This is a genomic window from Lichenicola sp., from assembly GCF_965198575.1.
Lineage (GTDB): Bacteria > Pseudomonadota > Alphaproteobacteria > Acetobacterales > Acetobacteraceae > Lichenicola.
The window spans coordinates 2,297,672-2,355,342 of sequence record NZ_OZ240671.1 but is presented as its reverse complement, the minus strand read 5'-3'; the positions used below and the strand labels follow the sequence as shown (position 1 = coordinate 2,355,342).

The 57,671-nt window shown below is 65.3% G+C and carries 41 protein-coding genes (2 of these 41 running past the window's edge); 19 read left to right on the top strand and 22 right to left on the bottom strand.

The window, feature by feature from the left end:
• The 3 genes from ACOEQ2_RS10660 to ACOEQ2_RS10650 all read left to right on the top strand — a co-directional run.
• A protein-coding gene (locus ACOEQ2_RS10660; protein WP_419727960.1) for a hypothetical protein crosses the window boundary here: on the top strand, positions 1–1,079 show its 3' portion. Its footprint begins 82 nt before the window's first position; 1,079 of the gene's 1,161 nt are visible here — the last part of the coding sequence; its start codon lies off the left edge, out of view; its stop codon occupies positions 1,077–1,079.
• Positions 1,080–1,524: 445 nt separating this feature from the next.
• Positions 1,525–2,967, top strand: coding sequence for a hypothetical protein (locus tag ACOEQ2_RS10655; protein WP_419727959.1), 1,443 nt, complete (start codon positions 1,525–1,527; stop codon positions 2,965–2,967).
• A 70-nt stretch (positions 2,968–3,037) separates the two neighbouring features.
• On the top strand, positions 3,038–4,360 hold the full coding sequence (locus ACOEQ2_RS10650; RefSeq protein WP_419727958.1) for a glycosyltransferase 61 family protein: 1,323 nt from the start codon (positions 3,038–3,040) through the stop codon (positions 4,358–4,360).
• 1,314 nt (positions 4,361–5,674) lie between these two features.
• Here the strand turns inward: ACOEQ2_RS10650 and ACOEQ2_RS10645 are convergent.
• The 14 genes from ACOEQ2_RS10645 to ACOEQ2_RS10580 form a co-directional block, all read right to left on the bottom strand.
• The gene (locus tag ACOEQ2_RS10645; RefSeq protein ID WP_419727957.1) at positions 5,675–6,703 is read right to left on the bottom strand and encodes a KpsF/GutQ family sugar-phosphate isomerase; all 1,029 of its coding nucleotides are present in this window, start codon (positions 6,701–6,703) and stop codon (positions 5,675–5,677) included.
• Complete coding sequence (locus ACOEQ2_RS10640; protein WP_419727956.1) at positions 6,703–7,473, bottom strand: 3-deoxy-manno-octulosonate cytidylyltransferase; 771 nt, start codon at positions 7,471–7,473, stop codon at positions 6,703–6,705. Before ACOEQ2_RS10640 ends, ACOEQ2_RS10645 begins: the two co-directional genes overlap by 1 nt.
• Before the next feature lie 24 nt (positions 7,474–7,497).
• Positions 7,498–8,343 carry a 3-deoxy-8-phosphooctulonate synthase gene (gene kdsA / locus ACOEQ2_RS10635; protein ID WP_419727955.1) on the bottom strand — a complete coding sequence of 282 codons (846 nt, stop codon included), beginning with the start codon at positions 8,341–8,343 and terminating at the stop codon, positions 7,498–7,500.
• A 100-nt stretch (positions 8,344–8,443) separates the two neighbouring features.
• Positions 8,444–9,550, bottom strand: a complete 1,107-nt coding sequence (locus ACOEQ2_RS10630) for a hypothetical protein (protein WP_419727954.1) — start codon at positions 9,548–9,550, stop codon at positions 8,444–8,446.
• A gap of 97 nt (positions 9,551–9,647) precedes the next feature.
• Positions 9,648–11,165, bottom strand: coding sequence for a glycosyltransferase family 4 protein (locus ACOEQ2_RS10625; protein ID WP_419727953.1), 1,518 nt, complete (start codon positions 11,163–11,165; stop codon positions 9,648–9,650).
• Positions 11,162–12,958: a glycosyltransferase family 2 protein gene (locus tag ACOEQ2_RS10620; RefSeq protein ID WP_419727952.1), complete on the bottom strand. Its 1,797-nt coding sequence runs from the start codon at positions 12,956–12,958 to the stop codon at positions 11,162–11,164. Before ACOEQ2_RS10620 ends, ACOEQ2_RS10625 begins: the two co-directional genes overlap by 4 nt.
• 47 nt (positions 12,959–13,005) lie before the next feature.
• Positions 13,006–14,352 (bottom strand): glycosyltransferase family 4 protein, encoded by a 1,347-nt coding sequence (locus ACOEQ2_RS10615; protein ID WP_419727951.1) that lies wholly within the window; start codon positions 14,350–14,352, stop codon positions 13,006–13,008.
• Between the two features lie 11 nt (positions 14,353–14,363).
• The gene (locus ACOEQ2_RS10610; RefSeq protein WP_419727950.1) at positions 14,364–16,268 is read right to left on the bottom strand and encodes a glycosyltransferase; all 1,905 of its coding nucleotides are present in this window, start codon (positions 16,266–16,268) and stop codon (positions 14,364–14,366) included.
• A gap of 115 nt (positions 16,269–16,383) precedes the next feature.
• Entirely contained in the window at positions 16,384–17,373 is a 990-nt protein-coding gene (gene galE / locus ACOEQ2_RS10605) for a UDP-glucose 4-epimerase GalE (protein ID WP_419727949.1), read from the bottom strand.
• A 123-nt stretch (positions 17,374–17,496) separates the two neighbouring features.
• The gene (locus tag ACOEQ2_RS10600; RefSeq protein ID WP_419727948.1) at positions 17,497–26,559 is read right to left on the bottom strand and encodes a baseplate J/gp47 family protein; all 9,063 of its coding nucleotides are present in this window, start codon (positions 26,557–26,559) and stop codon (positions 17,497–17,499) included.
• Positions 26,560–26,811: 252 nt separating this feature from the next.
• On the bottom strand, positions 26,812–29,016 hold the full coding sequence (locus tag ACOEQ2_RS10595; RefSeq protein ID WP_419727947.1) for a glycosyl hydrolase family 28-related protein: 2,205 nt from the start codon (positions 29,014–29,016) through the stop codon (positions 26,812–26,814).
• 98 nt (positions 29,017–29,114) lie between these two features.
• Positions 29,115–30,980: a bifunctional 2',3'-cyclic-nucleotide 2'-phosphodiesterase/3'-nucleotidase gene (locus ACOEQ2_RS10590; protein WP_419727946.1), complete on the bottom strand. Its 1,866-nt coding sequence runs from the start codon at positions 30,978–30,980 to the stop codon at positions 29,115–29,117.
• A gap of 162 nt (positions 30,981–31,142) precedes the next feature.
• The gene (locus ACOEQ2_RS10585) at positions 31,143–32,585 is read right to left on the bottom strand and encodes a glutamate--cysteine ligase (protein WP_419727945.1); all 1,443 of its coding nucleotides are present in this window, start codon (positions 32,583–32,585) and stop codon (positions 31,143–31,145) included.
• Between the two features lie 98 nt (positions 32,586–32,683).
• The gene (locus tag ACOEQ2_RS10580) at positions 32,684–33,430 is read right to left on the bottom strand and encodes a 16S rRNA (uracil(1498)-N(3))-methyltransferase (protein ID WP_419727944.1); all 747 of its coding nucleotides are present in this window, start codon (positions 33,428–33,430) and stop codon (positions 32,684–32,686) included.
• A 40-nt stretch (positions 33,431–33,470) separates the two neighbouring features.
• Here ACOEQ2_RS10580 and ubiA point away from each other — a divergent pair, with 40 nt between their 5' ends.
• Positions 33,471–34,385 carry a 4-hydroxybenzoate octaprenyltransferase gene (ubiA, locus tag ACOEQ2_RS10575; RefSeq protein WP_419731196.1) on the top strand — a complete coding sequence of 305 codons (915 nt, stop codon included), beginning with the start codon at positions 33,471–33,473 and terminating at the stop codon, positions 34,383–34,385.
• Positions 34,386–34,411: 26 nt separating this feature from the next.
• Here the strand turns inward: ubiA and ACOEQ2_RS10570 are convergent, their stop codons facing one another.
• Together ACOEQ2_RS10570 and ACOEQ2_RS10565 are read right to left on the bottom strand one after the other, a co-directional pair.
• Entirely contained in the window at positions 34,412–36,601 is a 2,190-nt protein-coding gene (locus tag ACOEQ2_RS10570) for a histidine kinase dimerization/phosphoacceptor domain -containing protein (RefSeq protein WP_419727943.1), read from the bottom strand.
• Between the two features lie 172 nt (positions 36,602–36,773).
• Positions 36,774–37,667: an acyl-ACP desaturase gene (locus ACOEQ2_RS10565; RefSeq protein ID WP_419727942.1), complete on the bottom strand. Its 894-nt coding sequence runs from the start codon at positions 37,665–37,667 to the stop codon at positions 36,774–36,776.
• A 277-nt stretch (positions 37,668–37,944) separates the two neighbouring features.
• Here ACOEQ2_RS10565 and sucC point away from each other — a divergent pair, with 277 nt between their 5' ends.
• The 10 genes from sucC (at position 37,945) to ACOEQ2_RS10515 (ending at position 49,689) form a co-directional block, all read left to right on the top strand.
• Positions 37,945–39,144 carry an ADP-forming succinate--CoA ligase subunit beta gene (sucC, locus tag ACOEQ2_RS10560; RefSeq protein ID WP_419727941.1) on the top strand — a complete coding sequence of 400 codons (1,200 nt, stop codon included), beginning with the start codon at positions 37,945–37,947 and terminating at the stop codon, positions 39,142–39,144.
• The gene (gene sucD / locus ACOEQ2_RS10555; RefSeq protein WP_419727940.1) at positions 39,144–40,019 is read left to right on the top strand and encodes a succinate--CoA ligase subunit alpha; all 876 of its coding nucleotides are present in this window, start codon (positions 39,144–39,146) and stop codon (positions 40,017–40,019) included. The genes sucC and sucD overlap by 1 nt, the downstream gene beginning before the upstream one ends.
• A 285-nt stretch (positions 40,020–40,304) precedes the next feature.
• Positions 40,305–41,519, top strand: coding sequence for a glycosyltransferase (locus tag ACOEQ2_RS10550; protein ID WP_419727939.1), 1,215 nt, complete (start codon positions 40,305–40,307; stop codon positions 41,517–41,519).
• Entirely contained in the window at positions 41,516–42,652 is a 1,137-nt protein-coding gene (locus ACOEQ2_RS10545; RefSeq protein WP_419727938.1) for a glycosyltransferase, read from the top strand. Before ACOEQ2_RS10550 ends, ACOEQ2_RS10545 begins: the two co-directional genes overlap by 4 nt.
• A gap of 7 nt (positions 42,653–42,659) precedes the next feature.
• Entirely contained in the window at positions 42,660–43,625 is a 966-nt protein-coding gene (locus tag ACOEQ2_RS10540; protein WP_419727937.1) for a galactosyltransferase-related protein, read from the top strand.
• Positions 43,622–44,698: a glycosyltransferase gene (locus ACOEQ2_RS10535; protein WP_419727936.1), complete on the top strand. Its 1,077-nt coding sequence runs from the start codon at positions 43,622–43,624 to the stop codon at positions 44,696–44,698. Before ACOEQ2_RS10540 ends, ACOEQ2_RS10535 begins: the two co-directional genes overlap by 4 nt.
• A gap of 207 nt (positions 44,699–44,905) precedes the next feature.
• Positions 44,906–45,781, top strand: a complete 876-nt coding sequence (locus tag ACOEQ2_RS10530; protein WP_419727935.1) for a hypothetical protein — start codon at positions 44,906–44,908, stop codon at positions 45,779–45,781.
• Positions 45,782–45,935: 154 nt separating this feature from the next.
• Positions 45,936–46,934, top strand: coding sequence for a biotin synthase BioB (bioB, locus tag ACOEQ2_RS10525; RefSeq protein WP_419727934.1), 999 nt, complete (start codon positions 45,936–45,938; stop codon positions 46,932–46,934).
• 47 nt (positions 46,935–46,981) lie between these two features.
• Complete coding sequence (locus tag ACOEQ2_RS10520; RefSeq protein WP_419727933.1) at positions 46,982–48,202, top strand: multidrug effflux MFS transporter; 1,221 nt, start codon at positions 46,982–46,984, stop codon at positions 48,200–48,202.
• Positions 48,202–49,689: a mechanosensitive ion channel family protein gene (locus ACOEQ2_RS10515; protein ID WP_419727932.1), complete on the top strand. Its 1,488-nt coding sequence runs from the start codon at positions 48,202–48,204 to the stop codon at positions 49,687–49,689. The genes ACOEQ2_RS10520 and ACOEQ2_RS10515 overlap by 1 nt, the downstream gene beginning before the upstream one ends.
• Before the next feature lie 9 nt (positions 49,690–49,698).
• On the opposite strand, the gene ACOEQ2_RS10510 is transcribed toward ACOEQ2_RS10515, so the two are convergent.
• The 4 genes from ACOEQ2_RS10510 to ACOEQ2_RS10495 all read right to left on the bottom strand — a co-directional run bounded on the left by ACOEQ2_RS10510 (position 49,699) and on the right by ACOEQ2_RS10495 (position 53,068).
• The gene (locus ACOEQ2_RS10510; RefSeq protein WP_419727931.1) at positions 49,699–50,541 is read right to left on the bottom strand and encodes a hypothetical protein; all 843 of its coding nucleotides are present in this window, start codon (positions 50,539–50,541) and stop codon (positions 49,699–49,701) included.
• Positions 50,538–51,452 carry a cysteine synthase A gene (cysK, locus tag ACOEQ2_RS10505; protein ID WP_419727930.1) on the bottom strand — a complete coding sequence of 305 codons (915 nt, stop codon included), beginning with the start codon at positions 51,450–51,452 and terminating at the stop codon, positions 50,538–50,540. Before cysK ends, ACOEQ2_RS10510 begins: the two co-directional genes overlap by 4 nt.
• A gap of 49 nt (positions 51,453–51,501) precedes the next feature.
• Positions 51,502–52,659, bottom strand: coding sequence for a Gfo/Idh/MocA family protein (locus tag ACOEQ2_RS10500; protein ID WP_419727929.1), 1,158 nt, complete (start codon positions 52,657–52,659; stop codon positions 51,502–51,504).
• 88 nt (positions 52,660–52,747) lie between these two features.
• Positions 52,748–53,068, bottom strand: a complete 321-nt coding sequence (locus tag ACOEQ2_RS10495) for a hypothetical protein (protein ID WP_419727928.1) — start codon at positions 53,066–53,068, stop codon at positions 52,748–52,750.
• A gap of 133 nt (positions 53,069–53,201) precedes the next feature.
• Between ACOEQ2_RS10495 and mgrA the strand changes: the two genes are divergently transcribed.
• Complete coding sequence (gene mgrA / locus ACOEQ2_RS10490; RefSeq protein ID WP_419727927.1) at positions 53,202–54,230, top strand: L-glyceraldehyde 3-phosphate reductase; 1,029 nt, start codon at positions 53,202–53,204, stop codon at positions 54,228–54,230.
• 29 nt (positions 54,231–54,259) lie between these two features.
• Here the strand turns inward: mgrA and ACOEQ2_RS10485 are convergent, their stop codons facing one another.
• Positions 54,260–54,808, bottom strand: coding sequence for an SRPBCC family protein (locus ACOEQ2_RS10485; protein ID WP_419727926.1), 549 nt, complete (start codon positions 54,806–54,808; stop codon positions 54,260–54,262).
• Between the two features lie 115 nt (positions 54,809–54,923).
• Between ACOEQ2_RS10485 and queE the strand changes: the two genes are divergently transcribed.
• From queE to queF, 4 genes are read left to right on the top strand one after another with little or no spacing between them, the layout of a single operon-like run.
• Entirely contained in the window at positions 54,924–55,556 is a 633-nt protein-coding gene (gene queE, locus ACOEQ2_RS10480; RefSeq protein ID WP_419727925.1) for a 7-carboxy-7-deazaguanine synthase, read from the top strand.
• Positions 55,556–56,281, top strand: a complete 726-nt coding sequence (gene queC, locus ACOEQ2_RS10475) for a 7-cyano-7-deazaguanine synthase QueC (RefSeq protein WP_419727924.1) — start codon at positions 55,556–55,558, stop codon at positions 56,279–56,281. Before queE ends, queC begins: the two co-directional genes overlap by 1 nt.
• Positions 56,274–56,795, top strand: coding sequence for a 6-pyruvoyl trahydropterin synthase family protein (locus ACOEQ2_RS10470; protein ID WP_419727923.1), 522 nt, complete (start codon positions 56,274–56,276; stop codon positions 56,793–56,795). Before queC ends, ACOEQ2_RS10470 begins: the two co-directional genes overlap by 8 nt.
• A gap of 13 nt (positions 56,796–56,808) precedes the next feature.
• Positions 56,809–57,282, top strand: coding sequence for a preQ(1) synthase (gene queF / locus ACOEQ2_RS10465; protein WP_419727922.1), 474 nt, complete (start codon positions 56,809–56,811; stop codon positions 57,280–57,282).
• Between the two features lie 338 nt (positions 57,283–57,620).
• Here queF and ACOEQ2_RS10460 read toward each other — a convergent pair whose 3' ends face one another.
• Positions 57,621–57,671: the 3' portion of an alpha/beta hydrolase-fold protein gene (locus ACOEQ2_RS10460; RefSeq protein ID WP_419727921.1), read on the bottom strand. Its footprint extends 1,134 nt past the window's final position; only the last 51 of its 1,185 coding nucleotides appear in the window; the start codon falls outside the window, past its right edge; it ends in the stop codon at positions 57,621–57,623.

Here is a 57,671-nt window from a genome sequence, read left to right as displayed (position 1 = left end):
TCATCGGATCGGTTGAAAGCGCGGAGCTGACCCGTGCCGGGGCCAGTCTGACCGCTTGGGCCATCACCAATACCGCTTTGGGAGGGTCAATTGGGCCGCCGAGCGAATTTCTCATCGCCAGCGGTGACGAGGTGATCTACGCAGCTAGCCCAAATCAGGCTCGCCCCGATCTGGTTTGCACGCATGGTGTTGCTGCAGCTCAGGCGGGGGTCTCGATCATGCTTGACATCACCGTTATTCCACCGCCGTTGCGGCCGAGCTTCACGGTCTATGCCTTCGACGGAGAGGCCTCGGCAACGGCTTTGCCATTTGCCGAGGAACGCGATCGGCTTAGTAATATTAATATTTTCACCGGGCAAGATTTCATCCGGTTGATCCAAAGCCCGTCGACCCGGCTGTCGGACCCACACACCCTCGCATACGCCGCGTTGCACTGCATGCGACGTTTGCCGCCCGACTTTGCGATCAAGGCGGCGGCACTATGTGTTATCGGTTACCGGCTGCTCAGTCACGAAATCGACGATCTAGAGCTGGCAGCCGTGTTTAAGACTGAGAGCCAGGCACTGCTTTCTGATCGTCCAAATCTGGCCCGTGGATTGTTCTTGAGGTGGCATACCTCCGTCCGCCTGATTGCAGGCTATCTAGCTTTCCAGTCTGGCCAGGAGACGGAAGCCCTCGAGCATTTCGCTGTAGTCCCTACCTTTGTGACCGACCTTGTGGAATGGCCTCAGGCATTGACCAACATTCTGCTCGGCCTATTTATAACAGCCTATCTTCGTTATCGAGGCGGCCAGGTCGAAGCCGCAATTCAGGACTGGTCGCGGGCGGAATCCATCTTTCGCTTCGGTGCATCGATCTCCGAGTTCCAGAACTACTATGCTTATGGTGAAGTTGGTAACGCTCTGCGCGTCGTACAGGAATGCTACATAGCCATCCAGGTTATTCGCGGCGGCGGCCCGATTACCAATCCATCACTTGGACCTCCCGGCATGGACATCGATCTCCGTCGCCTGCCGAGCCCGTTTGCGAAGCTTCTCGATGAGAGTAAGGCGCGTTCTCGGTCGGAGTCCAAAACGTGAGCTTAGCGCCGGTCAAGCGGTGCGTCGTATTGCCGGAACGTTCAAGAGATCAAAACCTGAAATTTTTGTCTACCAACTCTGAATCGCTGGCCTGCAGCACGGCTGATTGGGGGCGAGACGTGCAATCTTACCGCTTACTAGAGTTGCCAGTTGTATATGATGCTAGCTACAAACCGTGAATAAAACCCGAAAGATAGCAACTTACGTCGACACCTCCGGGGTAATCGGCTTGTTCATGTACTTTATTTCGGCTGTTTTACAGTGGCACACCTTAACATCGGTCTACAGTAATCCTGCGAGCAGGACCTCAGGTGATCTTGGCTCTTTTCTTACAGGTTGTAAAACGACTATCCAGAAAGGCTTAAAGAGGGCCGGCACCTCGATCCTAGGATTTTCTTGCATGATCGTCGCATGTTCCCCGGGACATGTGTCTGCGCAGAGTAACATGATAAACCTCGCGATCGGGTCCAGAAAACCGATCAATATCGTCGACTACGGAGCGAAATGCGATGGGCACAACGATGACGCTAATTCAATTAACTTGGCGGTCGAAGCTTGGCGAAGCCAGCAAAATGCGAAAAAGAACATCGTTTTGGAGTTTCCGGAAGCCGGTTCATGCCTCATAAGAAGTCCCATCAACCTGACTAACGTTTCTCGTCGAGGCACGATCATAGAAGGTAACGGCGCCACTTTGGTGTGTGAAGGTTCTAGAATATGCGTTGATGCTACTGGAACCGTCGGGATGAACATTTTCAATCTCAGCGTGGAAGGGTCCCGTCGCGATCCGCCGGAAATCGGGATTCAGTGGGCGCGGGAGAGTCTGACCATCGGATGCTCTGAAGACAACGTGAGCAACCTCGTAGTGCAAGGTCAATTCAAATTTACTCCTGTTTATATAGAGGAGTGCGAGGATATGTCATGGACCAATAGTCATATCGAAAACGACTATGCTGGTATGTCCACGTGGCTAGTTGTAGAAGACGGGATTAATCACTGGGATGCGAGATCAACGTTTCAGCAGATTACTATCGGGCACGACGAACCTCATGGTATGGATGAATTAGTCTGGATCAACCCTTTATTCTGGCAAAAGGGCCCAGGCCATATGATGTGGCTAGCGAACAGCCACAGTACGGAACTTTTGGGAGAGGCCTATGGAAACTCTAGCTACGGCGCCGCCCCCTTTGTCTTGTATGAGACCCCAAAGACAAACAACGGAAATCTAGTTGTCGACATGTACTTCGAGGAAGTGCATCAGGAGAGTGCGTTTGAAATTGAGGGGCCAAATCCCGTGCCAATTATCTATGGCTTGAAGTGGCATGAAAGGGGCGTTCAACCTTTAAAATACATATTTTCGCACAGCCCAAACATAAAACTGATCAAACTTGAAGATGTCGATATCGGTCTTTATCAATCTTACATTGCCCACCCTCCTGTTCCAAAGATGTTCGATAATCCAACTGCATGGTCGATGAGTGGTGACATATTTTTGCCTTCTCCGACGTGGTGGAATACGCCATCTAGTTGGACCGGATGCATCACCACGCTTTCAAGTGCCAGAGAATGCAGCTTGGGCTCTGTCATCAGGATTGAACCACTAGATCCCGTCGTAAATCTCATTTTTGCTGATAGTGGTGACACTACGTACGACATAACAGCTACGAAGCCGCTAGCTCTCAATCTAACAGGCGGCACACCCGGACAAGCCCAGCGTTTAACTGTCGTACTCCGACTGCAACCAGGCGCTAGCGGACTGGTGACCCTTCCGAAAAATGTAATTTGGCCTGGATCTCATAAAATACGGTTGGGTCAGATGTCGGGGGCTATAGAAGTGATCACTTTTTTGACTGTTGATGGTGGACAGACCTATTTTGGCCTCTCGGACTAAAGTTACTTAAACTCACGAGCCCATTCAGCGGGGTCGGTGGAAAATGGCATGTACGAGTTGGTCTCGTGCAATGCAGGAAAGAGAGGTTCAAATGGCTACACTAGAAAACCATATAGCTGAGTATAACAAGGCCATTCAAAGAAAGTTCTATGAACAAAATTATTTTTCCTACAAATGGCGGAAATCAATCGAGACTGTCGAAAACGCATTAGTTTTCCCGCAGACGAAGCAGGACTCTTCACAGAAGCTGCATAGAAATCCAAACGCTGTGAATATTCATAATGGGGGCGTGTATCGTGAAGATGGAGAGATAGTCGAGTCCTCTCTTCATGTTGCCTCAGCAGCAAACAAAAATATACCCGATTTGATAATAGATAAAATCCGTTATCCGGTTGAAGAACTGACAGGAACTTGGGTGTACGGCGGATTCCTAAAGACACATATTGGACACCTAGTGACCGAAAGCTTGGGCAGACTGTGGGCCTTTGATGATTTAACCGAAAAGGTTCAGGGGCTTATCTTCATTCATATGAATGGGTTTCCTAAGGTAGTTCATGAGGAAGAATTCTCGCTTGAAGTTCTCGACCGAGCGGCCGAAAAGTCTATCAAGGCGAATGGATATGTTGAGGAGATAATTAGTTTCTTCAGTAGGCCGTGCCCTATAAAAGTTTCCGGACGTCCTTTCAAAGTCGAGAGGCTCATAGTTCCATCCCAGCTGATGGGACTTCAAAGCGCCTCTGATCTGATCGGCGGGCACGAAACATATAGATTATCTGTAAGCAAGCATATCTCGAAGAACATACCACTTGACAATGATTTAGAGCCCTTGAAGCTCTACGTATCAAGATCTAAGCTATCCGTTGCTTCCTCTTCTTTTTTTATGGAGTCGGCTTTCGAAGCAGCGTTGTCTCTGGAAGGCTACACAATCTTATATCCAGAGAAGATCGGTTTTACTGAGCAAATGGCCCTTTACGCCAGAGCATCACATGTCATTTTGGCGAGTGGGTCTGCCTGTCATGTCCTCGCCCTGGCCTGCAGCAGGCATCAACACGTAGCTTTGCTAAATCGTCACGAAGGAACCTGGGCTGGCTTCGGACGCCAGCTGCGCTTGATGGGTGCTGCATCTGTCCTCGAACTTGAGCATATTAGCGGCGTTTTTAGTCCGGAAGATAGTTCGAGTACTTCTACTCTGAAGCTACATCCTGCTCGACTTGTTCACTCATTAGACCTTGCTCTAATTTGGGGTTTACTTAGAAAGAATGGATTTGTATCATCCTTCGGAATGAAGCTTGATCCGGAAGAGTTTTCGAATGGACTTGAACTTACGTTCCAGGCGTTAAGGCTGGCTTACCCTGAACACGGATTCGTTTATCAGAGACGAGAAAGGCCTTGATCATCATTGATTGATGTGGTTACCGCATATAGCGACGCTGCGCTATACTGGACAGGTCGAATCATAAAAGTGAGTTCACAATCCTAAGCTAGTTAATGGTCCTAGGACAACAGCTACACAACGCGTGAGGTTCCACGCTATTCGACTGAATTTGATCAGAACTTGTACTGATCAATGTGTGCTTCAAAGCAGGAAAACGTCAATACTCTGCGAAAGATACCAAACCTCGTCTCACACTGACTTTAAATCACTCGGCTGATGTTCGTAGGAGTGTACTGAGTTGAAATCGACTATAGGGTCTGTAGCGGCGAACACCATTCTGACTCATCCTGCTTTCACGACACCTCCCGTCCTAGGCGGGTCCGGGTATGAACTCGATAATTTGGATAACTTGGTTGAGATCGAGGTATCAGTGACATCGATATCAACTTTGGAATCTCTCGGCATAAGGGTCCTTGGGACGTTTGGGTTAGGAAACAAGATCTGGATCTCGACCGAAACCGTACTCAGCAGCCTGCACATCCATTTTTCTAATCGGAACGACAACATGATTTTTATTGGTCGGCGGAGCCGTCTATCCGGCTCGATAAGGATGGAGGGTGATCGAAACATCGTCGTTTCGGCAGGGAACGATCAGAATGCTGTGTCTGTTAATGTTATGATGCGTTACCACGAGGCGGGCGTCTTTCTGGGATCGGGCGGTAGTTGTCCACCAGTCGGACTATGGGTCGAAGGGCCGGGGCGTTCGATCATTATAGGAAGCGACTTCATGCTGTCGTGGGGCGTCTGGATCCGAACCGCGGACTCACACGCCCTAGTCGATCTAGCTACCGGCACCGTCATAAACGAGTCGAAAAGCGTCCTGATCGAGCAGCACGTGTGGCTTGGTCAGGATGTAATTGTAATGCCCGGGGTAAAGATCGGGACGGGATCGGTTGCCGGTGCTCGCTCGATCGTCACGTCTGAGATTCCCCCATGCTCGGTGGCAGTTGGAGCGCCGGCTCGTGTTCGGCGGTCAGGAACGTCCTGGACGAGATCAGCATCACCAAAACCGGAAGCAGTCTCAGCCCTTCAAAGTAGATTTTGTAATATCAACCTCACTCTGCAGAGTGATTAAGGCCATTCATATGTCTGCGGTAATCACATCGCGAATACCGCGAAACTACCCTTAGATGAAATCTGATAAACTAATCATAGATGTAAACGACCATGTCAAAAGCATATCGACCTAAAACTTCATCACTCTCCGCGTCTGATCTTAGGCCCATCTTTTTGCCCGGCATGGCCTCTCATATCTTGCGGACTCACGCTCCGCTAGACAACACCCGCACGTAGCAGGTCATGGACGTGCACCAGCCCGGTTGGTGTGCGATCTTCCAGCACGAACATGCAGGTGATCCGCGCCTCGTTCATTTGCGCCAGGACCTGAACCGCCAACTGGTCGGGGGTTGCGGTGCGCGGGCGCTGGCCCATCGCGTCCAGGATCGAGCGGTCCTTGAAGCCAGCCTGGAAGGCGCGGCGCACGTCGCCATCGGTCAGCACGCCGACCAGGTGGCCGGCCTCGTCGACCACGCCGGCAATGCCGAAGCGCTTCGAGGTCATCTCTACGATGCCCTCCGCCAGGGTCGCCGTCGACGGCACGAGCGGCATCTGGTCGCCCTCGTGCATCAGCCTGGCCACCGTCATCAGCTTCGAGCCCAGCTTGCCGCCGGGATGGAAGCGGTTGAAATCCATCGCCGTGAAGCCGCGGCGCTCGAGCAGCAGGATCGCCAGCGCATCACCGGCAGCGAGCTGCATCGTCGTCGAGGTGGTCGGCGCCAGGCCGTTCGGGCACGCCTCCTGGGCAGCCGGCAGGAACAGCCCGATATCCGCCGCACGCCCCAGCGCACTCGCCGGCTTGGAGGTGATCGCGATCAACGGCACTCCGAAGCGGCGCGTGTATTCGACGATGTCGGCCAGCTCCGCGGTCTCGCCGGACCAGGACATCGCCAGCACCACGTCGCTGTCCCGCAGGACGCCGAGATCGCCGTGGCTCGCCTCGGCGGGATGCACGTAGTGGCTGGGCGTGCCGGTCGAGGCCAGGGTGGCGGCGATCTTCTTGCCGACATGGCCGGACTTGCCCATCCCGGTGACGATGACGTTGCCGCTGGCCCGCTCGATCACATCGGCCGCACGCGCGAACGCCTCGGCCAGGCCGCCGGACAATGCCAGGCGCACCGCCTCCAGGCCGCGCTGCTCGAGCTCGAGGGTGCGGGACACGCTCTCCGTCGCAGAGGTCACGACGGCCGGGTCGAGCTGGTCGGAGAAATCAGTCTTCGACACGACGCCGGAGATCGCAGCCATCACGCATCCACCTTGTTCTCGCAAGGATACGGATAGAAGCCGGCTGGATCCAGGATTTCACGCGCCCGCAGCAGATCCGCGCGGGTGTCGACGCCGAGCGGCACGTCCTCGACCAGCACCGCATCGACCCGCATGCCGGCCTCGATCGCCCGCAACTGCTCGAGCTTCTCGCGCAGCTCCAGGGTCGAGGGCGGCAGGGCGACGAACCGCTCGAACGCGGCGCGGCGCCAGGCGTACAGTCCGATATGGTGGTAGATCGGCCCCTCACCCCACGGCGCGCGCACCCGGGTGAAATAGAGTGCGCGGAACCGGTGCGCGTCGATCGGGCTGCCGACCATCTTCACGACGCTGGCAGCCTCGAGCTCTTCCGGATCGACGATCAGCGCCACCGGGGTCGCCAGCATGACCTCCGGATCATCGAGCAGCGCAGCGGTCTGGCGGGTGACGTGCGGCGCCACGGTCGGCAGGTCGCCCTGGAAGTTGATCACCACGTCATGCCGGCCGTCCGGGTCTGCCGTCGCCAGCGCCTCGGCAATCCGGTCGGTGCCGGAGGGATGCTCCGGGCGGGTCATGATCGCCCTGCCGCCGACACGGATCACCGCATCCGCCACAGAAGGGTGATCGACCGCCACCACCACCGGGCCGAGCTCGGTCTCCATCGCGCGGCGCCACACATGCACGATCATCGGCTCGCCGGCGATCATCGCCAACGGCTTCTCGGGCAGACGCGTGGAACTGAGCCGGGCCGGGACGACGACGATCGGGTTCATGGTGAGGTCCCTCCCCTGCGCTCCCTACTGGAAGGCCGCCTTGGTCACCCGATCATAGCGCATCAGGTTGGCCACCAAAGCCTCGAAATCGCGCAGCGCGATCATGTTCGGGCCGTCCGATGGAGCGTTGTCCGGGTCCGGATGCGTCTCGATGAACACGCCGGCGACGCCGACTGCCACCGCCGCCCGCGCCAGCACCGACACGAACTCGCGCTGGCCGCCGGAGCTGCTGCCCTGGCCGCCAGGCTGCTGCACCGAGTGGGTCGCGTCGAAAATGACCGGCACGCCGAAGCCGGCCATGATCGGCAGGCTCCGGAAGTCCGACACCAGCGTGTTGTAGCCGAACGAGGCGCCGCGCTCGGTCGCCATCACGTTCGGATTGCCGGCGCCGGTGATCTTGGCGATCACGTTGCGCATGTCCCAGGGTGCCAGGAACTGGCCCTTCTTGACGTTGACGACGCGACCGGTCTCGGCAGCCGCAACCAGCAGGTCGGTCTGGCGGCACAGGAAGGCCGGGATCTGCAGCACGTCGACCACCTCGCCGACGATGGCGCAATGCTCGCGCTCATGCACGTCGGTCAGCAGCGGGACCTGCAGCTCGGCACCGATGTCGGCGAAGATCTGCAACGCGGCCTGCAGCCCGACGCCGCGGGTGCCGGTGCCGCTGGTGCGGTTCGCCTTGTCGTACGAACTCTTGAAGACGAAGCCGATGCCGAGCTTCGTGGTGATCTCCTTGATCGCGTGGGCACACTCGAAGGCGTGCTCCCGGCTCTCGATCTGGCACGGACCGGCGATCAGCGACAAAGGCCGGTCGTTGCCGAACACCACGTTGCCGATCGTGATGACCGGATTTGGTGCGGTCTGGGACATGGTCTGGCCTCCTCGTCGCCGGCTCGGACTGTCGCCGGCCGCACACTCTACGCCTTGGCGGTGTCGCCGATGATCACCGACGACGCCGCCCGGGAGAGAACTATATCCGGATCCGGGCCCCCGAGACATGGCCGGATTCGACCCAGCTCGTGTCGCCGCTCAGGAACCGCGTGGGGGTGACGCGACGGGGTGACGCGACGGCCCGGAGCGCCGGCGCCTCGCTGGAGGCCACGACACGATGCACCAGGCCCGGCCCGACGATCGCGACATCGAGCGCGTCGAGCTCGAAGCTCTCGATCGACAGCCCGGCCTCGTTGGCGAACTGCGCGAGGTCATCGGCGCCACCGGGCGTCCAACGCGACCGGCCGGTTGCGCCGAACTCGGGCAGCTCGTGGCTCCCGCGCAGCATGTCGATCCTGACCGGCGCATGCGGGTGACCGACATAGATGGCCATGCACTCCGCGGGCGATGGCAGGTCGCTGATCGACGACAGCTGCGCGAAGGAGGCGTCGCCACTCAGGCTGTCCAGGAGATAGATCACCGGATGGTCGTCGAAGGCGGCGCGCAGAAGCCGCACGACCGGCTCGCGGAACAGGAGGCCGGCGATCGCGGTCAGCGCCGGTTTCAGCTTGCCATCGGCCTCGTCGAATGCGCCGCGCGAGGTCACTGTCCTGATGTTGGCGATGTCCTTGCTGGTCACGCCGGTCGGTGCCAGTGCGTTGTGCATCACCACGACGCCGTTCAGCAGCAGCTCCTGCAGCGCCGGCTGCAGATCGGCAGCGCACGCTCCGACAGCGACCCGGCCTGCGAGCAGCTGCGGCGCATCGGTGCGATCGGTCCAGAGGCCGCCGAGAACGGAACGATTGCGGCCCGCTCCGGCAAACCCGGACAGCACGGCGTTGATCAGGTCGAGATAGCCGGCACCCCCGGTCGGGACCGGCAGCAGCAGGTCGAAATCCTGCGGCTTGACCGTCACGAAGGACAGGTAGCTCGGGTCGATCGGGCGCTCGAAGCGGATCTCGAAACCGCAATGACCGTCGCCGAAACCCACATTCTCCAGATCGGGCCGGTGAACATTGGCGAGGCTCTCGCCGATCAGGTCATGATGAAGGAAGGCCCTGACCAGGGGAGGCGTGGAGAAATCTGCGCCGTACAGCCACCCGACAGCACCTTCGCCATCAAGCCTGTCGATCGCGCCCCTGATCATCAAACCGTTCATCCCAGCCCCTAATTTTCAAAAGCTCATGCGTCGGCGCGTGCCGAATGTTCTGTCGGCATGCATTAGCATAAGTGCTGAAATCAGATCAACTAATAACGTTTTCGTAAAGTTTGAGATGCGCATCGAGCACCTCGTCGGCGGTCGGTGGCGGGCGCACGCCGGCAGTCAGCGCGGCCAGCTTTTCGGGATAGGTGGCGAGGTCTGCGAGGATCTCGGCCAGGGCGGCCGGGCGGCTCACCTCGAAATGCAGCCCGTTGACACCATCCGTCACCTTCTCCGCCATGCCCCCGATATTGGAACAGATGACCGGCTTGCCGTTGGTGAACGCCTCCTGGATCACCACGGGAGAGTTCTCCCACCAGGTCGAGGGAAGGATCATCGCGTCGATGCGTTGCATCAGCGCATTGACCTGCGCGTTGTCGTATGCCCCGTGAAACACGACGTTCTCGCCGGCCTCCTCGAGTGCCTCCTCGACGACCTTCTGGAACTCGAGCGGCTGGCTGGAATAGTCGCCGTAGATCTCGATGACGGCGTTGCTGATGCCCATGCCGCTCAAACGCTTGGCAGCATCCATCAGCACCGTGATACCCTTGAGCGGCGACATCTGGCCGAAGAAACCGAACCGCAACTCCCGCAATGCCACCGGAGGCTTGTGTGCCAGCACCTCATCGGGCAAGCCGTGCCCGACCGAAGCACGCGCCGAAGACCTGGCCGGGCCGACGCGCCGACCTGATGCGGACAGCGCCACATCCAGCCGCTGCGGATGCGCCGGCCGCACATACGCGGCTGGAGCCGGCGCAACGCTTTCGGCTGCCACCGGTGGCGCCGAGAGCTGCTCGTCATAGGCCCGCGCAAAGGCGCTGCCGCCACGTTCCGGCGGCATGTTCTCGAGCACGGCGAGCTTTTCCGCCGGCAGGCCCCAACTGCGGAAACGTCCCGCCAGGAAATGGCTCGGCGAGATGAACAGGTCCACATCTTCGAAAAACATCTGCAGGTAGCGCTTGCGCAGGAAGAAGTCGCGCTCGCCAAGCTCCGGAAAACATGCAGCGCAGGCCGAGTAGGTTTCCTTCTCGCACAACCGGAACGTCCGGGTCTTCATCATCTGGCCGTGGTGGTTACATATCGCCAGATATTCATGCAGGCTGAGAACGATCTTGGCACGCGGCCAGCCACGCCTGATCGCACTGAACATCTCGACGCCGAACCGCACGAAATGATGCGTGTGAACGATGTCGGGTTTCAGTTCCGCGACAAGCTCCTCGATGATCTTCGGGAACTGCGGATCGGGATTCGCAAATTTGAAATAATCGAACGCGGCGTTCGGGTGATAGACGTAGTCGTCTGGCCCGTACGGCTGGGTCAGGGTGGCGCCGAGCCTGACCTCGCTCTTCGGGCTGGAGCAGCCGAGCAGCCAGGCCTTCGCGCCCCGCGCCTTCAGCTCCCGGAACAGCGTGAACGCGGAAATCTCGGCACCCCCGCGCGTGAGTCTCGGATGCGAGTGGGTCATGACCAGCACGCTGGGCAATGGCCGAGGCGTCGTCGCGGAGGACGAACTCGACAGGTCGTCCGGCATCGCCTCGCCGAGGGACGGAAAGTCGTTCATGCTGCCGAATCTGCGAGTGCATGTGGCGCAGGGTCCGAAGCCGTCAGCTCGGATGCAGACGTGACCCAACGTTTCTGGAAGCGCCAAGCATTGTACAGCGTGAGATTGAGGCGCCACGAATTGCTTTGGCCGCCCTGCGATTGCCGCTCGAGGTGATAGAGTCGTGCACGCCGATCGACGACGCAGATCAGGCCACGTTCCTGCGCCTTGCGGCAGAGATCCACATCCTCGAAGTCGCCGATCACGTAGCCCTCGTCGAAGCCGCCGACTTCGCGCGCCAGCTGCATCGGCATCATCAAGCATGCGCCGGTCACCGCCTCGACCTCCTGCACGCTGCTGTCATCGTTCGGAAAGCGCCCCTTGCGTGGATGCAGGCTGAAGCTCCAGCCGGCAAATTCCGGGAGCACTTCGTACGAGCAGCCCTCGTGCTGGATCGTCTCGTCCTCGAAGACCAGCAGCGCGCCCACTACCCCGACATCCGGCCGCGTCATCGCCGTCTCGAGCATGCTCTCGAGCCAGTCTGGGGTCTTGGGGAACACGTCTGAGTTCAGGAAACAGACATACTGCCCGCGTGCCACGGCAAGCCCGATATTGTTGGCCGGTGCATAGCCGACATTGGCACTGAGTTCGACCAGGCGGAACGGCATCCGGAACCGTGCCAGGCAGGATGTCGCGAGTGCTTCGGCAGCGCGGGTTTTCGTCGGATCATCGAGCACGTAGATGATCTCGTGGCCAGGCTCCAGCGTCCGCGAAAAGAACGCCAGTTGCAATTCCATGAAATCGATCCGGCCATAGAGCGGCACGATGATCGAGCAGCGCGGCGCATCGAGCACCGGCCCGAACACCATCTCCTTGTAGCCGACCCGGTCCATCATGCGGAAATCGTTCATCGCGCCGATCGCCGGCCCGAGCACATGATCGTAGCCCTGCGCCAATTCCTCATAGCGGAGCTCGAGATTGCTCAGCGTCTCCTTGATCGTGTCGATCCCGGGGCTGCGGACCTGTGGGATCCGCTTGAAGGCCGCGTCCCCGGATTTGGTCTGCAGCTCGAAATAGACCGTCTCGCCAGGCGTATAGACGTCAGGCACGAACGCCAGGAAGCCGCACTGGTCGGTCAGCCCGCCGAACTGCCGGGAAAAACCCTCCCGGACATCCGGCCGCGGGATCGGGATCCAGTGCTTCGTGTCGAGCAGTCGGGATTGCGCGCCACAGCGCACCCGGATGCTGGCGATCGACTTGAACGGGTCGATGAACCAGCCGCGCAGCAACAACCCGCCGGGCGGGCACAGGCAGACCGAGTCCATCTCCAGGAACAAGGGCGGCTGCACCGCCTCGAGCGTGTCGAAGCCGGCATAGGTCGGGCGGTTCATCAGGCGGAGGAAGGTGGCGCGGCGGGAGGACCGGAGGGCGCCGGCGAGGAGGCTCTTGGTGCGGGTGATTGCCTCGGCTTCCGACGGCTGCTCGAGCGGCTCCGAGGGGGTCAGCCTGAAATGCTGGCCATCGCGCGTCAGGATCAGATCCTGGAACGAGTCACGTCGCTCGCTCTTGCCTTCGACAAAGATCAATATGCCGGTGCCGATCTTGCGGACGTCGGGGCGCGGGAAGATGCAGACCGTGGCGCCCCCTTCCACGCGGGCATCACTGAATTCGAGCAGGCAGTTCGGCGCGGCGTCCTGATCATCCCAGCCCAGGTCGATCCAGCCACCAGCGATCCACCCATCCAGGCTCGACGAATATGACAGGAAGTCGATGCAGCCCTGGCTTGACGTGATGCTGGAAGGCGGGACGATCATTGCGGGCACTCATCCTCGGGCCACCCAACCTACGTGGGGCCGGGACTTTATGGAACCGCGAAGCTCGGAATCGGCCGATCCGGCGCGGCGCGTTGCGGTGGCGCCTCGGTTTCCGACGCAACCGGACGAACATCACGATAGAGACGCAGATGCCGGGCCATTGCAACATCATAGTCGCGTTCCCGGCTGGCGCCCCTGCCCAGCTTGTCGAGAAGCTCGGGGTTTGCCGCCAGGCCCTTCAGGACGTTTGCCAACGAACGCGCACTGCCGACCTGAAAGTGCAGGCCGTCCTCGCCGGCCACCACCTTCTCGGCCATTCCGCCGACGTTCGAGCAGACCACCGGGCGTCCGTTCCGCAACGCCTCCTGGATCACCACCGGCGAGTTCTCCCACCAGATCGACGGCACCACGACGACATCGATGTCGGACATCAGTTCATCGACATCGCTATTGTTATAGGCGCCGTGAAACGCGATGTTGTTCCCGAACTTCTCGACCCGGGCGAGGAATTCGGCCTGGAACGCGGCCGGTTGGTTGGTATAGTCGCCAAAGATCGACAGCTCGATGTCGGACTGCTGTTCCTGCTCGAGAATGGCCGCGGCCTCGATCAGTACCATGATCCCCTTGAGAACCGAAATCTGTCCGAAGAACCCGACGCGTAGTTCACCCGGGACGGAAGTGCGCGGGACAATCTCGGCGGCCCTGGATCGTGTCGGGACGTTCTCGATGACGCTGATCCGGTCAGGGTCGATCCCCCACTCGATGTAGCGGCGGGCAAGGAAGGCGCTCGGCGCCACGAAGCGGTCGACGTGCCTGAAGAAGTGCCGGATATAGGTCTCGCGCAGAAAGAAGTCCGACGGCTGCATCTCGGGAAAGCAGCGGCTGCACTCGACGTAGCCGGACCGGCGGCACAGCTTGCCCTGCTGGCGGGTCACCATCTGGCCCTGCTGGTGACAGATCGCCAGGAACTCATGCAGGGTCAGGATGATGCTCGCCTCGGGCACCACCTCCTTGACGTACGCAAAGGCCTCCATGCCGAAATTGACGTAGTGATGGAAGTGGACGATGTCGGGCCGCAGGTTTCTCAAAAGTGCACGAAAGTCACGGGCGAACGCCATGTCGCGGTTGGCGAACTTGAAGCCCTCGAAATCACCGACCGTATAAAGATACTCGTCGCGCTCGAATGGCTGGGTGATCGACTGCCCGGATCGGCCGAACGAGGCGCTCCGGGTGCATCCGCAATACCAGGCCTTGAAGCCGTCATGGTCCTGCAGATGCTGGAACAGGGAATACGACGCGACCTCGGAGCCTCCGCTGAGCACCCGCGGATGACTGTGCGATGCAATCAGCACCCGCATCGGCGGAGCCAGGTCGTCCTCGATTCCCGCCGGCACTCCCTGCTCCTTCATCCAAGCCATGGTGGCCGTGATGCGCCACCCTGCTGGCCCGGTGCCTGCACGTCCGCCTCGTGCAGCGGTTGTCCGGCAAGCAAGGGCACGATGCCCGCAAGGATGGTCCGATCCCGCGCGCTGTCAGGCTCCGACACGCGCGCAGCCTCGGCGTTCAGTCGCGCAGCCCACCGGCGCTGATGCAGCCAGGCGTTGTAAAGCGTGACGTTCATGCGCCACCGCTCGGCCGCCGAGGCCTGCGACTTCCGTTCCAGGTGATACAGCACCACGCCGTGGTCGACAGCGCAAGCAGCGCCAAACTCACGCGCCCGCAGGCAGAGATCGGAATCCTCGAAATCGCCGATGATGTAGCTTTCGTCGAAGCCCTCGAGGTCGAGTGCCAGCTGCCGCGGCATCACCATGCAGGCGCCGGTGATCGCCGGATGCAGCGCCAGGGTGCGGCTGCGGTTCGGGCGACTGCCCTTGCCCGGATGCGTCGGAAACAGCCAGTGGCTGAATTCCGGCAGCGGATCGTAGCGCATCCCCTGGTGCTGGATGGTGCCGTCCTCGAACAGCAGCAGCGGGCCGACGATGCCGACCGACGGGTGGCGCGCGAAATCATCGAGCAGCGCATCCAGCCAGTCCGGTTCCAGCGAGAACACGTCGGAGTTGAGGAAGCAGACATAGCTCCCCTGGGCGACGCTGAGGCCGGCATTGCTGGCGGGCGCGAAGCCGACATTCTCCTCCAGCAGCAGGAGGCGGAGCGGCAGACCGAAGCGGCGGAATAGCGAGTCGGCCAGGTAGGAGGCGGTATCCGCGCCGTCGGGGTCGTCGATCACATAGATCAGCTCATGCCTGTGCGCGAACTGCCCCTGCGCCAGCAATGCGACCTGCACCTCCATGTAGTCGATCCGGCCATAGATCGGCACGATGACCGAGCAGGTCGGGTTGGTCGGCGGCGTGCCGAAGCAGATCTCCCGGTAGGTCCGCGAGGCATCCAGCCGTTCCTGGTTCAGGAGCGACAGCGCCGGCCCGATGATGTCGAACGTCGTCTGCACCTCGTCGTAGCGGGGAGACAGGTTTGCCAGCGTGTTCCTGATGGCGTGCAGCCCGCGCAGGCGGGAGGGTTTGAGGCGGACGAAACCGGTCTCGCCGTTCACCGTCTCGATCTCGATATAGGCATGGTTGCCAGGCTCGATGCAGTCCGCGACATGCAGAACGAAGCCGCAGTTGGTGTTCCGGCTGCGCAACAGGTTGCCATATTCCGCCACCACATCGGGCCGGCTGACCCGGATCGCGTCCCGCACCTGCAAGGGCGTCGACCTGCGCCCGCTCCGGAGCCGCACCCCGCGGATGCCCGGGGAGGCCGTCATCAGCCAGCCATTCATCAGGATGTCCGAGGCGCCGCACGAGACCGCGTCGTCGATCCGGAAGGCAAATTGCCCCTCGAAGCGGTCGAGCGTGTCACGGCCGTCGAACGCGGCCCGCTTCAGGGTGACCCGCAGACGGTCGGCGGTCTCCCCCGACCAGGCGATCGGTTGCACCGCCAGCACGTCGACCAGGGCCGCGTCATGCAGTTGGACCGCTTCCGACGTCGTGCGCATCACGACCTTGCCGCCGCCATCATCGAGTTCCGCCGACCGCAGGGCCCCGAAAGACGACTGGCCGGCGGACAGATGCACCGCCACACCGCGACCGCGATTACCCAGGTCGGTGCGCACCGTCTCGACGACCAGGGCCTCGCCGGAGACGGTGCCGAACTCGAACAGGAGCCGGATCGTGTGCTGGCCGGACAGATCGCCGGACAGACCGTCGCAATCGGAGGTCGCTGCCCAGCCGCATAACAGCCAGCCGCCGGTGCTGACGGCGTATCCGTAGAAATCGATACAGCCCGTCGATGTCACCCGCTCGCCGATATCCATTTGGCCCTCCGGCTTGACGCCCCTCGAGATATCAGACGGCTGCTTCTGCTTCCGTCAATAACTCCCGAAGATCGGCTGGGACAAGGTCGACCGGTCTCTTGTTTGAGACAAAGCGTCAGCCGGCGTTCCCGTAGCCGTTGGGATGAGATTTACGCCAGGCCAGGGCCGTTGCGACGATATCGTCCAGCTGGCCGAACCGGGGTGTCCACCCGGTCTCCTCACGGATCAGGCTCGAGCTTGCAACAAGTACAGCCGGGTCACCCGCCCGGCGTTCCACGATCCGCATCGGCACCTGCCGGCCACTCACCCGTTCCACGCTGCGGATGACCTCGAGCACCGAGTGGCCGCTGCCGCTTCCCAGGTTGTAGGTGACGCTGCCGGCCTCGATCCGGGCCAGGGCGGCAAGATGAGCCTGCGCCAGGTCGGAGACGTGCACGTAGTCGCGGATGCAGGTGCCGTCAGGGGTCGGGTAATCGTCTCCGAATACGACGATTTCCGGACGCAGGCCGAGTGCCGCGTCGATTACCAGGGGGATGAGATGTGTCTCCGGCCGATGATCCTCGCCCGAACGTCCCTCAGGATCCGCGCCGGCTGCGTTGAAATAGCGCAGGCAGGCGTATCGCAGGCCGTGAATGCGATCCGCCCAGTGGAGCGCGCGCTCGATCATCAGCTTGCTCTCGCCATAGGGCGATCCCGGGTCGATCCGGGTCTTCTCGGTGATCGGCGTGTTCTCGGCGTTGCCGAACAGTGCCGCCGTCGAGGACAGGATGAAGCGGCCGACTCCGTGCCGGACGCAGCTGTCGATCAGCCTGATCCCGAGCCCGGCATTCTCCGTCAGGTAGTGGAACGGCCGCTGCATGCTCTCGCCGACAAGGGAGAGGGCCGCGAAATGCAGGACACCGTCCCAATGCCCGTCACCCAGGGCTGCGTCCAGAGCGGCGTCGTCGCCCAGCTCTGCTTCGATCAGGCGGACATCCGGTGGCAGCGCCTCTCGATGTCCCTGCCGCAGGTTGTCATAAACGACGACGTCATCGCCTCGATCATGGAGCGCCCAAACGACATTGCTGCCGACATAGCCGGCGCCACCGGTCACCAGAAGTCTCAAGGGGAAACCCGTCCTCTCGAAGTGAAACGATGAACACTCGACCGCACGCGCTCATGACCTAGCTGAACACGTGGGCCGAGTTTGTTTCATATTGTGTATCCGTCGTCCATCGCTGCCTTGTTTTCAGACGGTGGTGATGTTGGAGGCGCTGATATGGGAGAGGCCGAGCAGCGTCAGGGTGGCCCCACTCGACAACGTCAGCACGGTACCCGCGCCGCCGGCCATCTGGGTCTGGTTCTGAATGAGGCTTTGGGCCTCGGTGGCGCCGTAGCCACTGAGCGTGATCATGTCCTTGCTCGAAACGAAACCGCTTGCAACCAGCTGCTTGCTCGTCGAGACCCCGTTCACCAGCGCATAGACCTCCTTGCCCGTGCCCTCGATGATGGTGGCGCTTCCGGACCCGCCGGTGACCGTGCCGCTTCCTGACCCGCCGTTGACGGTTGCGCTTCCGGAACCGAATTGCACGGTCATTGCCCCGGATCCCGCGGTGATCGCAGCACTTCCGGCCGAGAGTTTGACTGCCAGGGTGCCGGTGCCGCCGGTTACGGTCGTCGAGCCGGCGCCGCCGAGAACGGTCTCGTTTCCAACCCGGGCATCGATGGTAGCGCCGCCGACGGACGGTCCCGTGATGACCGACCCCGCGCCGCCGCGGACGCTATTGCCCTCGCCCGCATCCATGACGGTGCCGCTGTTATCGCCATAGAGGGTGCTCGACGCACCGCCCACCAGCGTGTCGTTGGCGCCACCGGCATAGAGATAGGTCGTGCCGGATCCGGCGGTGAGCAGCGAGTGCCCACCCGACCCCGCGTGGAACGAGCCGCCACCGGCGCCGCCGGTCACCGTGTCGCCAGCGCTCGATCCGCCGATGAAGCTGAAATACTGCGACCCGCTGGCGAACACCGAACCGGACCCGGCCGAAATCGTGTCGTTCAGTCCTGCATCGACCGTCGTCGTGCCGCTCCCGGTCTGGATGGCGTCGCCACCCCCGGAGATGATGGTGTCGCGGCCCGTGTTGCTGTCGACGAGACTGATCCCTGCGCCGGACGTCGAAATCTGCAGGTTGGGCGCGGTGAGCCCGGTGCCCGGCGTGACCATCAGGCCGTCCAGGATCTGCTGGTCGGCGGCAGCCGACCCCCCGATGGTGAACGTGCCGTTGTTGACGGTCCCGCCGGCGGTGGCTTTCAGCGTGTCGTGGTCGGAGGCCAGCGGGGTGACCGCTATGGTGGTCCAGGCAGTGCTGAGGGCGGACACGGCCACGGGCACGGCCGTTCCGGCGACCGGAGTTCCGGCCGCAAGGCCTGCCGCCGCAGCGCCGGCGCCACCGGTCTCGACCTGCATCACGATTGCGCCCGCAATGGTCTGGGTGCCATCGGTCAACACCCCGTAGAGAGTCTCGGTGCCGTTGCTGGCCGAGGCGGGCACGACCAGCAGTTGGTCCAGCCAGGCCTGCAGCGTCGCCTCGTTGCCGCTCATCGTCAGGGTGCTGCCGTTGCCGGACAGGGTTGCCGCGCCGATGTTCGCAAACGAGCCGAGCGCGGTGTTGGACAGCGAGAGCGTGGCGGTGACGATGTCCGTGGTCGAGGGCGCGGTAACGACGATGTTCGGGTCGTACACCGTGCCGTTCACGACCAGGCTGTACGGGAAGCCGGACGCCATGAGCGGCACTGGCGGGGGAGCCGCCGGAGTGGCGGGTGCGCTTGGTGTCTGGACCTGCATCACGATGGCGCCGGCGATGACTTGATTGCCATCGACGAACGTCCCCGAGAGGGTCTCGGTCCCGTTGCTGCCCGAGGCGGGCACGACCACAAGCTGGTCCAGCCAGGCCTGCAGTTTTGCCTCGTTGCCGCTCATCGTGAGGGTGCTGCCGTTGCCGGACAGGGTTGCCGCGCCGATGTTCGCAAACGAGCCGAGGGCGGTGCTCGACAGCTTGAGCGTGGCGGTGATGATGTCGGAGCTCGAGGGTGCGGTGACGACGATGTTCGGATCGTACACCGTGCCGTTCACGACCAGGCTGTACGGGAAGCCGGACACCATGAGCGGCACCGGCGGAACAACCACCGGGGAGCTGACGGACAGGCTGGTGGTTCCCTGGATGGTGCCGTTGCTGTCGGTGATGCTGATGTCGAGGACAGCCTTGCCGCTGGCGCCGGCAGTCGGCGTGTAGTGGATGGCCTGCAGCGCCGCATCGATCGAAGCGGGCGTGCCGCTGATGGTGATGGTGGAGCCGTCGGCCGAGACGGTGCCGATGCCGGTGGTGGAGAGCATGCCCAGGCTGGTGCTGTTCAGCGCCACGGTCGCGGTCATCTGGTCGGTGCCGGTCTCGCCGAACACCTGGACCCCGGCATAGGGCGAGATCGCCGCGCTGCCGGTGACGGTCTCGGTCTGCTGCACACCGGTCATGATCGAGCGCACCGTCGTGCTGCCGGTCGTCGACAGGCCGGACTCAGACGTCGTCGGCAGCAGGTTCAGCCCCGCCACATACTGCGCCACCATGTTCGGCAGCTCGGAGTTGGTCGGCGCCGCGGTGCTGGAGGCGCCCAGCACGGTCACCTGGCTCGGCAGCGCGCCGGCCGCCTGCAGCTTCGACAGCAGCGACTGCGTGTCCTGCATGAAGTTGGCATCGACCAGGCCGCCGTTCAGGTCGCGCAGCGTCAGTGTCGAGCGGATGCCGTTCGCGTCCGCCCACTTGATGTCGTTGACCATCGCGGTCAGCGCGCTCGTCCCGAGCGACAGCAGATACGTCGCCGGCAGGTCGAAATCGATGCCGCCGCCATACAGTGCCGCCTGGCGCAGCTCGGCCATCGCCGTCGAGCTCGAGATGTCCAGCACCGCGGTGTTGGTGGTGACCGTGATCCCGACATTCATCGTGCCGAGGCTGCGCATCGTGTCGACATAGGCGTCCCACGATGCCAGGTCGCTGCTGGTGAACAGCGTGCTGACGCCGTAATTGGTGTCGGTCTCGGACGGTGCGAAACCCTGCGCCGTCACGAAGGTGCCGTAGCCGAGCTGGGTCAGCACGCCGGTGCCGGGACCCTCGTTGCCCCAGGTCACTGCCTGTGCCGCCGTGCTCGGGCCGGTCAGGCTGATGGCGCTCGAGCCGGCAATCACCACCCCGGTCGGCAGGTTGCCGGAGCCGGTGATCGAGTTGATGGCCGTCGTCGTCTGCGCCTGGATCTGGGCGATCACGCCGCCATCGGTCGCGTAGTTGAGCCCGTTGGCCGAGTAGATCGGCACCGTCGTGCTCGCACCCGGCGCCAGGTAGTAGTAGCCGGCGCTGTGGTCCGAGGTCTGCGAGATGTAATAGGCCGAGCTCGGGCTGTTGCCGATCTGATACGAGCCGCTGGCGTTGGTGACGACCATCCCCTCGGTGACGATCTGGTAGCTCGACGTCGTGTTGGTCAGGGTGATGGTGCCGCCGGCCACTTCCGCGGTCAGCGACAGCGCGGTCGAGCTGGTGATCGAGGCACCGGCGATGTTGCCGCCCAGAGTGGTGATCTGGTTGTTCGCCACGTTGCCGACATAACCCTGCGACAGCGCCTCGACCGGCACGGTGATCGAGCCACCGGCTGCGATCGTATAGACGCCGACCGAGCCGTCGCCGGAGCCGGCCGACCAGTTCGCGTTGGTGCCGCTATACTGCACCACCTGGAACTGCACGCCGCCGGCGGTCGAGGCCAGCGTGCCCACCGGGATGGTGATCGCACCGGTGCCGCTGTTGTGGATGGTGATGCTCTCGAGCGTCAGGTCGGCGCCCGCACCGTAGCCGAACACGCCGGCCGAGGCACCGCTCCAGGTCGAGGCCAGGGCGGCTGTGCTGCCGGTGCCGGTCGCACCGGTCATGCCGCTATAGTCCTGATACAGCCCGACCTCGCCGGTCGCCAGCAGCGGCGTCGCGATCGTCGGGTTGGCGTAGGTGGACTGGTTGCTGTCCGTGGCGCCGACATACACCGTGTCGGTCGAGACCACCTTGAGCATCGTCGTCGCGCTCTCGGTCGCGATGCCGGACCCGGACAGGGTCAGCGTCAGCGCCTCGGTGGCACTGCCGGCCGCTGCCGGAACCAGCACCTGCAGGTCACGCAGCGCCGTCTGCAGCTGGGCCGCCGTGCCGCTGTAGCTGTAGCTCAGCCCGTTCGCCGACACCGTGCCGACGCTGTCCACCAGATGCGCAATGCCGCTCGGCAGGGTCACCGTCGCCGTCAGGATCGTGTTCGGGCTGCCCGCATCCGCCAGCAGGATGTTCTGGTACGGCGCGTCCAGCGTCAGAGCCGCAGAGACGTAGCTTGATGCGAGATCGGACACTGCCAGTCCGCTGACCGTCCCGACCTGCATCGACATGCTGGCAATGATGCTCTGGGTGCCGTCGGTGATCACCGTGGATGCCAGTTCCGTGCCGTTGCCGAGCAGCGTGGGCACGAAGACGAGCTGGCGCAGCCAGGCCTGCAGCGTCGCCTCGTTGCCGCTCATCGTCACGGTGCTGCCGTTGGCCGAGACCGTGGCGCCGGCGACGTTCCAGAACGTGCCATAGGCGGTGCCGGACAGCTTGATCGTGGCGGTGATGATTTCCGAGGCTGATGGTGCGGTGAGCACCATGGTCGGGCCGGGCGAGACCGAGCCATTCACCAAGAGGGTGCCCGGGAAGCCGGTCGCGGTCAGGGTCGGCAGCACCGTGAGGCTGGTGGTTCCCTGGATGGTGCCGTTGCTGTCGGTGATGCTGATGTCGAGGACGGCGTTGCCGTTGGCGCCGGAAGTCGGCGTGTAGTGGATGGCTTGCAGCGCCGCGTCGATCGAGGCGGGCGTGCCGCTGATGGTGATGGTGGAGCCGTCGGCCGAGACGGTGCCGATGCCGGTGGTGGAGAGCATGCCCAGGCTGGTGCTGTTCAGCGCCACGGTCGCGGTCATCTGGTCGGTGCCGGTCTCGCCGAACACCTGGACCCCGGCATAGGGCGAGATCGCCGCGCTGCCGGTGACGGTCTCGGTCTGCTGCACACCGGTCATGATCGAGCGCACCGTCGTGCTGCCGGTCGTCGACAGGCCGGACTCAGACGTCGTCGGCAGCAGGTTCAGCCCCGCCACATACTGCGCCACCATGTTCGGCAGCTCGGAGTTGGTCGGCGCCGCGGTGCTGGAGGCGCCCAGCACGGTCACCTGGCTCGGCAGCGCGCCGGCCGCCTGCAGCTTCGACAGCAGCGACTGCGTGTCCTGCATGAAGTTGGCATCGACCAGGCCGCCATTCAGGTCGCGCAGCGTCAGTGTCGAGCGGATGCCGTTCGCGTCCGCCCACTTGATGTCGTTGACCATCGCGGTCAGCGCGCTCGTCCCGAGCGACAGCAGATACGTCGCCGGCAGGTCGAAATCGATGCCGCCGCCATACAATGCCGCCTGGCGCAGCTCGGCCATCGCCGTCGAGCTCGAGATGTCCAGCACCGCGGTGTTGGTGGTGACCGTGATCCCGACATTCATCGTGCCGAGGCTGCGCATCGTGTCGACATAGGCGTCCCACGATGCCAGGTCGCTGCTGGTGAACAGCGTGCTGACGCCGTAATTGGTGTCGGTCTCGGACGGTGCGAAACCCTGCGCCGTCACGAAGGTGCCGTAGCCGAGCTGGGTCAGCACGCCGGTGCCGGGACCCTCGTTGCCCCAGGTCACTGCCTGTGCCGCCGTGCTCGGGCCGGTCAGGCTGATGGCGCTCGAGCCGGCAATCACCACCCCGGTCGGCAGGTTACCGGAGCCGGTGATCGAGTTGATGGCCGTCGTCGTCTGCGCCTGGATCTGGGCGATCACGCCGCCATCGGTCGCGTAGTTGAGCCCGTTGGCCGAGTAGATCGGCACCGTCGTGCTCGCACCCGGCGCCAGGTAGTAGTAGCCGGCGCTGTGGTCCGAGGTCTGCGAGATGTAATAGGCCGAGCTCGGGCTGTTGCCGATCTGATACGAGCCGCTGGCGTTGGTGACGACCATCCCCTCGGTGACGATCTGGTAGCTCGACGTCGTGTTGGTCAGGGTGATGGTGCCGCCGGCCACTTCCGCGGTCAGCGACAGCGCGGTCGAGCTGGTGATCGAGGCACCGGCGATGTTGCCGCCCAGAGTGGTGATCTGGTTGTTCGCCACGTTGCCGACATAACCCTGCGACAGCGCCTCGACCGGCACGGTGATCGAGCCACCGGCTGCGATCGTATAGACGCCGACCGAGCCGTCGCCGGAGCCGGCCGACCAGTTCGCGTTGGTGCCGCTATACTGCACCACCTGGAACTGCACGCCGCCGGCGGTCGAGGCCAGCGTGCCCACCGGGATGGTGATCGCACCGGTGCCGCTGTTGTGGATGGTGATGCTCTCGAGCGTCAGGTCGGCGCCCGCACCGTAGCCGAACACGCCGGCCGAGGCACCGCTCCAGGTCGAGGCCAGGGCGGCTGTGCTGCCGGTGTCGGTCGCACCGGTCATGCCGCTATAGTCCTGATACAGCCCGACCTCGCCGGTCGCCAGCAGCGGCGTCGCGATCGTCGGGTTGGCGTAGGTGGACTGGTTGCTGTCCGTGGCGCCGACATACACCGTGTCGGTCGAGACCACCTTGAGCATCGTCGTCGCGCTCTCGGTCGCGATGCCGGACCCGGACAGGGTCAGCGTCAGCGCCTCGGTGGCACTGCCGGCCGCTGCCGGAACCAGCACCTGCAGGTCACGCAGCGCCGTCTGCAGCTGGGCTGCGGTGCCGCTGTAGCTGTAGCTCAGCCCGTTCGCCGACACCGTGCCGACGCTATCCACCAGGTGCGCAATGCCGCTCGGCAGGGTCACCGTCGCCGTCAGGATCGTGTTCGGGCTGCCCGCATCCGCCAGCAGGATGTTCTGGTACGGCGCGTCCAGCGTCAGAGCCGCAGAGACGTAGCCGACCGGGACGTTGTCGGCCGCCACACCTGTTGCCGAGGCGACCGCGATGGTCGTGCTGCCGCTGACCGTGTCGGTTCCGTCGGTGATCGTGACGGTCTGGGTCTCGGTGCCGGACACGCCGGGCGACGGCATGAACACCAGCTGATGCAGGAATGCCTGCAGGGTGGCGGCGGAGCCGGTGAGGGTGACGGTGCTGCCATCGGCCGAAACCGTGGCGCCGGCGGTGTTCCAGAACGAGCCGAGCGCGGTGTTCGAAAGCGTGATGGTCTCGGTCAGCGGCGCGGTCTGCACACCGGCAGAGATGACCGCCGACGGCTCGGTGATGACGGCGGTGCTGGCGGAGAGCGCCGACGTGATGCCGGACAGTGACAATGTGTTGTCGATGGTGACCGCGGTCGATCCGTTGATCGTGCCGGCGGCGTCGGTGATGGCGATGGAGAACGTGGTGCTGCCGAGGGCTCCGGCCTTGGCGGTGAAGCCGAGCGCCTCGAGGGCTGCGGTGATCTGCGCCATGTTTCCGGTGACGCTATAGACCGACCCGTTCTGCGAGATCGTGCCGCCGGTCGCCGAGGTGAAGCTGCCGAGCGCTGCGTTGCCGATCGTGACGGTCACGGTGGCGGAGGTGTTGGGGTTTTCGGCAAAGATCTGCGCGATGGAGTAGGGCAGCGCGGCGCCGGCGCCGGTGATCGTCTCGGTGCTCTGCACACCGGTCATGACGTCATCCGGCCGGGTGATGACACCGCGGGTCTCGAGGCCGGACTCCGAGTTCGTCGGCGTCAGGGTCAGGCCCGACAGCCAGTTGGCGACACCGTTCAGCGAGTCGGTGCTGGTGGTGGAATACATCACCGTGCTGGTGCCGGCGGCGCCGCCATTGTTCTTGACCACGATCTGGCTCGGCATCGCGTTCGCGGCCTGCAGGTCGGCGATCAGCTGCTGCGTCTGCACCAGGAACTGGGTGTCATTGCCATCCGCCGGCGACAGCGTGATCGAGCTGCGCAGGCCGTTCTGGTTCGCCCACTGGATCTCTTCCTCGACGCTCTGCAGGAAGGCCGGCTCGCGGTCGAACACGAACGAGGGCGGCAGGTCGTATGCGATGCCGCCGCTATAGAGCGCTGCCGCGCGGATATACTGGGTGGCCTCGGACGTGGCGAAATTGACGGCCTCGTACTCGGACATCATCGGCGCGAGATTGAGGATCCCGGCGGCGCGCGCGGAATTGACGTAGCCCTCCCAGTTGGTGAGGTCCTGCGCGGTCCAGATGTAGTTGTTCGCGGTATCGACATCGGCTTCGGTCGGCACGTAGCCCTGGTCGGTGGTGAACACGGCGTAGGTGGCGTCGCTGAAGAAGCCGGTGTTCTGACCATAGACGCCGAGGGTGCCGACGTCGGTCGGCTGCACGTAACCGGTTGCCACGATGGCGCTCGAGCTGACGATCTTGATACCGGCCGCGAGCTGGCCGCTGGTGATGGAGTTGGCGGCGGCATCCTCGGCCAGCTCCTGGGCGACGATCCCGCCCTGCGTCGCGGCGTTGGCATTGGTGTCGGAGCCGATCGGCACCGTGATGGTGCCGCCCGGCTGGATCACGTAGTAGCCGCTGCTCTTGTCGGCGTCGGTGGCGACGAAGCCTGCGACGTTGGGGTTGATGCCGACGACATAGCCGCCGCCGCTGCCCGAAACGACGGTGCCCTCATAGACCACCTGCGCGAAGGCGGAGGTGTTGGTCAGGGTCACCGTCCCCGAGCCCCACTGGGCGACGCTGCTCTCCAGGGTGGATCCGGTGATGCTGGCACCGGCCACGCCGATCTGGGTGACCTGGTTGTCGAGCAGGTTGCCGGAGACGCCGTTCTGCACCGCCTGCGCCATCAGGGTGAGCGAGGCGCCCGGCTGGATCGTGAAGTAGCCGTTGCTGCCGTCGCCCGCCCCGCCGGCGGACCAGCCATTGCCGCCATCGTCGGTCTGGGTGATCGCATACTGAACGCCACCGGCCGACGAGACGATCGTCCCGACCGGGACCTCGATCGCCGTCTTGCTCGTATTGGCGATCGTGACGTTCATGATCGCCATCTCGGTGCCCATGCCGAGCTCGGTGACGCCGGCTCCGGTACCGGTCCAGGTCTTGATCAGGGACTGTTCGGTGCCCGCGTCATAGGTCGTCACGAGGCCGTTCATGTGGCCGTAGAAGCTGACATCTCCGTCCGCCAGGAGTGGGGTCGAGATGGCAGGATTGCTCAGTGCGTCCAGGTCCAGGGACCCGCCGACAAAGATCGTCGAGATGCCGGCGGCCGGTGAGGTGGTCGTGGTGTTGGTCATCGGTGATCCCCTACAGACCTTCGATTAACGAAAGACTAACGATCAGGTCGGTTCGGCATCGATACCGTCCGGAGGGGGTAGGAGCAACCTATAAACGTTAAAATGTCGTTATTGTGATCATTCGCGAATTTGCCGCAGCGGTCAGCATTGGCGCCAGACCGCACTGGTTTCGGGGTTCCGTCGCCGGGTGTGGGAGGGGTCTTCTAAATGACGGCCGGCCCGGGAACGCGGCCGGCCGCCTGCTGGAGGCCGCTACCAGCGAGTCCAGATGGCGCGGTCGTTGTCGTAGACGAAGGTGACCGGGGTGCTGGCGGTGATGGCCGAGGGTGCTCCCAGCACCGTCGCCGTGATTCCGGCGGTCGACGTGCCGCCGGTGATGGCCAGGCTGGTCACGGCGCATTCGGAGGCGAGGTGGTAGGTCTGCTTCGGACGAGGATTGGCCGGCATGACCACCGCGAGGGAGGCGAGTGTTCCGCTGCATACCAGGATCGATCCGCCGGTGTAGTCGACCGCGGTGACCGTGCCGGCGCTGGCCGCCGCGACCGGAGCGATGGATCCGTCGACGATCCCGCCGGTCGTCATGAGACCGCCCCTGCACAGCACGTTCAAGGTGCCCTGCCCCGACGAGCCCGCTGTGCCGCCACTCGAATAGGTGCGGCAGTCAAAGTCGTTCAGGCCGCTCAGCGTGCCGTTCGAGGAGACCGTGCTGTGCCAGTCGAGCGTGCCGATGGTGCCGGTGCCGACACCGGGAATGGTCACGCCGGGCATGCCCAGTTCGAAGCCCGCGCCGAAAAATTGCGACAGCGACCCATGAATGACGGTGTCCTGTCCGGCCTCCGCGTAGAGCATCTCGTCGTTCGTCGTCATGTTCAGAAATTGCGGATTGAATCGAAAATCAGCGCCCGTGTAGGTGTTGCGAAAGCAGGTATTGGTGAAGGTGGGTGTGGCGGCGTTATTGCCGGGATAGCAGATGCCGCCCTGCACGACGACGTTCGGGCCCTGCGCCGAGAAGCTGTAGTCGCTGCCGGAAACGGTGACGTTGCTGACCATGCTCGGCTGCGGATCATAAACCGTGGGGCCATTCACGCCCTGGTTGAGAGTGACGCCATAGGAGTGGAAGCCACTACCTTGCGTGCCGGGCGCGGGTGCCACGATGGTGTCGCCGGTCTCGCTCGTCCAATCCACGTTATCCAGCCAGACCGCGTGCCAGTCATGTCCGAGCGACAGCGCCGGCGTGTAGTAGAAGCCGCCCGACGAGAACACCGTGCCGATATTCTGCACGTGGATGCTCGCGACACCGGCACCGCCGGATGCAGCATGGATCGATAGCGAGCCGCTCGATGATCCGGCTGACTCGAGCCAGGTGATGCCGGTGAGCGAGGTGATCCAGTACGGCCGCTCGAGGAAGACGCCCTGGATCCCGATGCCGCTGATGTCGAAGAACTGCGCGGCGCCGATGGTGCCGCAATCCTGGCAGACGATCTCGCCATGGCCGGTGCCGCCCGGGGGCGTGTCGGTGGTCATCTGGAAGGCGACCGTGCGGATCTGGCGCGGATCGATCACCTCGATCCGGTTCATGAACAGGTTGTCCGGATCCGTGAAGCGCAGTCCGACCGCCCACGCCTGCTGGGCAGCCGGCCAGCCGCCCCGGTTGGTGAAGACGACATCCTCGATCACCTGGGTCGGTGCGAAGTTCGAGTTGACCAGCGGGATGGCCTTGATGTTCAGCCCGACACCGGGGTTGGTGATGCCGTTGAACGCCGTGGCGAACTTGATGCCCTTGATGAAGACAGCCTGGCCCAGATAGGTCCCGCTATGGGAGATGTCGTTGCCGCCGACGTTGCCACCCGCGACCACCGGGTTGGGCGAGAAATTGACGTCCAGGCCGTCGCCCGACATCGTCCAGATCAGCTCCGTGTTCGAGGTGCCATCCCCGACCATCGAGAAGCCGGCGTTCGGCAGCATGGTCGCAACCAGCGTGGAACTCAGGATGCAGGCGCCGGCGGGAACGATTATTTTCGAGCCGCCATTATGGTTTGGGCCGACGCCGACGACACCGCTGAACTGCGACGTCACGGCGCCCGAGGGAAGCTTGCCGGTCGCCACCGAGATGGCCGCCTGGAATGCCGCCGTATCGTCGGTGACACCGTCGCATTTCGCCCCGTAGTCGCGCACGTTCAGGCTGTCGGAAAAGCGGCTGGCCAGGCTTCGCGAGGCGGTGGCGAGGGCGGGCAGCGGTGCCGCGGTCCCGATTTGCGACAGCGGAAGAGCGGCCGCCGCCTGGGCCCCGATGGTGGCCAGGGATGTGCCGCCGACGCCTCCTACGGCCGCCGCGCCATTGATGCTGCGAACGCTGAGATCACGCGCGGAGGTATCGCCCGCTTTGCTGAAGATCGGCTGCGCTTCTGCATTGAACGAAAGAGCGATGAGAGCGAGTGCCAGGAGGAGGCGCTTCATGAGATCTCCGAGTACGGCGTCCGGAGAGCCCGGTGCTTCGGCGGAGACTACGCTGGCCCAAGCGGCGGTCCCGAGAAGATTCGGGCAGACTCCTGTGCTCAGCCGAGCTGCAGCCCGTACCGGGTGAAGCCGCCGGCACTGTCGCCGAGCCGTGATACGCCCGGCTGACCCGCGAGATGCTGTGCCGTTTCGGCGGTGCCGTTGAACGCCAGCAGCACCGGACGGCCGAGCGAGCGGAACCGCCAGATCGGCTCTGCGACCGGGGACACCTGCCTGTGCTGCATGACGTAGCGCACGATCACGTCGCGGTTCAGGTCCGGCGCCTGCAGCACCAGATGCGCGTCGCCGGTGCCCGGAAACGATCCGCCGCCATCGGCACGGTAGTTGTTGGTCACCACCAGGAAGCTGTCGCGTGCCGTGATTGGACGCCCCTCGTGGCGCAGGTCGGTCACCCGGCGTGCATCCGGTCGCACCACCTGGCCCTGGCCGTCATAGCGCTCCGGCTGCGACAGGTCGATCTCGTAGGTCAGTCCGGCGATCGTGTCGAACAGGTAGCTCGGTGCGCGTGGCGGCGACAATTCCTGCGGCGTGCTGAGTGCCGGATCGATACGGTTGAAGATCGTGCAGGACCGCTCCAGCCATTCCCGCAACTCGTCGCCATTGACCTTCACGACACACACCGTGTTGGCATACATGTAGAGATTGGCGATGTCCTTCATGTCGAGGGGACCCGCCGGGATGTCGACGAAGGAATTCGGGCCGGCGCCGCCCGCCTTGAACGGGGACGCCGCGGACAGCACCGGCAGCCCGCAATCGGATGTTTCGGCCAGCAGCGGGCGCGCGTACCAGAGCTGTGCCGCATTCACCAGCGACAGCGCCGGATCGTTGCCGATCAGCGAGAAGAAGGTATTGATCGGGACCGTCGTGCTGCCGACCGGCTGCTCCATCCAGCTCAGGGTGGCGCGATGTTCGGGGGCCGCCGCCGCCAGGACCGTCGGATCGCACGGCACGAGCGCATGCGCCTCCGGACCACGGCGCTCGTAGATCGGCATGACCTCGACGTGGAAATCCTGCACGACCCACCGGCCCGGCTGATCAGCGGCGGAGTGCCGCTCCAGCACCAGGTCGATCACTCCCAGATGGCTGCCCCAGAAGCCGGGCATCACCGCCGGTATGCCACCAAGCGTGCCGCGCACGGTGTCGATGCCGTCATGGGTCCCATAGTCCGGGCCCGGAAAGACGCGGTGGGCGTGTCCGGTGAAGATCACGTCGATCCCTGGAACCGATGCGAGGTAGAGGCTTGCGTTCTCCTCGCCACCTTGTCGCGCTGCACTGGAGATTCCCGAATGGCACAGGGCAACGACCAGGTCGCAGCGAGCGCGCAGTTGCGGTACGAAACGATGCGCCGCATCGACGATGTCGCCGGTCGTCACGTGACCTTCGAGGCGAGCCTTGTCCCAGATCATGATCTGCGGCGTCACGAAACCGATCACGCCGATGCGCAGGCAATGCGTGTGTCCCGCCTCGTCCGTCACCTCGCGTTCCAGGACGACCGATCGCGGAAGGAAGGACGTCCCGTCGAGCCTGTCGATGTTGGCGCAGACGAACGGGAAGTGCGCGGACTTGATCGCGAGCTCGAGAAAATCCAGGCCATAGTTGAATTCATGGTTGCCGAATGTAGCAGCGTCATAACCGAGCAGGTTCATCGCCCGCAGCATCGGATGGCCGCTGTCATGCGTCAGGTGTCCGGCCAGCGCCATGTAATCGCCGAGCGGGTTGCCCTGGATGATGTCGCCGTTATCGAACAGCATCGTGTTGCGTGCGGCGGCGCGCGCCTGGCGGACCAGCATCGCCAGTTTCGCCAGGCCGACAGTGTTGTCCTGGCGATCCTGATAGTAGTCGTAATCGTAGATGAACATGTGCAGATCGGAGGTTTCGAGCAGGCGCAGCTTCACGACCGCCATGGCAGCGATGTCTTCATCTGTTCCCGAAGAGGCCGTCAATTCCTCTGCGACATCGATCACCACGCGTCCCGTCACCGTTCCTGCACCATCTGTCCATCACGCTCATCCGTGATCCGGACGTATCTCGCAAGTGCGAGATCATGGAGTATGGAAGATTAACGATCAGATAGCGGCTTCGAGAAAGATCCGCGTCACGTCGCCTTTCCACTCGCCATGATAACGCTGCAGCCACATCTCGGCCTGGTTGGGAGCGCCCTCCACGATCGGAAGCAACGGTGCCAGGTGACGTCGCTCGTCCTCGCCGTCCGCACCCCGGATACCGCGCGCGGCCAGTCCCTCGCCCGCAATCGACACCATGCGTGCGGCGAGGGCGCGAACCGTGCCGGTTTCCGGGCGGCTCCCCGCGGCCGCCGGCCAGGACGCGTCGAGGCCACGCGCCGGCACCTCGGCACGCAGGGCGATGTAGCGCTCCCACGGCTGCTCGCGCACCAGCGCATCGGCGGCGGCGAGGGCCGCGTCGTCGTACAGCAGCCCGATCCACAACGCCGACTGCGCGACCATCATCGGGATGCTGCCGGCATCGGCGCCACGCATCTCCAGGAAGCGCTTGATACGGACGTCGGTGAACGCGGTGGTCACGTGGTCGTCGAAATCGCCCAGCGTCGGCTCCAGGCCTTCGAGCCCGGGCTGCCGTCCGGCCATCCAGGCGCGGAACGAGCCGCCGGCGACATCGATCATGCGGCCGTCGCGGTTGACGAAGTACATCGGCACGTCGAGCACCCACTCGACATAGCGCTCGAAGCCGAACCCCTCCTCGAAGAACAATCTCGGCATGCCGCTACGGGCATTGTCGGTGTCGGTCCAGACCTGCGCGCGGGTCGAGAGCAGCCCGCTCGGCCGACCCTCCTTGAACGGCGAGTTGGCGAACAACGCCGTCGCCACCGGCTGCAAGGCCAGCGCCACGCGCAGCTTGCGCGCCATGTCGGCCTCGGACGCGTAATCCAGGTTCACCTGCACGGTGCAGGTGCGCAGCATCATGTCGAGGCCGAGCGTCCCCACCATTGGCATGTAGCGGCGCATGATGGCGTAGCGGCTCTTGGGCATGAACGGCATCTGCTCGCGGGTGGCCGTCGGGTGGAAGCCGAGCGGGGCGAACCCCAGTCCCAGCGCCTGGGCCAGCGGGCGCAGCGCGTCGGCGTGGCCGCGGAGCTCGGCCTCGGTATCATGCAGGCTGGCCAGCGGCGCGCCGGAGAGCTCGAACTGACCGGCCGGCTCCAGCGAGATCGAGCCGCCACGGTGCACACCCAGCCCCTTGAGCCCGATCAAGTTCCCGTTATCGAGGATCGGCTCCCAGGCCCGGGGGTCCGCGGCGAAGGCCTCCAGGAGGTCGGCGATCCCCCCGGGCTCATAGGGGGGCGGCGCAAAGGCTTGCGACGCATGGGACGCAGAGCCGTCGGTCGCAGCCCCGGGCAGCCGGAAGCCGAACTTCTCGTGCTCGGTGCCGATCCGCCAGTCCGCGCGGGGCTTGGAACCGGCCGCCAGATGCGAGGCGAGTGCCGCCACCGAGGCGATGGGCGTGTCGTCTTGGTCAGCAGGATTCGACATCGGGGCGCAGACAATCCCTTGGGGGTCGGCAGTTCTTCGCAACGGCCGCCCGGTTTCGTGGTGTGTCTATGGCGAGGCCGGGCGGCCGGCAACCTGGATCAGCCGAGCAGCGCCGCCAGCCCAGCCATGCAGGCGGTCTCGGCCCGCAGGATCAGCCGCCCGAGCGACACCCCTACCACGCACGGGTAGCGTCGCAGCAGCGCCAGCTCGGACGGTGCGAACCCACCTTCCGGCCCGACCAGCAGCCCGGGCTGCACCGCTGGATCGGTGCGCGCGCGCCAGGCAGCGATACCGCCCGCCGGCATCTCCGTCTTCCAGGCGCCCGGCCGCTCGATCGCCGCCAGCATCGGCCGCGCCGGATCCCACGCGGACAGCAGATCGAACAGCCGCACCGGCTCATGGATCGCCGGCACGCTGAGCCGCTCGCACTGCTCGGCCGCCTCGATGGCGATCGCCCGCCAGCGCTCGACGTTGATCCGCGGGGTGTTGGTGCGTTCGGTCAGCACCGGCGCCAGCGCCGCCACGCCGAGTTCCGTGGCCATCCGCACCACGAGGTCGGTGGCATCCCGCTTGAGCGGCGCGAACACCAGGATCGGACCCGGTTCCGGCGCCCCCGGCCTGACCTGGCGCTCGACGGCGAACTGGCCGCGGTCCTTGCGGAGGCCCTCGATCCGCGCCAGCCACTCGCCGTCGACGGCGTTGAACAAATGGACCGTATCGCCCGCCGCGCGACGCAGCACGTTCCCGAGATAATGCGCCTGGCCCGGCGCCATCGGCACGACCGCGCCGACGTCGAACGCCGGTTCGTCCCCAGGCTCCGCGTAGAGTCTCGGCAGGTCCTGCACCGTCCGGCTTCTCCTGTGTTGACCCGGCTGTGGCCGCGCCATAGCAGAGACCATGGTCCATACCGACATCGCTGCGGGCGGCTGGATCCGCCACCTGCCGGCATCCTGGCGCCCCTACGCGCTGCTCGCCCGCCTCGACCGCCCGATCGGCATCTGGCTGCTGTTCCTGCCCGGGCTGTGGGGCATCCTGCTGCCGTTCGCCGTGGCGCCACTCGAACGCCTCCGGCTGGCCCTGCTGTTCGCCGTCGGCAGCCTGGTGATGCGGTCCGCCGGCTGCGTCGTCAACGACATGTGGGATCGCGACATCGATCGCCAGGTTGCCCGCACCGCCGGTCGGCCGCTCGCCTCCGGCGCGCTGCGGATGCGCCACGCGGCGATCTTCCTGGTGGTGCTGCTCGCCGCCGGGCTGGCAGTGCTGCTGTCGCTGAACCGGCTGTGCTGGATCCTGGGCGTGGTCTCGCTGGTGCTGGTCGGGCTGTATCCGCTCGCCAAGCGCGTCACCTGGTGGCCGCAGCTGGTGATGGGCTTCACCTTCGGGTTCGGCGCACCGATGGGCTACGTCGCCGCCACGGGCCGGATCGACGCCACGACGCTGGCGATCTATGCGGCCGCCATCCTGTGGGACCTCGGCTTCGACACGATCTACGGCTTCCAGGACATGGAGGACGACATCATGGTGGGGGTGAAATCCACCTCCCGGCTGGTTGCGGCGTATCCGCGGCGCTTCATCGCCACCTGCTATGGCCTGGCACTGGCAGCCCTGGTGCTGGCGGGCTGGCTCGCGGGGCTCGGCGGGCTGTTCCTGGCGGTCCTGCTGCTGCCGGCGTTCATGCTCGGCCTGCAGGTGTACCGCCTCGATATCGGCCGGCCGGTGATCTGCCTCGGCCTGTTCCGGAGCAACCGGGACGTGGGACTGGCGATCGCGCTGGCCCTGCTGGCCGGTCAAATGGGATAGGCGGTCGGAGCGACGGAGCTGCAGGCTCAGCCGTCCAGGCTCTCGACGACGTCCCGCGGCATCACGACGTCGATGCGCAGGCCAGGCTGGTTGTCGGTCTCGGTCAGGGTGCCCCCGAGCTGTCGCACCAGTCCGTTCGTGATGCGGCTGCCGAAACCCTTGATCGTGGAGCTGCGGCCGACGCCCTGATCGGCGACGGTCATGCGCACGATGCCGCGATCCTCCGCAAGCTCGATCCGGATCGGGCCCGCAGCTCCCAGGTAGGCATACTTGTTCGCGTTGATGAGCAGTTCGGTCAGCACCAGCCCGAGCGGCACCGCCCGGTCGCTGGAAAGCTGCACCGGCGACAGGATCAGGGTCAGGTGCCGCAGCCAGTCGCGACCCATGAAGGCGAAGGTGTCGGCGCACAGCTCCTCGATGTAGTGGCCGGCATCGACCAGCTTGATGGTGTCGCCGCGATGCAGCCGCCGATGCACCAGTGCCACCGCCGACAGCCGGCGCCGTGCCTCTTCCAGGGCCGCATGCAGGCCGGGATCGGGCGACTGCTCCGCCTGCATCGCCAGGAAGCTGGAGACCAGGCTCAGGCTGTTCTGCACCCGGTGGTTGACCTCGCCCAGCGCGAACCGGTTCCGCTCGAGCAGCAGATCCTTGTCGATGATGGTCATGTTCAACTGCTGGTTCAGCTCGCGCAGCAGCTGGACGTGCTGCATCTCCAGCAGCATCACGCGCAGGCGACCCGCCGCCGCGACCTCTGCCGCCGACCACGGCTCCGCGTGCCCGGCGACGCTTTCCGACCATCGGGAGATCACACCGTGCCGCACCGGCTCACCGGTCGGGGACCCTTCCGGGATCTCGGAAGGCCTGCCGGCCCATTCCACGGTCCGTGGCTGCTCGACCCTGAACCACAGCAGCAGCCAGGGCTCGTCCTGTGACAAGGTGACAGCCAGCAGGCCGCTGCCGGTCTGTTCATAGTCCGCGGCCGCCTGGCAGACGCCTGCCAGATTGTCGCTGGAGAACACCTGTCCCGAGCCATGCTCGAGCAGCCAGCTTCCGAGGGCACGGATGTTGCTCTCGCCCGGGCAGACCCCGCAACGTGCGATCCGGGCGCCCTGCAGGACGGCAAATCCGTCGGCGCGCATCATCCGGCTGAACTGATCGACATGCCGTGCCACCGCGGAGCGGAGGGCCGCCTCGCCGGACAGGACCAGGGCGAGTCCGTCCGCACAACGCTCCAGCCGGAGCCGCTCGCGATCGATGTCGACGGTCGCGAGCACCTTGATCTGCACGCCGAGGCTCCCGGCGATCGCGCTGCAGCAGGCACGCACGTCATAGCGGATCGCCCGCGGCGTCATGTTATGGCAGGCGACCAGCCCCCACAGCACGCCATCGACGACGATCGAGAACGAGGCCAGCGAGGCCACCCCCATGGTCTGCAGATCGAGCAGAAGCTCCGAAGACACGATGCGCAGGCTGCTCTCGCTCATGTCGAGCGGCTGGCTCGCGGTCCAGGCGGGTCGCAGCGGGGCGGCAACGTAGGAGGTGTCCGGGATCACCCGAAGCCGGTTGCGCAGATACAGGGCCCTGACCAGCGGCGGCAGGGCCGAGCCGGAGAAATGGTGCCCGAGCAGCGACTGCACGCCGTCCAGCCGGTCTTCCGCCAGCACCACGCCGGCGCCGCCGTGCTGGAAGCGATACACCATGACCCGGTCGAAGCCGGTCAGGCGGCGGACCTCGATGACGGCCTGCTCACAGAGCTCGTCCAGGCGGGAAGCGCGTTCCAGTCCCGCCGCGACCAGGGCCATGCGCTGCATCAGCTGCGAGACCGGCATCTGCGGAGCCGCCCGGTCGGCGAACGCTCCGGTCCAGCTGTCGCCACCTTCGATCTCGACGATGATCTGGCTGCCGCTGACATGGGCGGTGACGTCCAGCGTCTCGCCGCCCGGCGTATGCAACAGCCCGATATGCCCGACTATGGAACCAGGTGCTGCCAGCGACGCCACCCGGATGGCGAGCGCCGCCCCGAGCACCATCTCGACCGGCTGATCCTGCCAGTGGCTCACCCCCAGGCGCCGCTCGATGTCGCCGGCGATGTGGGTGATGAGCAGGCTGTCCGCGGCCACGACCAGAATGATCCCGTGCGGCTGGATCGAGCCCGGGCCATCGGCTGGAATGGCGCGGGCCTCTGCACGAACGAGCTCAGGCAGCGCACTGCGCATCTAAAGCCCTTCCTCGCCCCGGCGGAAGCCGGCAGCGCTGTTGGTCACTTGCAGCCGGCCGTGTCAGCAAGCGATGCGCATTGTTAGCACGATGCAAATTATTAGATAGTGAATCGATCCGAATACCGGTGTCGCGAGCCGGCTCAGGCGGTCGGACGACGCCGCCTTGTGCTCATCCGGAGACGAGCGCCTCGCCCTGGGTGGCACCTTCCGGCGCACCATGAGCCGGCGCGGCACCGAACGGCCGGCTGGCCATGATGCGCGCGAACTGACGGCCACGTCGCCGCATCGCCAGGAAGGCCAGGCCGGAGGCAGCACGCGAGATGCGGCCATGCGGGGTGAAGCCGATCGTCTTGAACATCATGCCCATCGCCCGGTCGATATGGCTCCGACGATAGAAGCCCATCGCCCGCGACATGTAGGCCGCGATACAGCGCTTGTGGTCGTAGGGGACGCCCTCGCCCTCGTTAGTACAGTGATAGGCGTAGGCGAGCTCATCGTCCTCGCTCTCGGTGACACGGCCGAGGGCGATCCGGGTGCGACGCAACACGCCCAGCTTCTCGCGCTTCAGGTAGCGGTGCATGTGGTCGTAGAACAGCTTGAAATGCCTGTATTCGTCGGCCGCGATCTGCTTGCAGATGAGCTTCAGCACCGGTTCGTCGGTCGCCTCCGCCATGGCGGTGTAGAAGCTGGAGGTGCCGGTCTCGACCATGCAGCGGGCGATCAGCTCGCCGGTGCGGCTGCCGCGGACCGAGGCGTCGACCTCGAGCGGGATATGGTACGAGGATCGGTACCGCTCGAAGCTCTGCGGGTAGTCCCACGACGGATCGGCCAGCATCGCCCAGTGGCCGAGGGCGTCGCCGTGCTGCACCTCCTCGACCGCCCAGTTTTCGACGGCACCCTTGAAGTCGGGATCGCCGGTGAAGACGTTATTGAGATAGATCGCATAATCGAGACCATTGCGCTCGACCACGGAAGCCGCCTTGACCATCCGCAGCACGTCCGGATCGACCCGCGACGGCTCGAACCGGTCCCAGGCCACATCCTCGATCCGCCAATGCTTCATGCTCGGTTCCAACTCCAGACGCTCTTCCGGCTGCCTTGTCCGACAGTCCGGCGGCGCCGTTAAGGCCTCAAGTCTGTCACATTGCCATGGGTTGCCGCAAAACCGGCCCCGCGATCCCTCGCCCCGGGCGTGACTTTATTCTCTGCCGGATGCAAACATCCCCCCGCCCAGGCCCCGCGGAGGCTTTCCCCGGTGGCTCGAGCGTTGTCATCGCGCGGGCGGCTCCGTCGTCCACGACCACCCGAGAAGACGCCTGCCGGAAGGAGCCCTCGCGGCCATGAACATCCACGAATACCAGGCCAAGACTCTGCTCAAGGGGTATGGCCTGCCGGTGCTGGAGGGTCGCGTCGCGCGCTCTCCGGAAGAGGCGCTGACCGCCGCCCGCTCGCTGCCGGGCCCGGTCTACGTCGTGAAGTCGCAGATCCATGCCGGCGGCCGCGGTGCCGGGCGCTTCGCCAACGACCCGAACGGCAAGGGCGGCGTGCGCCTGGTCAAGAGCCCCGCCGACGCCGAGCAGGCCGCGACCGAAATGCTGGGCCACGTGCTGGTCACCAAGCAAACCGGTCCGTCGGGCAAGCAGGTCAACCGGCTCTATGTCGAGGCCGGCTGCGACATCAAGCACGAGCTGTATTTCTCGATGCTGACCGATCGCGAGAGCGGCCGGATCGCGATCATCGCCTCGCGGGAAGGCGGCATGGAGATCGAGGAGATCGCCCACACCAGCCCGGAAAAGATCCTGAACGCCACCATCGACCCGGCGCTCGGCTATTCCGACTACATCGCCCGCGACCTGGCGCATGGCCTCGGCCTCACCGGCAAGACCATCCAGCATTTCGCCAAGGTGGTGCGCTCGACCTACACGGCGTTCGTCGCCCTCGACGCGGCCTCGATCGAGATCAACCCGCTGGTCGTGACCGGTGAGGGCACCCTGGTGGCGCTCGACGCCAAGATGACCTTCGACGACAACGCGCTGTTCCGTCATCCCGAGCTCGAGAACCTGCGCGACGAGAGCGAGGAGGACCCGAAGGAGCTCGAGGCAGCGCGCCACGGCCTCTCCTACATCGCGCTCGAGGGCAATATCGGCTGCATGGTCAACGGCGCCGGCCTGGCGATGGCGACCATGGACATCATCAAGCTGGAGGGCGCCGAGCCCGCCAACTTCCTCGACGTCGGCGGCGGCGCCACCAAGGAGCGGGTGGTCGCGGCGTTCAAGATCCTGCTGTCGGACAAGAACGTCGAGGGCCTGCTGGTCAACATCTTCGGCGGCATCATGCGCTGCGACATCATCGCCACCGCGGTGATCGAGGCGTCGCGCGAGGTGAAGCTGACCGTGCCGCTGGTGGTCCGCTTGGAGGGCACCAACGTCGAACTCGGCCAGAAGCTGATCGACGAGAGCGGACTGCCGATCATCAACGCAAGCGACCTGTCGGACGCCGCACGAAAAATTGTGGCCGCGGTCAAGGGGAGGAAGGGCTGATGTCGGTCCTCGTCGACAGGAACACCAAGGTCATCACCCAGGGCTTCACCGGCAGCCAAGGCACCTTCCACGCCGAGCAGGCGATCGCCTACGGCACCAAGATGGTAGGCGGCGTGACCCCGGGCAAAGGTGGTGCCACCCACCTCAACCTGCCGGTCTTCGACACCGTGCTGGAAGCGCGCGAAGCCACCGGTGCCGCCGCGTCGGTGATCTACGTGCCGCCGCCGTTCGCCGCGGACTCCATCCTGGAGGCGATCGCCGCCGGGATGCCGCTGATCGTGTGCATCACCGAGGGCATCCCGGTGCTCGACATGGTGCGGGTGAAGGCAGCGCTCAAAGGCAGCGGCAGCCTGCTGATCGGGCCGAACTGCCCGGGCATCATCACCCCCGACCAGTGCAAGATCGGCATCATGCCGGGCCACATCCACCGGCCGGGCAAGGTCGGCATCGTGTCCCGCTCGGGTACGCTGACCTATGAGGCGGTGGCGCAGACCACGGCCGTGGGCCTGGGTCAGAGCACCTGCGTCGGCATCGGCGGCGACCCGGTGAAGGGGCTCGACTTCATCGAGGTGCTGGAGATGTTCCTCGCCGACCCGGAGACGGAGTCGATCGTCATGATCGGCGAGATCGGCGGCGCTTCGGAAATCAACGCCGCGCACTTCCTGAAGGACAACCCGGTGAAGAAGCCGACGGTGGGCTTCATCGCCGGTGCCACGGCACCTCCGGGACGTCGCATGGGTCATGCCGGTGCGGTCATCACCGGCGGCAACGACACCGCAGCCGCCAAGATCGAGGCGATGCTGTCCGCCGGCATTCACGTCGCGTCGAGCCCGTCGCTGCTCGGCGAAACGATGATCAAGGCGCTCGGGGGCTGACCGTCCGAACCTGAGAAACGTCCGGGAAGAAGCCCGCCGGCATGCGCCGGCGGGCTTCTCCGCGTCTGGTGCCCGGTCGTTCAGGCGCACGTGTATGCCGGCACGACCCTTGATCCGGAACCGAACAATTTTTAACGTGTTGGGCCTGTGGCTACATTCTCGTAACTAGGAAAAGATTTGTTCATCCTGCATTTGGCGCTCGGGGGGTGCCTGAGGGCGCCTCCGATCAGCTTCGGGATCACAGCTGATACGGGTGGTCATATTGCCTACGTGCTCGAGGCCGCCATGTCACAGGCGGCGATAGCGGCGGTCGACAGGATCTCCATCGTCACCCGGCTCTTCGACGATGACCAGCTCGGTTGCGTGCACGGGCTTCCTTGTGAGCCTTTCGGCGCCAAGATCACAATAGATCGTATCGCCACCGCCGATCGTCACTACCTCGAAAAGGAAGGCCTGGCAGCCGACCTGCCTGCGTTCATCGACGCCTTCTGCAAACACCTGGAGACGCTGCCGAAGCAAGCGGACATCATCCACGCCCATTTTTCCGATGCCGCCGCCGTGGCGCTGATCGCACGCAGGCGTTTCGGCATTCCCGTAATCTATACGCCGCATGCGCTCGGCATCGACAAGCGTGCCCACCGGCCCGGCAGCGATGCTCTGGACGGACGCATCGCAGCTGAACACCAGGCGATCGCGATGGCCGATGCGATCGTCGTGTCCACCCGTGACGAAGCCGACCGCCAGCTTCGTGCCTACGGTGTCGCCGATGCGACGACACGCACCCACTGCGTTGCACCGGGCGTGCCGCATCGTGTGCGATCGGGACCATCCCCATCCCGGCTCGACGGATGGGACGCGCAGCTGCTCGATCCGCACAAGCCGATCGTGCTCGCAATTGCACGTCCGGTGCGGAAAAAGAACCTGGCCGCGCTGGTGCGCGCGTATGCCGGCCACCCTGCATTGGTCGAGCGCGCGAACCTGGTCATCCTCGCCGGTCAGCATGGCAGCCCGCATGCGTCCGCGGAGGAGCGTGAGGTGATCGCCGAACTCGAGCGCCTTCGAACCGATCATGGCCTTCACGGACAGATGGCGCTGCCACCGCGACACGGTCCCGACGATGTCGACGCGCTGTATCGACAGGCGGCGCGCGGCGGTGTGTTCGTGAACCCGGCACTGCATGAACCGTTCGGGCTGACACTGATAGAAGCAGCAGCCGCCGGTGTTCCGGTTGTCGCGACCTGCAACGGTGGTCCTGCGGAAATCGTCGGCCGGATCGGCCACGGCATTCTCGTGGATCCGTCCGATGACGTCGCAATCGGCGCCGCCTGCTTCAAGATCGTATCGGATACGGTGCGACACCGGGCGCTGTCCAACGCCGCCCTGGACAATGCCGGGTTCTACAACTGGCCGGATTATGCCGGGAAAACCGTGGCACTTTACGCGTCGCTGCACCGGTCCCGGGCGCGCTCGATCCCTGCTGACCAGCCTGCGGCGGCATGACGCAACCGTTCGGCTATTTCGTCCATCACCAGGGGCGCGGCCATGCGGAGCGCTGCGCTGCGATCGCGCACGCGCTTCCGTCGGAACGCAGGCTGGTGATCTTTTGCGCCCGCAACGACATCTTCCCGACCCTGCCGACGAATGCCGAGATCGTTGTCGTCCCTTCGCTGTTCGAGGCCACCGGCGGCGAGGCGACGACGATGGATCACGTGCCGACACCGTCGACGCTGCATTGCGCACCGCTCGGATGGCCTTCGATCCGCCGCGCGATGGCAACGATCGTCGCCTGGTTCGAGAGCGCGGATCCCGCCTTGATGATCTGCGACGTGTCGGCGGAAATCGCGCAGTTGGCGCGCATCTGCAGCGTGCCGCACGTGATGGTGCTGCAGCATGGCGACCGCGGCGATGCCGGGCACCAGGCCGCCTATGATGGCGCGGCCGGGCTCCTCGCACCCTTCCACGCAGCGCTCGCACAACCGGAATGGAACGCGGTGTTCCATACCCGTATCTGTTTCGCGGGCGGCCTTGGCGTTGATACGCGCGTGGCCGAATACGAGGCTGCGCGCCAGCGCATCGGCGTCGGCGCGAACGAGGACATGATCCTGGTGATGGCCGGCGGCGGCGGCAACGGGTTCAGCCAGGCGGCACTCGGCGTCGGCGCACGCTCGCGTCCCGGCGCGCGCTGGATCACCATCGGTCCGGTGGAACGGGATTGGCATGCGACCGAGCCCGGCAATATCGAGCATCGCGGCTGGGTGGATGGCGCGGCGGACTATGTCGCGAGTGCGGATCTCGTGGTTTCGTCGGCCGGCAACACCACCTGCCAGCAGGTTCTGGCGGCGTCACGTCCGTGGCTTGTCGTTCCGGAATGGCGCTATTTCGACGAGCAGCATCGCAAGGCGGAGGCCCTGGCCGCGGCAGGCGTGGCCTGCCTCCGGCCGCATCTGCCGTCCTCGGCGCATGCCTGGCAGCGTGCGCTCGACGAGACGCTGGCGGGCCATCGGCCGGATGCGCAACGCGCGCTGATCGATCGCAGGCCGGCCGAAATCGCCGCCGCCTGGCTCGAGCAACTTGCCACCACCCTCTGGCGCAAAACGGCCGAGATCCCACCCGCACTGACCATCGGAGCCTGAAGCCGCCATGAACACCGTATCGGTCGTGACGCTGGCCAAGGGCCGACCGGACCATCTGGCCAACGTGGTTCTCGGCCTGTGCCGGCAGGTGCAGCCGCCGGCCGAACTGATCGTCGCCGTGATGCAGGACCAGCTCTACGTGCTTCCGGAAGCGCCCTTCCCGATCCGGCAGATCGTGACCACCGGTGGCGCCCTGCCGCTGGCGGCCGCTCGCAACGCCGCCGCACGCACGGCCACCAGCGACATGCTGGTATTTCTCGACATGGATTGCATCCCGGCGCCCGACCTGGTCGCCGATTATGCGGCTGGCCTGGCCGAGCTCGACGGGCTGCTGATGGGCGAGGTGATGTATCTGCCGGGCGGCGCCACCAGGGACGGGTGGAACTTCGACGGGTTTGCCGCAGTGGCGGTGCGGCATTCCGATCGGCGCGGCCCGCCGCCGGCGGGGATCGAGCGGTGCAACGATTATCGCTGCTTCTGGTCACTGAACTTCGCGATGCGGCGTGCGACTTTCCTGGCTGCGGGCGGGTTCGACGAGCGCTATTTCGGCTATGGCGGCGAGGATACGGATTTCGGCAAGATGCTCGACGGCAAGGGCATCGCGATCGCGTGGATGAAGGGCGGCCTCGCCTACCACCAGTATCACCGGCACCACATGCCGCCGATCCATCATCTCGAGAGCGTCGTCCGCAACGCGCAGCTGTTCGAGGCCAAGTGGGGCTATCGCACCATGGGGCACTGGCTGCACGCCTTCCGCCTGCTGGGGCTGATCGACGACGTCGAGGGCAGGCCGATCCGGATCCTGCGCGACCCCGACGCCGACGATCTCGCACTGACCGGCCAGCAGAGCCACCAGCCCTACTCCAACACCACCACCGTGATCCGGATCCTCGAGGAACGCGCGAGGCAGCGGGATGCCGGTCGGGAGCCGGGCACGGCGGGTGAGGCCCAGACCGCGCAAGCCGTGGCGTGAGGATCGCGCTGCTGGCGCATGTGCGCCAACCGATCGCCGAGCCGTTCATGGGCGGAATGGAGGCCCATAGCTCGCACCTGGCGAACGGGCTGCAGGCGCGCGGGCATGAGGTGGTGCTGTTCGCGTCCGGCGACAGCGACCCACGGTTCACGCTCGACCCGGTGCTGCAAGAGCATTACGAACGCACGTTTCCCTGGGCGGAACATCGCGGCAGCGCGCCGCTGATCGCGCATGTCGACGCGGGATACGCCGATGCGTGCGATCGCATCGAGGCAGGCGGCTTCGACGTAGTTCACAACAACAGCCTGCACCGGTTTCCGCTCGCGCGCGCGCGCACCGGCGCGATGCCGACCGTGACGTCGCTGCACGTGCCGCCGTTCGATGCGCTGCACTGGTTCGTGAAGGACAGTGCCAGCCCGGTGCATCGGTTGACGGTGACGTCGCAGGGGCAACTGCATGCCTGGTGGCCGGACGGCGCGCCGCCGGAAGCGTCGGTGCTGTATAACGGCATCGACCCGGCGGCCTGGCCGTTCCGCGCCGACGGTGACGGCAGCGCCGTCTGGTGCGGCCGCATCACGCCGAACAAGGGCACGCACCTGGCAGTGCAGGCGGCGCAACACGGCGGGATCCCGCTCACGCTGTTCGGCACGATCGAGGATCCGGTCTATTGGGACACGCACGTTCGGCCGTGGATCAAGGGGAATATCCGCTATGGCGGGCACCTGCACGCGGCGGCGCTGGCGCCCGAGTTGGCGCGGGCCTCGGTGTTCCTGTTCACGCCCTGCTGGGACGAGCCGTTCGGCCTGGTGGCGATCGAGGCGATGGCGTGCGGCCTGCCGATCGCCAGCACGGACATGGGCGCCGCCCGCGAGGTGATCGCGGAGGCGGGCATATTCGCGCCCGCGGATGACGTGGCAGCACTGGCCGAAGCCATCCCTGATGCGCTGGCGATCGACCGCAGCATACCCCGTGCGCGCGTGCTGGAGCTGTTCACCCGCGACATCTGGCTCGATCGCTGTGAACGCTTGTATGCCGAGGTTCTGGCCGGGAATGGGCGCCAGGCGACGGCGTGATGGGACCTGAGTCAGGTGGTGGAATTGCACACTATGTGACGCGAACCCGTCCTCGGTAGGCGACTTTTCGCAGGGTTCGCTAACAGCTGTATTTATTATTCCATCGAGTCAGTACGTTGCGGATCGGCGCGCTGGCATGGCCATTGCTCCTATCGCTCAGCCGGCGGGAAACAGTTCCGCCAGCCTAACGATCAGGAACACGGGCCAATGTTCTACCAGTCGACCGCCGGACAATGGCCGAGGCTCCTTCTTGGCATGGGGCTGACATTGATCGCGGCCCTGAGCGTGCATGTGGTGATGCTGCAGGGTCTGCATGTTCCCTACCCGGACAACAGCATCGTCGGGTGGCCCGCACGATACCTGAACGTGGCGCTCGCCATGTTCGCGACGATCCTGTTCAACAGGTTGGCGGACCCGCGGCTATCCGGATATTCGTGGCTACCGCGTTCGTTGGTGCTTTTCCTGATTTACTCGATGCTGCACGAGGCGCTGGTTCGAGCTGTCGTCATGGATGGGGTCACCACGACGGCGTGGACGTTCTCGTTGCTCAAGAACCTCCCCGCGATCATTACGAACTTCATCACGTGCATCGCGATCGTGCTCGTTTCTCCAAGGCTCGACCGGCTTTGGCAGAAGGCCCTTGGAGCTATGCTCCTCGCGGTGTTGGTCTGGTTCGTTTGCAAGCCGGCCCTCGGCTGGGCCTTCTCGGGCATCCTCGAGAGCTTGTCCTTCCTCGCTCATGAAGACGTCTATTCGGAGCCCTATGGCTGGGAGGTTCTGGTCCCGGCCTACATCACCTTTGCCGAACCCGTCGTCGCGGCTTTCCTGATCGCGGTCCTGGTCTGGGATCGGTTATCGGTGCACCCCTGGATCAGAGGCGCGCAACTCGTTGCCCTGATCATGCTGATGAAGGGCTCGGTCGCTCCGACACTGCTCTACAGCATCTATCTCAAGTCCGATCTGGGCACCGCGATGATGAGCGAGGGCCAGTTCGGCCTGGAGACGCTGACGTTGTCCGTCATGACGGCGTCGTTCTGGCACTTCAGCCGACGCCCGCCGCGGTTGGCTACCCTCCCGTCATAACCTGTCCAGGGTCCGGTCCATGACCGGCGGAGCGAGACCCGGCCTGCACGACGCCCGGATCCTCTGGCATGATCGGGTGCCCTTCCCGTTACAGGGCCGGCTGTGGCACATGGACGGACGGCAAACGAGGCTCTCGGCCCCAAGGAGACGGATCATGCCCGACGGCGCTCTCGACCACCCGATCGCGTTCGAGCCCCGGTCCGACGCCCCCCAAGCCCTCCGCCACGACTGGACCCGCGACCAGGTGCTGGCGTTGATGGCGCAGCCGTTCCCGGACCTCATGTTCCAGGCCCAGAGCACCCACCGCGCCCATTTCGATCCGCGCGACGTGCAGATCTCGACGCTGCTCTCGATCAAGACCGGCGGCTGCCCGGAGGATTGCGCGTACTGCCCGCAGAGCGCCGGCCACGAGAACCCGATCAAGGCGACCCGGCTGATGGCGGTCGAGGCGGTGCTGACCGAGGCTGCCGCGGCCAAGGCGGCGGGGGCCAGCCGGTTCTGCATGGGGGCCGCCTGGCGCTCGCCGAAGGACCACGACCTCGAGACGGTGTGCGCCATGGTCGAGGGAGTGAAGGCGCTGGGCATGGAGAGCTGCGTCACGCTCGGAATGCTGGACCAGGGCCAGGCCGGCCGGCTGCGCGAAGCCGGGCTCGACTACTACAACCACAACCTGGACACCTCGCCCGAGTTCTACGGCACGATCATCACCACCCGCACCTACCAGGAGCGGCTCGACACCCTGGCCCACGTGCGCGACGCCGGCATCAACGTGTGCTGCGGCGGCATCGTCGGAATGGGCGAGAGCGTCGCCGACCAGGCCGGGCTGATCGCCACCCTGGCCTCGCTGCCGAAGCATCCCGAGAGCGTGCCGATCAACATGCTGGTGCGGGTGGCCAACACCCCGCTCGCGGACGCCCACGCGGTAGATCCGATCGACTTCGTGCGGGTGATCGCTGCCGCCCGCATCACCATGCCGGGCAGCCACGTGCGCCTGTCCGCCGGCCGCGAGGGCATGACCGACGAGACCCAGGCGCTGTGTTTCCTGGCCGGCGCCAACTCGATCTTCTACGGCGAGAAGCTGCTCACAACCCCGAACCCGACCGAGAACCGCGACATGCAGCTGATCAGTCGTCTCGGCATGCGGCCAGTCTGAGCACGACCCGGCAACCAGCGTCCCCGAGCGACGCCAGAGGCTCCCCGATGTCCGAGCTGCAGGACGAGGAGGCGGGGCTTGCGCCGCAACTTACGGTCCGCTCGCCGATCCTGATCACGGTTTTGCTGGCGATGCTGACCGCGGTCGGTCCGATCTCGACCGACATGTATCTGCCGGCCTTCCCCGCCATGCGCGCCTCGCTGCACGCCATGCCCGGGCAGACGCAGATGACGCTGGCGGCCTGGTTCCTCGGGCTCTCGTTCGGCCAGATCACCCACGGACCCCTCGCCGACCACTATGGCAGGCGGCCGCCGCTGCTGTTCGGCACCGTACTCTACACCGTCGCCTCGATCGGGTGCGCACTCTCGGCCACGATGAACGACCTGTCCTGGTGGCGGCTCTGGGCGGCGTTCGGGGGGGCCGCCAGCCTGGTGATCCCGCGCGCGGTGATCGCCGACATCGTCAAGGACGGCGCCGAGGCGGCCCGCATGATCGGCCGCATGGTGGTGGTGATGGGGGTGGTGCCGATCCTGGCCCCGACGCTCGGCGGCCTGATCACCGAATACTGGGACTGGCGCGGCATCTTCTGGATCGCCGCCGGCTACGGGGCTGCGTGCTCGGCGCTGATCTACGTGTTCCTGCCCGACACGTTGCGGGCACACCGCCACTCGCGGCTGCGGTTCGGCGACGCGGCGATCCGCTACATCCTGGTCTGGAGCGAGAAATCGTTCCGTGCGCATGCGCTGGAAGGCGGGTTCGGCACCTTCAGCCTGTTCGCGTTCCTGGGCGGCGCGCCACCGGTGTTCCTGCAGACCTACCAGCTCAGCCCGGCCGAGTTCGGCGAGGTCTTCATCCTGAACGCGATCGGCTACATCGTCGGCGTGCAGATCAACGGCCGGCTGACCGGCCGCTTCGGCCCCGACCACATGCTGACCGGCGGCAGCGTCGGCCTGATCGCCGCCACCATGGCGATGCTGTTCATGGCGACCTTCCACCTTGGCGGTGCGGTGGGACTGGCGACCGGCATGATGATCTGCATGGCGGCACTGGGCTTCGTGCTGCCGGGCTCGGCGCTCGGCTCGGTGCTCCGGCATGGCCGCACGGCCGGGGCGGCGTCGGCGCTGTATGGGACGGTGGTGTTCTTCATCGGCGCCATCAGCACCATCCTGGTCGGCTGGATCGGGTCGGAGGATGGCGTGGCAATGACCGGCCTGATGCTGGCAGGCGCCCTCGCCGCCTTCGTCTGCGACCGCTTCCGGCCGCGCTGATGCCCCCCGCTCCGGGCATGGCCATGCTGCATCCATCCACGCCGTTGCTGCTGGCGACCCTGCTGCTGCTGGCCGCGGTTATCCTGCCGCGGCTGCGGTCGCGCTGGCCGCTCTGGGTCCGGGTGGTCGCGCGGATCGCCTACTTCATCGTGCTGACGCTGCTGGTGGACGCGGTCGTCGGCTCGACGCTGCAGCCGCACTACAGCAGCGCGGCCGGCGATCGCTTCTGGGAACAGGTCGTCGAGGCGTGCTGGTGGATCGCCGGCTCGCGCGTGCTGGTCGGGCTGGCCCGGCTGTTCGTGGTGCTGGAGAACCGGCCGCGCGAGACCCGCATCGTGTCGGACCTGGTGGCCGGCGCGATTGCCGTCGCGACCCTGCTCGCGGTGGTGAACTTCGCCTTCGAGGTGCCGATCCGCGGCCTGCTGGCGACGTCGGGTGTGATCGCCATCGTGCTCGGCCTGGCGCTGCAGAGCACGCTGTCGGACGTGTTCTCGGGCATCGCGGTCGGGCTCGAGCGGCCGTACAAGCCGGGCGACCTGCTCTGGGTCGAGGGCGGCATCGAGGGTCACGTGGTCCAGGTCAACTGGCGCTCGACGCAGATCGCCACCGGCGAGAACAACATCGCCGTGGTGCCTAACAGCATCATCGCCAAGGCGCGGCTGGTGAACCGGAGCGCTCCCACCTCGGCCCGCGGCGACACGCTGACGGTCTCGGTCGATGCGGCGGCGATTCCCGACAGGTGCCTGAAGGCGCTGCAGGCCGCGGTACTGACCTGCAGGGTGATCCAGTCCAGGCCGGCGGCCTCGATCAACTGCACCGGGATCAGGGGCGACGGCGTCACCTGGGAGATCGGCTTCACCGTGGAGACGAGCGCGCAGCTGTCGGCGGCGCGGACCGAGCTCTACACCAACATCCTGCGGCATCTGCGCCATGCCGGGATCGCCCTCGCGGTGGCTGGCCTGGCGACGCCGGTGACTGTGCCGGTGCCAACGCTGGCCGAGCTGCTGCAGGACAGCGACCTGTTCGGGGTGGTCGATGCGGCCGAGCGGGAGTCGCTGATTCCGTACTTCCAGGCCGAGTGGCTGCAGGCGGGAGAGACGCTGATCCGCCAGGGCGACAACCCGGAGGCGATGTTCCTGATCGCGGCGGGTGCTGCCGAGATCACCGTCGAGGGCGTGGGCGGTTCGCGCGTGGTGTACCGAATGAGCCCCGGGGAGTGCATCGGCGCGATCGGGCTGATCACCGGCACGCCGTTCGCGGCGACCGCGACGGCGCTGACCCCGCTACATGCCTGGCGGATCGGCAAGGCCGACATCGCGGCGGCGATCAAGGCGCGGCCGGAACTGGCCACCGCGCTGGAGGAGCTTGCCCGCCGGGGACAGAATGCGCTGCGGCGAGACGTGGGCTCCTCCGCGGACCATGCCGAAGTGCGCCCGGAGATGTTCCTGACCAGGCTGCGCAGCTTCCTTCAGCTGCTGAAGAGCTGACCAGGCCGTTCAACCCTCGGGCGGCAATGGGGTGCCCGTGCAGCCGGTTTGGGCAACAACGCCGCGGGCGCTGTGCTCGACGCCGTGCAGGTCGAACATCAGCTGGCGGATGTGGTGGTCGGGCGTGAGCTGCACAGTGGCGGTCGAGGGTGTGGTCGGGCTGAGATAGGGGTAGTGGATCGGCGCCTGCCGAACGGTCCCACCCCGGCTCACCGGAACCGAGGGGCCGATCGCGAGCTCGGCGCGTTTCTCCTCCTTGAAGCCGGGCAGGAACACCGACACGGTGGTCGCACCAGGCGGCAACAACCGCAGCCAGTAGAACGATAGGGCAAGCGGCACGCGCACTTCGGCGAGGTCATGCGTCAAATCGAGGTCTGGCCGGCGATCGGGCGCGCCTTTGGCATAGTCCGCCAGCCAGTCGTCGCCGAAGCGGGCCGGATTCCAATGCTGGACGAAGCCTGGATGGCGACGCTCGAATTCGGGCAGGCGCTTGCCCTGGAGCCGGTAGCCCTGGAGCGTGTCGCCGACCCGCCGATAGACGTCCCACTGCTGCCGGACGATATGGCCATCGAACCGATAGCGGTCGTTGACCGCGATCCAGAGGACCCCCTGCGGGCTCCAGGCGCTGACCTCCTGCATGACGTAGTGCGTGTGCACCAGTGGCAGCGGATTCGCATCGAGCTGCAGCCTGACGTCTATCTGCAGCGCGCCGGCGACGATGGTGGTGTGCGCCCCGATCGCCAGGGTGCCGTCATAGCTGGTGCGGCCAGTGAAGCGGCAGGTCTCGTCGGCAGCTGCTGGCGACGCGGCTGCCAGCAGCGTGGCCGCGAGACGAACGGCTGTGAGCTTCAACCCGGCAGGAAGTCAGCCACCGAGAGGTAGCGCTCACCGGTGTCGTAGTTGAAGCCGAGCACGACAGCGCCCTGCGGCAGCTCCGGAAGCTTCTTGGCGATCGCCGCCAACGTGGCGCCGGAAGAAATCCCCACCAGCAAGCCTTCCTCGGTGGCGGAGCGTCGGGCCATCTGCTTGGCGTCCTCGGCATCGACTTGGATCACGCCGTCCAGCACGTCGGTGTGCAGGTTCTTCGGGATGAAGCCGGCGCCGATGCCCTGGATCGGATGCGGACCAGGCTTGCCACCGGAGATCACCGGTGACAGCGCGGGCTCCACCGCGAAAATCTGCAGCTTCGGGAAATGCGGCTTCAGCACGTCGGCGCAAGCGGTGATGTGGCCGCCGGTGCCGACGCCGGTGATGATCACGTCGATCCCGTCCGGGAAGTCGGCGAGGATCTCCTGGGCCGTGGCGCGGGTGTGGATGTCGATGTTGGCCGGGTTCTGGAACTGCTGCGGGATCCAGCCGCCACGAATCTCCGACGCCAGCACGCCGGCGCGCTCGATCGCGCCCTTCATGCCGAGCTCCTTCGGCGTCAGGTCGAGCTTGGCGCCATAGGCCTGCACCAGGCGGCGGCGCTCGAGCGACATGCTCTCCGGCATCACCACGATCAGCGGATAACCCTTCACCGCCGCCACCATGGCGAGCCCGATCCCGGTATTGCCCGAGGTCGGCTCGATGATGGTGCCGCCCGGCTTCAGCTCGCCGCTGGCCTCGGCCGCCTCGACCATGGCGAAGGCGACGCGGTCCTTGATCGAGCCACCCGGATTGCTGCGCTCCGACTTGATCCAGACCTCGGCGTCGGGAAACAGCCGGTTCACCCGGATATGCGGCGTGTTGCCGATGGTTTCGAGAACGCTGTTGGCTTTCATCGGATGGCTCTCCTCGGGTGGGGTCGTTCCTGCCGGCCGCGGCCGGGTGTCAGTTGGCGGGTGCGGTGTCCTTGTCGCGCGCAGGATTGGAGGCTCCCACGAGCTCCGGCGGCGACTTGGCGGACAGCATCATCTTCTGGGTTTCGGTATCGATCCGCTTGGCGCGGGTGAACGGCTCGAGCTTCTGGCTGGTGCCGGTCTCGAGGGCGCGGATGATGCCCTCCAGCACCCGCACGTCGGCATAACCCTCCTCGCCGTCGGGCTCCGGGTCGCTGCCATTGAGGATGCAATCGGAGAAGTATTTCAGCTCACCGCCGAAATGGTCGGTGTTCTTGAAGCTCTCGTGCGACTTGGCATCGCCCAGTGCGATCGTCTGCTCCAGCTTCACGCCGTACATGTAGCCCGGACTCATCTGGATGCTGCCCTTGGTGCCCAATACTACGAAGCTATCGAGTGCATTAGCATAATAGCTCAGGGTGAATTGGGCAATCCGGCCGCCGGGGAAGCGCAGCGTGACGGCCACGGTGTCGTCGAAGTCGCCGAGGCCGGCCTGCGGATGCCGCGAGCCGATCGCCGACGCGACCTCGGTCGGCTCCTCACCGAACACGTAGCGCGCCGCGTTCACCGGATATGGCCCCATATCGAGCACCGGACCGCCCAGGACGCCGTTGCTGGCGCGGTGGTTGGCAGGCGAGACCATCTGCGAGAACGCCGAGTTGAAGGCGATCAGCTCGCCGAGGTCACCGGCGCGGATCTTGTCGATCAGCGACAGTGTGGCGGGCTCGAAATGCAGCCGGTAGGCGACCATCAGCTTCGCGCCGGTGCCCTGCTGCGCGTCGAGGATCTCCTGCGCCTTGGCGGTGCTGACCTCGAGCGGCTTCTCGACCAGCACGTGGATGCCGGCCTTCAGCGCAGGCACGGCGAACTCGGCGTGGCGCCAGTTCGGGGTAGCGAGATAGATCGCGTCGACGGTACCGGAATGGAGCATCTGCTCGAACTGCTCGTAGCCGTAGAAGGCGGTGACGCCGTACTTCTCGCCGACCAGCCGTGCCTTCTCCAGGTCGCCGCTGACGAACGCCACCACCTCGGAGTTGCCGGTATGGGCGACGCCCGGGAGCATCGCTTCCTGGGTGATGTCGCCGAGGCCGACCATGGCGTAGCGAACCTTGCGTCCGGATTCGAGGCCGAGTGCCGAGAGGATGGTCATGGCGTTGCTCCTAGAGATCGGGCCGTTCAGCCCGTGCTGCCCAGGCAACGCATTGCCGGCGGGTTCGCTCCCCCGGCGCGGATGGGGGTCAGCCCGGCTTGCCGAAGCTTGCGAACACGCGGGAGTCCTTGTTGGACCGCATCAGGGTGGAGAAGCTCGGAATGCTGTCGAAGCCGAGGCCCTGCGGCACGCCATGCTCTGGGTCGGCCACCACGCTGGCGTAGGGCGCGCCGGACACCTTCTCCCACTTGCCGGCCGGCTTCTTGACCTCGAGGTTGACCACCGTCGCCTTGAGCACCATCCGAACGATGGCCTCCTTCGGGTTGTTCGGCTTGGTCAGGCTCGGGCAGCCGGCCATCATCTGCCAGCCATTGGCCAGCGCCCACGCGGTCAGTTCGTCCTGGGTCATGTGACGGTGTCCTCGGTCGGAATCCCGCTTGTGGTAGGCGCGGGCAGCAGCACCCACAAGGCCGGGAGGTCAGCGGCAACCCTTCGGCTGCGGAACGCTTCTATCCCCTGACGCAGAGAAAGCCACGGACCCGATGACGACCTACCAGCCCGCCTCCACCCGTTACGAAGATGCCAGCTTCCGCCGCTGCGGCCAGTCCGGCCTGGTGCTGCCGCCGATCTCGCTCGGGCTGTGGCACAATTTCGGTGGTGCCGACGTGTTCGAGACCGGCCGCGCGGTGATCCGGCGCGCCTTCGACCGTGGCGTGACGCATTTCGACCTGGCAAACAATTACGGGCCTCCGTACGGGTCGGCGGAAGAGAATTTCGGCCACATCCTGGCCAAGGACTTCACCGGCCACCGCGACGAGATGATCATCTCCTCGAAGGCCGGCTGGGACATGTGGCCGGGGCCGTACGGGGTCGGCGGCTCGCGCAAGTACCTGATCGCCTCTCTCGACCAGAGCCTGAAGCGGATGGGGCTCGACTATGTCGACATCTTCTACTCGCACCGCCCGAGCCCCGACGTGCCGCTCGAGGAGACCATGGGCGCGCTGGTGCAGATGGTCCGCCAGGGCAAGGCGCTCTATGTCGGGATCTCCTCGTATGGCCCTGAGCGCACCCGCCAGGCGGCAGAAATCCTGCGCGCCGAGGGCGTGAAGCTGCTGATCCACCAGCCCTCGTATTCGATGCTCAACCGGTGGGTCGAGGACGGGCTGCTGGACACGCTGGACGAGCTTGGCGTCGGCTGCATCGCGTTCTCGCCGCTGGCGCAGGGCTTGCTGACCAACAAGTACCTCGGTGGCGTGCCGACCGATGCACGCGCCGCCAAGGGCAGCTCGTTCAGCACCGAGCTGCTGTCGGAGGACAACCTCCGCCGCGTGCGGGAGCTGAACCAGATGGCGCAGGCGCGCGGCCAGAGCCTGGCGCAGATGGCGATCGCCTGGGTGCTGCGCGACAGCCGGGTGACTTCGGCGCTGATCGGCGCGCGCCACGTGAAGCAGCTCGATGACAGCCTGGACGCGTTGCAGCGTTTGGACTTCACCACCGAGGAGCTCGCCGCGATCGACCGTCACGCCAGCGAAGGCGGCATCGACCTCTGGCGTGGCGTCTCGACCGAGTAGAGCCTGGCGCGTGCGGCTGTCCTGTCGGGTCAGCCGCGCGTGGGAGCCATGTGCCGTGCTTCGACCTCAATCTTGAGCGCGGCCAGCCATCGCCGGTTGGCCTCCAACAGGTCCGCCGAGGAATAGAGCCATCCGATCGGCCAGCCGCTCAATGACTCGCGTGTCTCGACGCGCGTTTCCCCGTCGGGCTGGGTGCGCAGGATCCAGACATGGACGGCATGGAAGACGAACAGGCTGCCTGACCACGCAAGCCGATGCGCCGGGTCGAACACGGTGAAGCGCGATCTGATCGTACCGCCTGAAATCGACCACCGAAACTTCACCCCGACCGCGGGCGCCCTGCCGATGGTCGTCGCCCGGATATCGTGCTGCCACGCAGGCCAGCTGCGGACATCTGCGAGAACTCCCCACACGTCGGAGGGGGTTGCATCGATGACGACGCTGGCGGTCGCACGGATCGGAGCATGGTCATCGATCTCCCCGCGGGAAGCCGGATCTGGGTCCCTCTGACGGCTGCATGCTGCGACCGCAACGAGCAGGAACAAGCCGGCTAGCCGGCGCGTGGTCGGGACGCTCATGTCGTCGGCTCGATCAGGACGAGGATGGGCGGGGACTCTGTCAACGGGTCGGATCCTCGGCAAGTCTCCAGTAAAGGCTTGCACGCGCGCCCCGTCTGACCGAAATCCTGCCGCCATGGCGTATGCGGTGAAGGAGATGTTCGCGACCCTCCAGGGCGAGGGGGCGCAGGCGGGTCGCGCCTCGGTGTTCTGCCGGTTCGCGGGCTGCAACCTGTGGTCCGGCCGCGAGCAGGACCGCGCCGCAGCCGCATGCCGGTTTTGCGACACCGATTTCATCGGGCTCGATGGGGTTGGCGGCGGCCGGTTTGCCGATGCCACCGCGCTGGCCGACGCGATCCTGGCACGGTGGCCCGGCGGCGAGGCGCGTCGCTATGTGGTGTTCACCGGTGGCGAACCGCTGCTGCAGCTCGACGCCGTCCTGGTCGAGGCGATGCATGCGCGTGGCTTCGAGATCGCGGTCGAGACCAACGGCACGCTTGCCGCGCCGCCGGGGATCGACTGGATCTGCGTCAGCCCGAAGGCCGGCAACCCGGTGGTGCAGCGCTCCGGGGCCGAGCTCAAGCTGGTGTTCCCGCAGGCTGGCCTTGATCCGGACAGCTTCGGCGAACTCGCATTCGGACACTTCTTCCTGCAGCCGATGGACGGGCCGGAACGCATTGCCCACACCGACGCCGCCGTCGCCTACTGCCTGGCGCACCCGCAATGGCGCCTCAGCCTGCAGACCCACAAGCTGATCGGGATACCGTAATGGCTGAACCGCCCGTCACCCGGGACGGTGCGCTGGTGCTGCTGTCCGGCGGCCAGGATTCCGCGACCTGCCTGGCCTGGGCGCTCGACCGGTTCGAGCGGGTCGAGACCTTGGGCTTCGAGTACGGCCAGCGGCACCGGATCGAGCTCGATTGCCGGGACGCGATCCGCACCGGGCTCTCGGGGATCGATCCCGCGTGGGCAACGCGGCTCGGGCCGGATCACACGCTGGCGCTCGACGCACTGGGCCGGTTGTCGGAGACCGCGCTGACCCGCGATGCGGAGATCACGATGGGCGCCAATGGCCTGCCAAACACGTTCGTGCCGGGGCGCAACCTGCTGTTCCTGACCTTTGCCGCCGCCCTCGCGACCCGTCGGGGCCTGCGACACATCGTCGGCGGCATGTGCGAGACCGATTATTCCGGCTATCCGGACTGCCGCGACGACACCATCAAGGCGCTGCAGGTGGCGCTCAATCTCGGCATGGATGCGCGCTTCGTGCTGCACACGCCCTTGATGTGGCTGGACAAGGCCGCGACCTGGCGCCTGGCCGCGCACCTTGGCGGGGATGCGCTGGTGACGTTGATCCGCGACGAGAGCCACAGCTGCTACCTCGGCGACCGCACCCACCGCCATGCCTGGGGCTATGGCTGCGGCACCTGCCCGGCCTGCGACCTGCGACGGTCCGGCTGGGAGCGCTACGTGGCGGCGAGCGGCGATGCTTGAGTTGTGCTTCACCCGACGCTTCTCGATGGGGCATCGGTTGATCGGTGGGCAGTCCGAACGTTGCGCCCTGCCGCACGGGCACAACGAGTTCGTCACGGCGACGCTGCAGCCGGTGCGGCCGGCCCGGCTCGACGGCGTATCGAACATGCTGGTGCCGTTCGAGCAGGCGAAGGCGCGCTGGCACTGTTTCGTCGATGAGCGGCTGGACCACGCGCTGCAGCTCTCCGACACCGATCCGCTGCTCGCCTGGTTCCGCGCCAACGAACCCGGGCGGGCCGAGCGCATCGTCGTCACGCCTGGCGATCCGACCACCGAGCTGATGGCATGCCTGCTGATGGCCAAGCTCTCGGCGATCCTGCTGGCCGAGGGCGGCCTACTGCGGGTGGCCGAGATCCGCATCGAGGAGACGCCGACCAACACGGTGGCGTTCAGCGGTGACCCGTCGGAGATGCTGCCGCAATTCGGCCCGGGCACCGAGGGCTGGTGGCAGCGCGCCGACATGAGCATCGCCTGATGGGGAGCACGAGATGACCATCGCTGAAACGGCGGGCGCCGAGGGACTGAGCCAGCTCGGACGGCAGACTGCACAGCCGGCAAGCCCCGAGGAGGCGCGGCTGGAGCGGGTGCCGGCGCCACATCCCGGCCGCCGCTACCTGGTGCGCTTCACCGCCCCGGAGTTCACCTCGCTCTGCCCGGTGACGGGACAGCCGGATTTCGCGCATCTGGTGATCGACTACGTGCCCGATGCCTGGATCGTCGAGAGCAAGTCGCTGAAGCTGTACCTCACCAGCTTCCGCAACCATGGCGCGTTCCACGAGGACTGTTCGCTGCAGGTGGCGACGACGCTGGTGGATCTCCTGGCGCCGGTGTGGCTGAGGATCGGCGCCTACTGGTATCCGCGCGGCGGCATGCCGATTGACGTGTTCTGGCAGACCGGCGAGCCACCCGCGGGCGTGTGGATCCCGTCGCAGGACGTGCCGGGCTATCGTGGCCGCGGCTGATCCGGCGGTGCGCTGGTCGTGCAGGCGGGCCTCGGAGATATCGCCGGGTGAAGCTGACCAGCCGTTCGCCCGACATGGCGACGTCGCCCGGGGTCATTGGGCTGCCGGTCAGCAAGTCTCGACGCCGGGGCGGCATCGGCGACGAGGTCGGCAGCTCCGGCCGTCGGGGCGGCCGACCAGCGCCGGGCACCGCTGTCATCCGCTATCGGATGGACCGGCGATACTTGGTTTCGCGGCTCGGTTAGACACTGCAGACTTTCCCGAAGGATCTGGCCGAAATCACGATGGAGCGGCGCAAGCTCTCGCCAAGGCGATGAAAACGTGCGCCGCATCCGGCATTATCGGAACAGGGTCGGCGTATAAAGTATGAACGCGGTGCGCCAGAAGTT

Excerpts from the sequence above, each read along its gene's own strand:
- ACOEQ2_RS10650 (WP_419727958.1), top strand. The coding sequence starts at position 3,038 with ATGCAGGAAAGAGAGGTTCAAATGGCTACACTAGAAAACCATATAGCT.
- ACOEQ2_RS10565 (WP_419727942.1), bottom strand. The coding sequence starts at position 37,667 with ATGAAGCATTGGCGGATCGAGGATGTGGCCTGGGACCGGTTCGAGCCG.
- ACOEQ2_RS10530 (WP_419727935.1), top strand. The coding sequence starts at position 44,906 with ATGTTCTACCAGTCGACCGCCGGACAATGGCCGAGGCTCCTTCTTGGC.
- kdsA (WP_419727955.1), bottom strand. The coding sequence starts at position 8,343 with ATGTCCCAGACCGCACCAAATCCGGTCATCACGATCGGCAACGTGGTG.
- ACOEQ2_RS10515 (WP_419727932.1), top strand. The coding sequence starts at position 48,202 with ATGCCCCCCGCTCCGGGCATGGCCATGCTGCATCCATCCACGCCGTTG.
- bioB (WP_419727934.1), top strand. The coding sequence starts at position 45,936 with ATGCCCGACGGCGCTCTCGACCACCCGATCGCGTTCGAGCCCCGGTCC.
- queC (WP_419727924.1), top strand. The coding sequence starts at position 55,556 with ATGGCTGAACCGCCCGTCACCCGGGACGGTGCGCTGGTGCTGCTGTCC.
- ACOEQ2_RS10625 (WP_419727953.1), bottom strand. The coding sequence starts at position 11,165 with ATGAACGACTTTCCGTCCCTCGGCGAGGCGATGCCGGACGACCTGTCG.
- ACOEQ2_RS10485 (WP_419727926.1), bottom strand. The coding sequence starts at position 54,808 with ATGAGCGTCCCGACCACGCGCCGGCTAGCCGGCTTGTTCCTGCTCGTT.
- queF (WP_419727922.1), top strand. The coding sequence starts at position 56,809 with ATGACCATCGCTGAAACGGCGGGCGCCGAGGGACTGAGCCAGCTCGGA.
- ACOEQ2_RS10645 (WP_419727957.1), bottom strand. The coding sequence starts at position 6,703 with ATGGCTGCGATCTCCGGCGTCGTGTCGAAGACTGATTTCTCCGACCAG.
- ACOEQ2_RS10655 (WP_419727959.1), top strand. The coding sequence starts at position 1,525 with ATGATAAACCTCGCGATCGGGTCCAGAAAACCGATCAATATCGTCGAC.
- sucD (WP_419727940.1), top strand. The coding sequence starts at position 39,144 with ATGTCGGTCCTCGTCGACAGGAACACCAAGGTCATCACCCAGGGCTTC.
- ACOEQ2_RS10620 (WP_419727952.1), bottom strand. The coding sequence starts at position 12,958 with ATGATCGTCCCGCCTTCCAGCATCACGTCAAGCCAGGGCTGCATCGAC.
- ACOEQ2_RS10495 (WP_419727928.1), bottom strand. The coding sequence starts at position 53,068 with ATGACCCAGGACGAACTGACCGCGTGGGCGCTGGCCAATGGCTGGCAG.
- ACOEQ2_RS10600 (WP_419727948.1), bottom strand. The coding sequence starts at position 26,559 with ATGACCAACACCACGACCACCTCACCGGCCGCCGGCATCTCGACGATC.
- queE (WP_419727925.1), top strand. The coding sequence starts at position 54,924 with ATGGCGTATGCGGTGAAGGAGATGTTCGCGACCCTCCAGGGCGAGGGG.
- mgrA (WP_419727927.1), top strand. The coding sequence starts at position 53,202 with ATGACGACCTACCAGCCCGCCTCCACCCGTTACGAAGATGCCAGCTTC.
- ACOEQ2_RS10500 (WP_419727929.1), bottom strand. The coding sequence starts at position 52,659 with ATGACCATCCTCTCGGCACTCGGCCTCGAATCCGGACGCAAGGTTCGC.
- ACOEQ2_RS10590 (WP_419727946.1), bottom strand. The coding sequence starts at position 30,980 with ATGGCGGTCGTGAAGCTGCGCCTGCTCGAAACCTCCGATCTGCACATG.
- ACOEQ2_RS10595 (WP_419727947.1), bottom strand. The coding sequence starts at position 29,016 with ATGAAGCGCCTCCTCCTGGCACTCGCTCTCATCGCTCTTTCGTTCAAT.
- ACOEQ2_RS10585 (WP_419727945.1), bottom strand. The coding sequence starts at position 32,585 with ATGTCGAATCCTGCTGACCAAGACGACACGCCCATCGCCTCGGTGGCG.
- ACOEQ2_RS10540 (WP_419727937.1), top strand. The coding sequence starts at position 42,660 with ATGAACACCGTATCGGTCGTGACGCTGGCCAAGGGCCGACCGGACCAT.
- ACOEQ2_RS10545 (WP_419727938.1), top strand. The coding sequence starts at position 41,516 with ATGACGCAACCGTTCGGCTATTTCGTCCATCACCAGGGGCGCGGCCAT.
- ACOEQ2_RS10520 (WP_419727933.1), top strand. The coding sequence starts at position 46,982 with ATGTCCGAGCTGCAGGACGAGGAGGCGGGGCTTGCGCCGCAACTTACG.
- ACOEQ2_RS10640 (WP_419727956.1), bottom strand. The coding sequence starts at position 7,473 with ATGAACCCGATCGTCGTCGTCCCGGCCCGGCTCAGTTCCACGCGTCTG.
- cysK (WP_419727930.1), bottom strand. The coding sequence starts at position 51,452 with ATGAAAGCCAACAGCGTTCTCGAAACCATCGGCAACACGCCGCATATC.
- ACOEQ2_RS10550 (WP_419727939.1), top strand. The coding sequence starts at position 40,305 with ATGTCACAGGCGGCGATAGCGGCGGTCGACAGGATCTCCATCGTCACC.
- ACOEQ2_RS10610 (WP_419727950.1), bottom strand. The coding sequence starts at position 16,268 with ATGGATATCGGCGAGCGGGTGACATCGACGGGCTGTATCGATTTCTAC.
- sucC (WP_419727941.1), top strand. The coding sequence starts at position 37,945 with ATGAACATCCACGAATACCAGGCCAAGACTCTGCTCAAGGGGTATGGC.
- ACOEQ2_RS10470 (WP_419727923.1), top strand. The coding sequence starts at position 56,274 with ATGCTTGAGTTGTGCTTCACCCGACGCTTCTCGATGGGGCATCGGTTG.
- ACOEQ2_RS10570 (WP_419727943.1), bottom strand. The coding sequence starts at position 36,601 with ATGCGCAGTGCGCTGCCTGAGCTCGTTCGTGCAGAGGCCCGCGCCATT.
- ACOEQ2_RS10630 (WP_419727954.1), bottom strand. The coding sequence starts at position 9,550 with ATGATCAGGGGCGCGATCGACAGGCTTGATGGCGAAGGTGCTGTCGGG.